We start from the raw sequence: 57,671 nt of genomic DNA on the forward strand, positions 1-57,671 counted from the left end.
ATGAAGGTTCCGACCGGATGAAGGAGATCGCCGGGTACGTCCGCGAAGGCGCGATGGCTTACCTTTACCGCCAGTACAAGGTGGTGGGCGTGGTGTTCTTCGTGCTGTTCGTGATCTTCGCGGTGCTGGCGATCTTCAAGGTGCAGAATCCCTTTGTGCCGGTCGCGTTCCTGACCGGCGGTTTCTTCTCCGGCCTCTGCGGCTATATCGGCATGAAAACCGCGACCCGCGCTTCCAACCGGACCGCGCAGGCGGCCAGCGAGGGGCTGAACCGCGGCCTGCAGGTCGCGTTCCGTTCCGGCGCGGTGATGGGCATGGTGGTGGTCGGCTTCGGCCTGCTCGATATCTGTTTGTGGTACCTGATTCTCGACAAACTGGTCTATACAGCCGGACACATGGCGAACGGGCTGCATTTCCTCGGCATGGAGCTGGTTCCCGCCGGCTGTTCCGAAGTTGAAAAGCTGGTTCATATCACCACGACCATGCTGACCTTCGGCATGGGCGCTTCGACGCAGGCGCTGTTCGCCCGTGTCGGCGGCGGCATCTACACCAAAGCGGCCGACGTCGGCGCCGACCTCGTCGGCAAGGTCGAAGCGGGCATCCCGGAAGACGATCCGCGCAACCCGGCCACCATCGCGGACAACGTCGGCGACAACGTCGGCGATGTCGCGGGCATGGGCGCGGACCTGTACGAATCCTATTGCGGTTCGATCCTCGCGACCGCGGCGCTCGGCGCGGCCTATGCCGCCCAGACCGCCGGAGCGACCACCGACATGGCGCTGAAGCTGGTGCTCTCCCCGATGATCGTGGCCGGTTTCGGCACGCTGCTGTCGCTGGTCGGCATCCGCATGGTCAGCTGCAAGGAAGGGGCAAGCCAGAAGCAGTTGCTCCGCAGTCTGCTGACCGGTACGCTCGGCAGTTCGGTGCTGATCCTGATCGCGCTGCTGTTCCTGATTTTCATGGGCTTCATTACGTGGGGCATCTTCGGTTCGGTGGTTTCCGGCCTGCTCGCGGGCGTGATCATCGGCCAGGCGACCGAATACTACACCAGCGCGGAGTACAGACCCACGCAGGGTATCGCGTTCCAGGCCAAGATGGGCCCGGCGACCACCATTATCGACGGTCTGGCGACCGGCATGTATTCCGCCGGAGTTCCGGTGATCACGATTGTGGTCGGCATTCTGTGCGCTTACGGTTTCGCGGGCGGCTTCGCCCCGACCCCGGGAGCGTTTTCGATGGGACTCTACGGCGTCGGCTTCGCGGCGGTCGGCATGCTTTCGACCCTCGGCATCACGCTGGCGACCGATGCGTACGGCCCGATCGCGGACAACGCGGGCGGCAATGCGGAAATGTCCGGCATGCCGCCGGAGGTCCGCCAGCGCACCGATGCGCTTGACTCGCTCGGCAACACCACCGCCGCGACCGGCAAGGGCTTTGCGATCGGTTCGGCGGCGCTGACCGCGATGGCGCTGCTGGCCAGCTATATCGAAGAGACCAAAATCTGGCTCGGCAAGTTCGATTCCGGCCTCGGTGCGGGCATCGACATGGCGGCGGCCAGCAAGATGACGATTCTGCAGTTCGTGGATAAAATGCAGTTGACCATCATGAACCCGCTGCTGCTCGGCGGACTGTTCATCGGCGGCATGGCGGCGTTTTTGTTCTGCGCGATGACGATGAAGGCAGTCGGCCGTGCGGCCGGTTCGATGGTGGAGGAAGTCCGCCGCCAGTTCAAAGAGAAGCCGGGCATCATGGAGGGCAAGGATCTGCCGGACTATGCCCGCTGCGTCGCGATTTCGACCGCGGGCGCCCAGCGTGAGATGCTGGTGCCGTCGCTGCTGGCGATCGTGATTCCGGTGGCGACCGGCCTGATCCTCGGCATTCCGGGGGTGATGGGGCTGCTGGCGGGCGGTCTGGCGACCGGCTTCGTGCTGGCGACCATGCTGAACAACGCCGGCGGCGCGTGGGACAATGCGAAAAAATACATCGAAAACGGCGCGCACGGCGGCAAGAAGCTGCCGGACGGCTCCAAGAATCCGACTCACGGCGCGGCGGTGATCGGCGACACGGTCGGCGATCCCTGCAAGGACACCAGCGGTCCGGCGCTGAATATCCTGATCAAGCTGATGAGCATGGTGTGCATCGTGTTTGCTCCGGTGTTCATCAAGTTCTCGCCGATGATCCAGGGCTGGTTCGGAATCAACGGGATTCTGCAGTAGGGGAAAATACTCCGCGCCGGCACGTTGCCGGTCTGGGGTTCGGGGGCGAAGCGCCCCGACCGTCGGAGACACTTGTGCGCGCAGCGCCCAGCCCCCGGAGCCTGATTGTAAATCAGGCCGCGTAGCGCACAAGGTCTGCCGCCCGAAGGGCAGGCAGACCTTGCCTGCCTTTAAAATGGCAGGCTTTCCCCCGACGATAAAGCTCAAAAAGTAAACAGAATCACAAAAAGCCTCACGAGAAACTCCGTGAGGCTTTCACTTTTCATGATTCTGCGAGATGGGAAGCCATGCCGCTTTCGCGGCAGGCAGGTCTTACGGCCTTACGGCCTCCAGACCTCATGCGCTACGCGCATGGGCAGCCTCCGGCGGCCAGCGCTTTCGCCGCTGGACCACGACCGGCAACGTGCCGGCGCGGAGTTACGCGACCTCGATTTCGCGTGCGCGGCCGAGAAAGCTGCCGGCGGTTACGTACTGGGTGACGTCCCCGTACAACGGTCCTTCCCAGTCATAGTGCAGATGCCCCGCCAACACCGCCTTCACCAGCGTCTGCCCCTTCAGGAAGTCGATGAATGCCAATGTATCCGCATCGGGGCATTGAGCGTCGTTCCGGGCCGGATGTTCCGCCGGGCAGCCCATCAGCGAAGCGGATTCCGCCTTGCGCACTTCGATCTGCTCCCGGTACAATTCCCGGGTGTAGAGCGGCACGTGAAGCAGCAGCAGAATCGGATACCCTTTCGCGATTTCCGCCCGGAACCGTTCCAGCTCCTGATGCCGAACTTGTCCATAGGTATTGTCGACGGCGACGAGGTTCACGCCGCCGGCCAGACGGGCCGCGAAGCGCAGGTCGTTCGGAAACGCGGGGGCGACCAGCGGCAGGCTGTCGAGCTTGTACGCTTCGTCCTCTTGCGCCTCCCCGACATACTTGCTGAATTCATGGTTTCCCGCCGCGAAGAAGCAGTCGACCGAGGAAAGCTTTTCGCGGGCGAGTTCGAGGTTGCGGTATGACACGAAGTCGATCAGGTCGCCGGTGTGCAGGACCGGTTCATTGCGGCGGCGGGCGTAGTCGAACGCCGCGTCGAGGCCGCGCCGGCAGCAGTCGAAACCATGTTTGTCATAGGCTTCGCGCCGCTGCCGGGCGAGTTCGCGCTTGCGTTCGCTGTCGCGCTCATCGGCGGAGATGAGGTGCGAATCGGTTACGTGGAGAAAGCGCAGCGGCTTTGCCACGCCGACGGTGATGCGGGTATGGATCGGAGTCATTTGGATTTCTTTTTTCTTATTTACAATATGTGGTCTGCGGCGTTTGCCGTTCGTCGAAAGCCGGGTAAACGGCGTGATCGCGTCCCTGATACATGGTCAGCCTGGCGGGCGCTTTCAGGCTGTTGTAGAGCACCCACACGCCGGAGGGGGGACAGACCCAGTCGCTCAGTCCGGCCCTGATGGTTACCGGAGCCTTGACCCGTCCGGCGAAATTCACCGTATCGAAATAGCCCAGTCCGGGCCGGAGGTTCGGCCGCCAGCCGCGAATACGGCCGATGTTGACGCCGCCGAGGTCGCAGAGCCACGGCACCTCAAGCGAACAACTGCTGATCCCATCTGACAGCGCTGCGACGGCCACCGTCTGGAAGGCACCCTGGCTGCCGCCGGAGAGATGGATGGTTTCGCCGTCCCATTCCGGCAGGGTGCGGCAGAATTCCAGTGCGCGCAGGTCGCGCAGAATCGTTCCGTTGAAGTAGCTGCTCTCCGGCCTGGCGTTCTCCCGGTCGCTGAAGCCGTAACTTCTCAATTCGCCGTTGGCAAGCGCGATGTAGTATGCCTGTTCCCGGCCGTTTTCAATCCCGTGCGGATTGACGGAGAAAGTGAGTTCATCCGGGTTTTCCTGCTCCGCTGCGCCGGCGATGCCGTATCCCTGATAGAAGATCCGCAGCGGCAGCGATTTCGGTTTCGCGGTCCGGGGGACAGCGAGATAGCCGGATACCGGCCGCCTGCCGGCACAGGCGATTTTCAGGTCGTAAATCAGGCAGTGCTTGCTCTCCCTGACGAATTTTTTCTCCAGCACTTTAAGTGGAACGGCGGCGAGCGCCCGCTTCTGTCTGACCCAATAAGCGTCGAAATCCTCCGGCTCCGGCTCTCCGGGTTTCAGGGTATCCGCGGCCACACCGCCGCCCAGACCGTATTGGATGGGACGGCCGCCGCTTTGGGCGGGAGTTCCGTAGGCGGTGAGCAGCGTGGCTTTGGCCATTGCAAAACCGGGCCGGGCGAGTTTCCGGGTCACGACGGCGGTTCCGGCCTTGTCGAGCTTCCGGCAGAGCGTTTCGCTTCTGCCGTCGTCACCCGCGCAGACGATCTGAAGGAAGCCGGAAGCCGGTTTGCCATCTCTGGTGAGCCGGAAGGTGAATTTCATCTCCTCACCGGCCCGGTATTCGGCGTTGGCCCGGTCGACGGAACCGGTGAGCCGGTAGCCGCGGCAGTCGGCCGGAATATCTTCGATGATCCGGACATTGCGGAACCGGGCTGTCCCGGAAACCTCCTCCAACGCGAGTTCGATCCGCGCGGAACTGATATCGGCGGGGACTGTCACAGCGACCGCGTGCGGCGTCCACGGCCGGGTTCCCGAAAAATTTCCGGCCTGCGGGTAGCCGGCTTTGCCGTCGGCATGGTTCAGGACCAGCATCAGCTTCACACCGTTCCAGTAATTGGGTTTGGCCGAAACGTCCTGTTGTTCGATTTCAGCGGCGAGCATCACTTTTTTCCCGGCGATCCGTTCCACCGGAACCGGAATGGACGCCGCGCTGCGGCGGCCCGGTTTCGGCAGCGACACGCTCCACTGTCCGGCCGGTCCGGGATCGGGGGCGAACAGTACCGTTTCGGCCGCCAGAGACGCGGCGGACAACAGGACAAGCAGCAGCGGCAACACTTTCATTTTCGTTCTCCGTTCTTCCTGAAGGCCTCCAGCAGGACGCGCTTGCGGTCGGTGTCCCGGGCGGGGACCGGGTGAGCGCCGTCGGGACCGGCATGTTCGACGCTCCAGTAGTGAGATTCGCGGAACGCATGGTAACTCCAATCCCAGCCGTATTCCTCGAAGATGGAAATCACATCTTTCAGGTATTGTGCGCCGCCGGGGGCGTAGCGGGCAACGGAAAATTCACCGCAGTAAATCCGCGCACCGTATTTTTTCTGGAATTCCACGACCGGTTTCAGGTACTTTTTCAACAGTTTTTTATCCGCATACACTCCGTCGATCATTCCGGGATAACGGGTTCCCATCCGGGCGTTTTTGAATATTCCCTGATGGGTGTAGGTTCCCGGATCATAGAAATGGGTCTGGTAGACGAGGTTTTTGAGCGGAAGCGGCGTGAGGCCGGCAAAACCGCCGGGACCGCCCCAGTTGTTCGGGCTGATCACGATCATGCGTTCGGGATCGATCTCGCGAATCGCCCGGGCCGCGTCATACTGGATCGAAAGATAATCGTGCGGCATTTCACAACTCTGCACCGGCTCGTTGAAGAGGTCGTATCCCATCACGATCGGGTACGGCTTGAAACGGCGGGCGATTTTCCGCCAGGTGTCCAGATAAGCCCGGTAGTATTTCTCCACGCCGAGCGCCCGGTTGGCGGCGGCATTGCCGTAGGCGGCGACCGCCTCCTCGCCGGCGGTGCCGAGCGGGCCGGCGTAATCGATGCGTCCACCCGGCAGCAGGTGCATGTCGATGATGATATGAATGCCGTTCCGCTCAAAGGCGGGCAGCAGTTCTTCCAGCCGGTTCAGCTGACGGTCGATCAGGTTGTTGTAGACTTCGAGGTCGACTGCCTGTTCGTTGCTTCCTTTCAACTGCCAGCGGATGTTGGTCGCGCCCCATGAACCGAGGTCATCGACATCCTTTTCCGTGACCTTCAACGGATCGGGACTCATCACACCGCGGGTTATGGGACGGGCGAGAAATTCCGGGGTATATTCGCAGCGGAAACCGGGCGGCAGCTCCACCGGCGGCTTCAGGAAACCACCCTGGCTGATCATGAAGTTGCGGAACCATACCTTGCCGGAGGTTTCCTGCAAACCGGCGACCAGCTCGCCCGATATCGCATCCTGCGGCACCTGAACCTCGAAACTCAGTTTCCTCCAATCAAACGTCCCGGCGAGTCCCGGCGCCTGCGGATAGCTTTTCCCGGTTTCCGTCCTGACGGCGAACATGTATTTCAAACCGAGGTAATATGCCGGAGCCCTGGCAATGTTTTCCCCCTTCACAAATACGGTGAACAGCAGTTTCTTGCCGCGGAACGGCTTCAGATCCAGTTGTTTCATCATGATCCAATGCGAGCCTTGCTTCCGGTTCTCCGGGACGGTCACCACAAGTGCGTCTCCGAAGTCGGTGGCTTCAATGCGGGCGAAGTCCTGTTCGGGCAGCTTGCCGAGCCGAACCCGCAGCAGGTCGACCATGGAGGCGCTGCAATATAAGCAGACCACGGCCAGCAGCAACAGTTGCAATATCAGTTTTTTCATCTTGATTCCTCAATTCGCATGTTATAAAGGGATTTCCCGGAAAGAGCGGGACGGCGGTTATTTCTCTCCCGGAATTACCGCACGTTCCGGTGTCCTGATCATTATGGAGATCGAGTTACCGATCTTTCCGAATGACTCCATCGCGCTCACCGTAATCCTGTATTCAGAATTTCCTTTGAAATGTCTGGCTTTTATTGTCAGAACCGGTTGTGAAGTGATCCGGTCGAGACCGCGGGCGAAGTCGGAAAAGTATAACAAACGGGAGGCTTCACCCCAGGAGCCGTCAGGCCGATATTCCTGCAAGTCGACGATATAGGTGTGAACGAAATCATCGTGTGTCGCCGCATCGAATTTCAGCCGGATACCTGTGAACGGAATCCGGTCGGGAACGGCTTCGATTTTTGCCCCTTCCGGGAATACCGGAGCCTTGCGGCTGTCAGCTCTTTTCTCCGTATAGAAGAACGTCTCTTTGGAGAGCGGCAGAGGGACGCTCCACAATTTTCCGGGCTTGATTTCCCGGCAGCCATGCAGAAGATTCAGGCGGTGCAGATCGAGCCGATCGTCGAAAACCTCCATATAAAGGAACTCCACACATTCACGCGCGTAAGGTGCTCGGGGACCATTTTCCCGGCCTTCCTCCAGATCACAATAGTTGAGGCTGGATGTACCGACCGCCGTGAAATCCCGCTGGTGAATCGACCGCTCGTCCTCCAGGGAAAAATGCGAATGCCCGGCGAAGTGCACCACACCCGGATAAGGGGTCAGGCAGGCCGCGAGGGAGGGATGGCCGCCGTATGACGAACCGTAAACCGTACCGGCGGCAGGTTCATGGGTAACCACGAAAACCGGCCTCTCCGGGGCACGCTTCAAGGCGGCGCTGATTTTTTCCTTCAGGAACTTCCGGACCGAAGCGCCGTAGAGTTTGTTCCAGCCGCTCTGGTAGCTGTTTTCCGCGCTCAAGCCGATGAAGTCATATCCTTTCACGACTTTATGGGTATGGATGGAATCCAGCTTCATCCCGGCTTTGAATGTGGCGATGGCTTCCGGCCCCGGAGTATTCATGTTGCCGTCTTTCCAGAAATCATGATTTCCCATGATAACCACAGTTTCCGGCTTTTCTTTTCCGAAAACTTCATCCATGATTTCGTGGTATTCACGATATACCGTCGCATGGCCGTTATTCGCGATGTCTCCCGCGTAGATCAGAACGTCGATCTCTTTGTTTTTCAGATACCGCAAGGCACCGCAGAGGTTTTTCTGCCCCCAATCCGTTTTGCGCCCCGGATAACTCTGGGTATCGCTGACGATGCCGCCCCGCAGATTCGGAGTCGTCGCGAAACAGGCGCACGCCATCAAGGCGATTCCGGTCACAAACAAGTATTGACAGGTTGAACGTTTCAATTGATCCTCCTCATCAGTGAATTTCCAGTACCAGCCCGTTCGAGCCGGGAAGCACGTAGTAAGCTCCCTGATAACTGCCGAGGTCGTCGTACAGTTCAAAAGTCTTATATATTTTGTCTTTGTATTCCTCTTTGGAATTGGCCGCGACATGGGAATCCGCGAACAGCAGGTTGCCCCGGCTGCTGTGGCACAGCCCGATCTGCTGAATCCAATTTCTACCGCAATCCGTACCGGAGTAATACTGAATGGTATCGCCGGCAACAATAAAATCACTTGCATTCCTGACCTTCTTGAAATCGATCGGAGCGGCGCCGCCGTTGAGCGGAGCGACATTGCGCAGGGCGATCGGCGCGGGCAGAGTCCGGGCCGTGCCTCCGGCATAGGTGACCACGCCATAGGGGAACGTCCACTCCCAGTTTGCAGTGGGAAGCGCCAGTGTCGGGCAATTCAGGAAGGAACTTCTGACTCCGGCCTTTTCCGGAGCATACCCCTGCGCTGCCAGCCCCGCCGCCCAGGTGGTTGAACCTCCTGATGCACCATGCAGATAGCTTCCGAAAATATCCTTGTTATTGTCCCGGTAAAGCGCAACCACCTGTCCGACCTGTTTGAGATTGCCGGTGCATTTGATCGCCCGCGCTTTTTCCCGCGCCTTGTTCAGCGCAGGCAACAGCATGGAGGCGAGAATCGCGATGATTGCAATTACAACTAGCAATTCGATCAATGTAAAGTAATCACACAGCCGCGAATCGCTTCGCGCCGGTTGGGATACATGCGAATTTCGATACTTCATATCGGTTTCTCCAGGGTTGATCGTGTACTGTTTCGGGCGATATATCCGGAGGGGACGAGCGCAACCTGGCCGGGGCCGCTCTCCCGGTAACGGATCAGAAGTTCGACCGCCTGCTCCATCAGCGCGGCGGTGTCGTAGTTGATGCAGGAGAGCGCCGGACGGCAGAGCGAAAGCACTTCAAGGTCGCCGACGCCGACGATTTCGAGGTCCCGCGGCACCCGAAGGCCGAATTGCTCCAGCCGGTTGATCAGCCGGACCGCCGTGACCGAACCGTTTACGATAAAGGCGGAAATATCCGAAGCACGGACGTAATCGGCGATCTCCTCCACGCACTCCGGCAGGCCGATTCCTTCAAACCGGCGTTCGATCAATTCGACTCCGGCCAGCCGGCAGGCGGTCTTCACGGATTCCTGCAGGTTGCGATAGCAAGTACTGACGGAGGAGATATGGCCGATACGGCGGTGCCGCCCTGCGAGATCCGCCACCGCCAGTCGAAAACCCTTGCTGTAATCGATTGCCGCCGTCGCGAAATCAGACTCGTCCGTACAGTAGGTGATCAGCGGAAAACGCTGGTCACGCAATGTTTCATAAAGTGCCGGATCGCGTTTCAGCGAACCGGGCACGTAAAAGACGCCGTCCACGTTGCGGTCGTAGAGCATCCGCAGCAGTTCAACCTCCTTCTGCGGGTCCCAGCCGGTCGCGCAGGTCAGCACCTGATAGCCGCGCGCCTGTGCCGCTGCGATCATGTGATAAGCCAGCATCGAATAATAGGGATCGCGCAGGTCGCCGACCACCATCCCGAATGCGCCGCTCCGCCCGGTTTTCAGCGTCCGCGCCGCGAACGACGGCTGGTAGTTCAGTTCCCGTGCCGCCGCGAAAACCCGTTCCCGGGTTTCGGCGGAAAGGCGTTCCGCCAGCGGTTTGCGGTTCAGCACCAGCGAAACCGTCGAGCTGTCCACTTTCGCCAGCCGCGCGATATCCGCCAGCGTCGCCCTGCCGTTGCGTCCCATATATCCTTACCTCATTCAGCTATTCAAAAAAAACAAATTAAAACGTTTGAACAATTATATTATACCAAAGAAGACCACTAAAGTCAAGACTCAAACCGATTTTTTTCGTTAAATTTCAGTGTGCGCCGGTTTGCTCCTGCGACGCGAAGCGTCTTTGGAGTGCGTCGCCTTTAGGCTTGCTCCTGCGACGCGAAGCGTCTTTGGAGTGCGTCGCCTTTGGGCTTGCTCCTGCGACGCGAAGCGTCTTTGAAGTGCGGAGATTCATCTCCGCTTTCAAATCGCACGCAAGTCTTATATTTGATTTTGCATCGAAACAAGAACAGGCATGGTTCCCGGAGGTACTGCTTTATTAAGTGCAAAAACAGGCATGGTGCCCGGAGGGTAGTGAGCACGGGCTTGGTGTTTTGCGGATGGCTCCGGGGGACGTCGCGCACGTCCCCCGGACCCCCTCGCCGGTGGCGGGGGCCGGGCCGGTTGCGGAGCACTTCCGCTCGCGGGCGCGGCTTCGCCGCTTACTTGTCCGCCTGCGGCGGCCAACCCCTTCAGCGTTCGCTGCGCTCACTACGCCAGGGGGGCTTCGCTCTCTACGTTCGGCTTCGTCACTATCGTTCCTCGTTATTTTGCGACCGCAAAATAATACCCTCACATTCGTTCGCGGCGCGAACCCGCGCTTATTGTGCGCCGCGTAAATGGAGACTTGGCCTTACTCTGCGCCGCGTAAATGGGAACTTGGCCTTACTCTGCGCCGCGTAAATGGGAACTTGGCCTTACTCCTCCGGTTTTGAAATTTTTTGCGTAGCAAAAATTTCAAAACCGTATCCGGCACCGGCACCTTGCCGGTCGGGGGGCCAGGGGGGCCGGGGGGCGAAGCGCCCCCGGTGGGGTTCCGGAACAACGCCCCGGGCCGCCGCAGGCGAAATCCCCGGGAAATTCTTATAGAATGGTTGCAAACTGTTTTTCGGCTGGTATATTTCAGAAGCCAAACCGGAAAGGAGAGCGATCATGAAAAGTTGGAAATTGTTGCTGTTTTGTCTGGCTGCCGTGCTGCTGCCGGGAGCCGTCGCCAAAGGAGAGACCATGAAATCCGCCGGAACCGAACCGTTGCCGTACCGTCAATTTGTGACCAACTCCGACCAGCGGGGAGGGTATGCACTGGTGCTTTTCCTGCATGGCGCGGGCGAGCGGGGCAATGACAACGAAGCGCAGCTTCGGCACGGTTATCGCGAACTGCTCGCTTATTGCGAGAAAAATAAAATCAAGGCAGTGCTGCTGTTTCCGCAATGCCCCGCCGGAAAGCAATGGGTCGACGAACCGTGGAATGCGCTGCGCCATACGATGCACGAAACTCCATCCGCCCCCCTGGCCGCCGCGATGAAGCTGCTCGACCTGAAGGAGGCCGAATTCAAGCCGGACCGGCTCTATGTGGCCGGGATTTCGATGGGGGGCTACGGTACGTGGGATCTGATTTCGCGTCAGCCGGATCGATTTGCCGCGGCGCTGCCGATCTGCGGCGGCGGTGATGTCGCGCAGGCTCCGAAGTTGGTGAAACTGCCGATTCTGGCAGTTCACGGCAACGCGGATGTGACAGTCCCGGTTTCACGTTCCCGCGATATGGTGCGGGCCATCTGGAACGCCGGCGGCAGTCAGATTATCTATCAGGAACTTCCCGAAGTCGGCCACGGTTCGTGGGGACCGGCCTTCGGGAACACAAACACCTGGAAGTGGCTTTTCTCACAGCCGAAACCACAAAAATAATCTTCCGCAATCAAGCAGTGCGGCAGAGGGGGGATTTCGCTCCGTTGGAACGAAATCCCCGGCCGATGGTTTTCAGTAGCGGTAGCTGTCGCTTTTGAAGGGGCCGTCCACCGGAACACCGATGTAGTCCGCCTGTTCCTGCGTCAGTTTCGTCAGCTTCGCACCCAGCTTTTCCAGATGCAGCCGCGCCACTTCCTCGTCGAGCTTCTTCTCGATCAGGTAGACGCCGACTTTGCGGTCCGAATGGCGGGCGATATCGATCTGCGCCAGCGTCTGGTTCGTAAAGCTGTTCGACATCACGAAAGACGGATGGCCCGTCGCGCAGCCGAGGTTTACCAGCCGGCCTTCCGCAAGCAGGTAGATGCTGTGGCCGTCCGGGAACGTGAAGCGGCTGACCGGGCAGAAGCTGCCCTTGATCTCGACCTTTTTGATCCCCGGATAGGCTTCCAGCTTCGCGACTTCAATTTCGTCGTCGAAGTGGCCGATATTGCAGACGATCGCCTGATCCTTCATTTTAGCCATGTGCTCGACCGTGATGATCCGGCAGTTGCCGGTCGTGGTCACGTACAAATCGGCGTAAGGCAGCGCATCCTCGACCGTGCAGACCTGGAATCCGGCCATGCACGCCTGCAACGCGCAGATCGGGTCGACTTCGCTGACCATCACCCGGGCGCGTTCGTTGTGCAGCGCCTCGGCGCATCCCTTGCCCACGTCGCCGTAGCCGCAGACCATCACGGTTTTGCCGGAGAGCATCACGTCGAGGGCGCGCTTGATGCCGTCGGTCAGGCTGTGGCGGCAGCCGTAGATATTGTCGAACTTGCTCTTGGTCACGGAGTCGTTCACGTTGATCGCCGGGAACAGCAGCTCGCCGCGCTCCTGCATCTGGATCAGGCGGTGCACTCCGGTGGTGGTCTCCTCCGACACGCCCTTCACCTTCGCGGCCACCTTGTGCCAGTGCTGCGCATCCTCCCTGAGGACTTTCTTCAGCAGGTTGTTGATGATCTGAAGCTCAAGCACATCGGTCGGCTCGTCGAGAATCGCCGGATTGTCCTCGGCCTTCACGCCGCGATGGATCAGCAGCGTCGCGTCGCCGCCGTCGTCAACGATCTGATCCGGGCCGGAACCGTCCGGCCAGGTCAGCGCCCTGTAGGTGCACTCCCAATACTCTTCAAGGGTTTCGCCCTTCCACGCGAAAACCGGAACGCCGTCGGCGGCGATCGCAGCGGCGGCATGATCCTGCGTCGAAAAGATATTGCAGCTCGCCCAGCGCACATCCGCGCCCAGCGCCTTCAAAGTCTCGATCAGCACCGCGGTCTGGATGGTCATGTGCAGACTGCCCATGATCTTCACGCCCTTCAGCGGCTGCTGCGGGCCGTATTTGGCGCGGGTCGCCATCAGGCCGGGCATCTCCTGCTCGGCAATTTCAATCTCCTTGCGGCCGAAGTCGGCCAGAGTGATATCCTTGACCTGATATTCCATCATCGTTTCCTTTCCAGTTTCATCCGATTTGCGATTTCATTCCAAACGTTGTCCGCGAGCTCCGAACCGAACACCTTCACCACCTCATGGGAGATCAGCGAACCGTACCAGGCCGCCTCCGCCAGCGGTTTGTTTTTCAACACGCCGTACAGGAATCCGGCGGCCCACAGGTCGCCGGCGGCCGTCGTGTCGACCGGACGTTCCACAACCAGAGCCGGAACCTTCACGATTTCGTTGCCGCAGCGGACCATGCAGCCGCGCCGCCCCAGCTTGATCGCCGCGACCTCGCACCACGAGGCCAGCCGCATCAGCCGGTCCTCCGTCGAAAGCTCCGGGAACAGCTCGGCGGCCTCTTCCTCATTGGCCATCACCACATCCACGTAATTTTTCAGGATATCCGGCAAGTCCTCGCGGAAAGTCCGGACCACCTCGAAACTCGCCATATCCAGCCCGATCCGGCAACCAGCCGCCTTCGCATTGCGCATCACCGTCGGCAGGACTGCCGAAAAGAGCATATACCCCTCGATATACACAAAATCGTATTTCGAGAAATCAATTGTCTCCGCCTCTTCCGGGCGCAACAGCAAGGAAGCGGCCAGACAGGAACGCATCGTGCGTTCCGCATCGGGCGTCACCATCGAAAGACAGGTTCCCGTCGGCTGCTCGTCGGTCACGAAAAACGCTTCATCGCTGCCGCCAAGCTCCTTCAACCGGTTCCGGTAGAAGCGGCCATTGTCGTCGTTGCCGAGCTTGCCGAACATCGCGCAATCCAATCCGAGCCGGGCCAGCGCGAACACGGTATTGCCGGCGGAACCGCCCGGCACCAGCCGGGGCTTGCCGGGAAGCTGCGCCAGAATCGCCTGCTGCGCCGCGGCATCCACCATCTCCATGCCGCCCTTGTCGCCGGAAACCCGTTCCGCCAGAAACACGTCATCCACTTCGACCAGAATATCCAGCAGAGGAGAGCCGACGCCCAACAATTTAAAACTCCCCCCGCGGGAGGAGTTGCAGTTCGAATCCGTCATCATGCTTACTTTTGCAGATCGGCGGCGGCAGCCTTGAGTTCGGCGACCTTGTCGGTCTTTTCCCACGGGAACTGGGAACGGCCGAAGTGACCGTAGGCGGCGGTATCCTGATAGCACCAGCCCGCGCCCGGATGCTTGAGGCCGAGGTGTTTGACGATCTCCGCCGGCTTCAGGCAGAACACCTTGCGGATCACCTGCTCCAGATCGCGGTCGTCGGCCAGCTTGCCGGTGCCGTAGGTGTCGACGTTGATCGACAGCGGGTCAGCCACGCCGATCGCATACGCGACCTGGACTTCGCACTTGTCGGCCAGTCCGGCCGCGACGATGTTCTTCGCGATATAGCGGCACATATAGGCTGCGGAACGGTCCACCTTGGAGGGGTCCTTGCCCGAGAACGCGCCGCCGCCGTGGCTGCCGACGCCGCCGTAGGTGTCGACGATGATCTTGCGGCCGGTCAAGCCGGTATCCCCGTGCGGGCCGCCCACTTCGAAGCGGCCGGTCGGATTCACATAGTAGACGATGTTTTCGGAGAGCATCTCCGCCGGAACCACCTTTTTCACCACATCCTTCACCAGCGCCTCCAGCCACTCGATCGGCATATCGGGAGTGTGCTGGTGGGAGACCACCACCGTTTCGACCGCGACCGGCTTGCCGTGACGGTAGCGGATCGACACCTGGCTCTTGGAATCCGGGCGCAGATAGCGGTAGGTCACCGGATCGCTCTTGCGCAGCCGCGCCAGTTCTTCGACGATCTTGTGCGCATAGTAGATGGTCGCGGGCATCATGTCGGGCGTCTCATTCGACGCATAGCCGAACATCATGCCCTGGTCGCCCGCGCCCTGTTCGGCGAACCGCCCCTGTCCCTCGGTCACGCCCTGCGAAATATCGGGGGACTGCCGGTGCACGCAGATCATCACCTTGGCCTCATCGGCGCAGAAGCCGACGGTCGGATCGTTATAGCCGATTTTGCGGATCGCGTTCAGAGCCACATCCTGCCAGTTGACCTTCGCCTTGGTGGTGATCTCGCCGGAGACGACTACGAGGTTGGTGGTGGTCAGCGTTTCGCAGGCGACCCGGCTTTCGGGGTCCTGCGCCAGGCAGGCGTCGAGAATCGCATCGGAAATCTGGTCGCAAACCTTGTCGGGATGTCCTTCCGAAACCGATTCGGAGGTGAACACGTGCTCGGCATGAATCTTACTCATTTGAAAATAAAGCTCCTTATTAGAGTTTAAAAAATATCGGTTTTATTCGGCACATAACACAAACCGCCCGACCTCCGGAAACCAAGCCGGAATGTCGAGCGGAACGTATCTAAAAATTCATTTTGGAATCACAGAGGGTTCAGCGGCGCGGCATCCGCATCGGGACCGGAACGCCGCGGCGGTTCTGCCGCCATGCTTCTTCGTTGTTGCCTTCCACCGCCGGCTTGTCCTCGCCGTAGCTGATGGTCTTCATGCGGGTATCCGCCAACCCCTTCCCGGCCAGATAGGCGCGGATCGCATTGGCGCGGCGCTCGCCGAGCGCGCGGTTGTACTCCTCGGTGCCGCGCTGGTCGCAATGGCCTTCCACCAGAAGCCCAAGCTCCGGTTTGTCGGACATGTACGCAGCGATACGGTCGAGGTTCGCGGTTTCGGAGGGCACCAGCACATCCGAATCGTAGGCGAAGTAGATGATCGGCATATTCAGGCGGTTGCCGGTCGGGTCCGCCGGCACCCAGCCGTCGGCGTCCGCGCCGATTGCGCTGCCCTGCTCCGCGCCTTCCACCCATTCACCGACACCGGGACCGCCGATTGCGCCGCTGCCGCCATAAGGATTGCCGGAATTGAAATCATTACCGTTGAGCGAAGCGTTGCCGCCGTTCGGATCGTCGATCGCTTCGGGCACCGGCTGCAGGTCCTCCGTCGGGACATCCGTATCGAAAATTCCGCAACCGGAAGAGAAAAGACCGAGCATCACCGCGAGCGCGGCACAACCGACAAAACGTTTCAACATGACCATAACCTCCTGAAAAATAAATACGAGTATTTCAGTCTCATCCAACTTGTACATTAAGATAAGCTGAATTTCCGAAAAATCCAATCGGAAAACGATAAAACCGCATTTTTTTTATGAAATCCCCGCAGCGGCCGACAAACCCGGAAAAATTCCTTGATATTGCACTTGTTTTGCGCTATATTCTTAAATGTATGTTTTTAAACCAACTTCACATAAGGTATCCGCATCATGAACATCGATTGGGAGAATCTCGGCTTCAAATTCATGCCGACCCGGAGCAACATCCGGTTCCACTACGAAAACGGCCAGTGGGATGAAGGCAAACTCTACGACACCTACGACATCACCCTCTCCGTCGCCGCCAACGCATTCCATTACGGCCAGGCGCTTTTCGAAGGCGGCAAGGCATTCCGCTGCAAGGACGGCAAGGTCCGCATCTTCCGGCCGGAAGAGAACGGCAAACGCCTGAACAGTTCCGCCCGCCACCTGATGATGCCGGAATTTCCGGTCGACAAATTCGTGGAAGCGGTGAAAACCGTGGTCCGCGACAACGAAGACTACATTCCGCCCTACGGCACCGGCGGCGCGCTCTACATCCGTCCGGTGATGTTCGGCACCACGCCCCAGATCGGCGTCGGCGCCAGCCTCACTTATGAACTCGTGATCCTAGTGGTCCCGGTGGGCGCCTACTACAAGGGCGGCATCAAGCCGGTGGACGCGATGATTTCACGCGACTACGACCGCGCCGCGCCGCACGGCACCGGCCACATCAAGGCTGCCGGCAACTACGCCGCCAGCCTGATCTCCGGCAAGCAGGCCAAGGACCACCACTGCGCGGTGGCGCTCTTCCTCGACCCGGCGACCCATACCTACGTCGACGAGTTCGGCACCAGCAATTTCCTGGCGATCACCAGGGACGGCAAATACGTGACCACGCTGTCGGATTCGATCCTGCCGTCGATCACCAATAATTCCCTGATGACCATCGCCGCCGACCTCGGCATGCCGACCGAACGCCGCCGCGTGAAAGCGACCGAGTTGCCCGACTTTGCGGAAGTCGCCGCCTGCGGCACCGCGGTGGTGCTGACCCCGGTGGGACGCATCCTCGACGGCGGCAACATCATCGACTATCACCTCGATACGATCGGCCCGGTGCTCAAAAAGCTGTATGACGAAATGACCGGAATCCAGCACGGCGAACGGCCCGACAAGCACAACTGGCTCGTGGAGATTTAAGTTAAAATGCGTATTTTCAAACTGGCGGCGGAACTGCAGAATTATGCGCTCGAACAAAAGCGCGCAGGCAGAACCATCGGCCTCGTGCCGACCATGGGTTTTCTCCACGCCGGACACGCGTCGCTGATCGACATCGCCCGGAAAAAGGCCGACATCGTGATCGTTTCGATCTTCGTGAACCCGACCCAGTTCGGGCCGAACGAGGATCTCGACAAATATCCGCGCGACTTCGAACATGACAAGGCGCTCTGCATCGAACACGGCGCCGACGCGGTCTTCGCGCCGGAACCGGGCGCGATGTACGCTCCGGACGCCTCCACCTGGGTTGAGGAGACCGTGCTGTCGAAGCCGCTCTGCGGCGCGCGGCGGCCGATCCACTTCCGCGGCGTGACCACCGTGGTCGCGAAGCTCTTCAATCTGGCGCAGCCGGACTGCGCGGTATTCGGCCGCAAGGATGCGCAGCAGCTGTTCGTGATCAAACGGATGGTGCGCGACCTGAATTTCCCGATCGAAATCATCGCGGCTCCGCTGGTGCGCGGCGAGGACGGGCTCGCCCTCTCCTCGCGCAACCGCTATCTGACTGAAGACGAACACCGGCGCGCGCTGGTGCTCTCGCGCGCCCTCCGCGCCGCGGTTCCGGCATTGAAGCGGGCCGGCTATACCGCCGCCGCCGACATTGTCGCCGCCATGAAGCAGGAGATCGCCGCCGCAGGGGGGCAGGTCGATTACGTCGAAGCGCTCGATGCCGACACCCTCGCCGCTCCGACCGAAGCGACAAGCGCCATTCTGCTGGCGGTCGCAGTCTACTTCGGCACGACGCGGCTGATCGACAACGAACTCGTACAGGTAAAATAAAATGAAAAAGCTCTATTTCGGTTCGGCCGACTTTGAAGCCGACCTCAAAAAACTCTATGACCGCCCGAGCTATCCGCCCGAAATCGAAGCGCAGGCCGCCGCGATCATCGCCGATGTGAAAGCCGAAGGCGATGCGGCGCTGGTCCGTTACGCCGCGAAATTCGACCATGCGGAGCTTACTCCGGCGCAGTTCCGGGTCACCGGCGACGAGATCGCCGCCGCCGAAAAGCAGCTTCCGGCACGCCTGAAAAGCGCGATCCGCACCGCCCTCAGACAGGTGCGCGACTTTGCGAAGCTGACCATACCGAAAGGCTGGACCGCTTCGCCGCGCCCGGGCGTGACCCTCGGCGAGAAGTTCGAACCGCTGGACCGGGTCGGCGTCTACATTCCCGGCGGCACCGCGCCGCTGGTTTCGACAGTCCTGCATACCGCCGGCATCGCCGGTGCCGCGAAAGTCAAGGAGATCGTCGCCGTGACTCCGCCGGGCCGCGACGGCAAGGTGCATCCCGCCGTCCTCTACGCGATGAAACTCGCCGGAGTCACCGAAATCTACCGGCTCGGCGGCGTGTACGGCGTCGCCGCCCTCGCCTGCGGCACGGAAACCATCGCCAAAGTGGAAAAAATCGTCGGCCCCGGCAACGCCTATGTGACCGCCGCCAAGAAGCTGCTCTACGGACAGGTCGCGATCGACATGGTCGCCGGCCCCTCCGAAATTCTGGTGATCGCCGACGAAACCGCCGATCCGTCCTTTATCGCCGCCGACCTGCTCAGCCAGGCCGAGCACGGCAGCGGACTTGAGCAGGCGGTTCTCGTGACCACCGACAAAGCGATGATCGACCGCGTCGAAGCCGAATTCCTGCGCCAGAAAGCGACGCTGCCCCGGCTCGCGACGGTTGACCGGGTACAGGAGCACGGCCTTTTCCTGATCCATACCCCGGATCTCGACACCGCCGCCGCTATCGCGTCCAGCTACGCGCCGGAGCATCTGGAAATCCAGACCGCCCGCCCCGAACAGGTTGCCAGAAAGATTACCGCCGCCGGAGCGATGTTCCTCGGCAAGTGGACCCCGGAACCGGTCGGCGATTTCTGCGCCGGTCCGTCGCACGTGCTGCCGACCGCCTCCAGCGCCCGCTACTTCAACGGCCTCGAAACCGTCAGTTTCTTCCGCCGTTCCAGCATTGTGAAGTACACCGAAGCCGCGATCAGGCGTGAAGTTTCGATGGTCGAAGCCTTTGCGGAGATGGAGGGCCTCGCCGCCCACGGCCGCAGCGGAACCATCCGCGTCAAACCGCTGTAACCGGCGGCTTGCCTCCGGCGGCCGGGGGGCGCTTCGCCCCCCGGGCCCCCCGACCGGCAAGGTGCCGGCGCCGGGTACGGTTTCGAGCTTTTTTGCTATGCAAAAATCTCAAAACCGGGGTTATTATCTATCAGTTTATTGGCTCTAGCGGCTGTACTTGCTGCCGGGTGCTACCCGGTCGGGGTCAAGGGACGAAGTGCCCTTGTCGTCGAAGACACTTGGGTGCGTAGCGCCCAGCTACCGGAGCCTGATTGAAAATCAGGCCGCGCAGCGCACAAGGTCTGTCGCACGACAGGGCGGCAGACCCGCCTGCCTTCAAAACGGCAGGCTTTCCCCCCGACTTGCCTCCGGCAACACAACAGATGCCTTACCGGGACAACAGACGGGCGAGCTTCTTCTGCCACTCCCGGAACGGCGGATAACGCACCGGCCAGTCGATCCGGCCGGACTGGACCATCACCGGCTTGTAATGAGTAAAGGTTTCAAAGCTGTATTTGCCGTGATAACGTCCCATCCCGGAGTTGCCGACGCCGCCGAACGGCATCGCCGGATTCACAAAGTGCATCACCACGTCATTGAACGACACGGCTCCGGAGGAGGTCTCCTCCGTCACTCTCCGGCGCATCTCCCGATCGCCGCCGAAGCAGTAGAGCGCCAGCGGCTTCGGCAGTTTCCGGACCAAGTCGAGCGCTTCTTCATTCTCCGAAAATTCCAACACCGGCAGAATGGGACCGAAAATTTCCCCGGCCATCAGCGGATCGTCCGGCGTCACTTCGTCCACGATGGCGGGAGCGATACAGAGCCGATCCGGATCACGCTCCGCCGGACGGTCGCCGAGCAGCTTGCAGAGCCGGTCGTAATGGGTACGGTTCACGATATGCGCATAATCGGGATTTTCGAGCGGTTTTTCACCGTAAAATTCCCGGACCCGTTTCCGCATTTCGTCCAGCAGACGGGATTTGACACTCCGATGAACCAGCAGATAGTCGGGAGCGACGCAGGTCTGTCCTGCATTGGTGAATTTTCCCCACACGATCCGTTTGGCCGCCACTGCGAGATCGGCATCGGCGCAGACGATGCAGGGACTTTTCCCCCCCAGCTCCAGCGTCACCGGCGTCAGGTGCGGCGCGGCGGCGGCCAGTACCTTGCGGCCGCCGTATTCGCTGCCGGTGTAGAAAATGTAGTCGAACCTCTCCTTTAAAATCTCCTCAAAGGAGAACTCATCGCCGACCGTGACCACCTGACCGAATGCCGAAACCCGCTCCAGCAGTTCCGCAATCAGGTTCATGGTCGCCTTCGACTTGTCGGAGAGCTTCAGCACCACCGAATTTCCGGCGGCGACCGCGCCGATCACCGGCTCCAATGCGAGCAGCAGCGGATAGTTCCAGGTCGCGCAGACCAACACCACCCCGTACGGTTCCGGCACCAGCCGCCCCCGCGCGGGAAAATTCATCGGCGAAACCGCCGCCCGCCGCGTTTTCGCCAGACGCGGCAGCTTGCGGATCATAAAGCGGAGCGCCTCCAGCAGCGGGATGAATTCAGTCACCGAGGCCTCAAATTCGGATTTGTGCAAATCGATATAAAGCGCCGCCATGATTTTTTCGCGGTTCGCCTGAAGTTCCGCCAGCAGCCGGCGCAGCAACGCCCGGCGCTGCTCGATTGAATAGCGGCCGCCCACGGCATGATAGTTCCGGTTCTCCCGGAGCCGTTCCCGAATATTGTCGATCTGGTCCATCCTGCCTCCGCTGTTATATTTGTAGAAAAAAGCCATGCCGCATTCGCGGCAGGCCATTTGTACGCTTCGCCCGGTTGCCGAAGCCGATGTTCAGCCCCGCCTGATAATATGCCGGCACGATAAAATGCCGACAGTACAAATAAACCTATAGATACTATCCCCGGTTTTGTAATTTTTACACAGTAAAAATTCAAAACCGTACCCTGCTCCGGCACCTTGCCGATCGGGAGGCCCGGGGGACGAAGTGCTCCCGGTGGCGTCCCGGGGCAACGCCCCGGACCGCCGAAGGCAATGCGTCAGCCGGCGACAGGCCGGTTGACATAGCGGCGGCGCACCCGCGTGCCGAAGGAACAGAGCAGGTCGTAGACATGGGTTCCCTTCAGCTGCGCCCAGTCCTCCAGCGAGACGAACCGGCCGTCCTGCCCGCCGATGCAGACCACCTCGTCGCCAGGCTGCGCCTCCGGTGCATTTTCCAGCGAGATCGTGGTGTAATCCATCGAAATCCGCCCGAGCACCGGACAGAGCACTCCGTTCACCAGCACATAGCCCCGATTGGAGAGCGCCAGCGGCAGGCCGTCCGCGTATCCGGCGGCAATGGTCCCGACGCGGGTATCCTTCTGCAGCCGATGCATCCGGCCGTAGCCGATGCAGGACCCGGCCGCCAGCATCCGCACCGCCGCCAGCCGGGTCTTCAGCTCGACCACCGGAGCCAGCCGCATCGACTGATGCACTTCGTTGTCGTAATAGCCGTACATATTGATGCCGCAGCGGGCAAGCGTGAACGGGGGCCGCGTACTGTCCGGGAAATTATTCAGCGCGTCGCTGGCCGCCATGTGCACATTCGGGAACTCCAGACCGGCCCCCTTCAGCTCGGCCAGCAGCGTTTTGAAGCTCGCCAGCTGACCGAGGCTGTAGTCGTCATAGCGCATGAAAGCCGAGGAGAAGTGCGAATAAATGCCGTCCAGCTTCAGGTTCGGCAAGCCGCGCATCGCCAGAATCTGTTCCGCGGCCTCCGCGGCGGGCATGCCGAGCCGCCCCATGCCGGAATCCACAGTCACCGCACCGGTCGCGGTTTTCCCCTGCCGGACCGCTTCGGCGCTGATCTTCTTCGCCATTTCAAGGTCGTTCAGCGGGCAGATGACGCCGTACTCCACCGCCGGGGCGATCTCGTCCGGCAGCAGGTTGCCGAGAATCTGCACCGGCAGCCCGAGCGGAACCAGCTCGACCGCCTCATTGATCTCCGCCACGCCGAACGCGGCGGCTCCCGCCTGCTTCACCACCTCCGCCACCGGCTGCACGCCGAGGCCGTAGGCGTTCGCCTTCAGCACCGCCATCAGCCGGCAGGGGGAAACCCGCCGCCGGATTTCATGGAAATTATCCGCCAGTTTTTTCAAGTCGACTTCAAGGTTGACCCGACTTTCCAGATTCATCTTTCGCACCAGATTCCGTTAAAGAGCCATTATGAATACGGCGGGAAACCGGAGCCGCCGCCCCGCGCTTCCCGCCGCAGTTATTCCAGTCCGCAAATTACTTCGCGTATTCCACCGAACGGGTTTCGCGAATCACCGTACACTTGATCTGGCCGGGATAGGTCATCTCCTTTTCGATGCGCGCACAGATATCCTTGGCCAGCATCTGCGCTTCACCCTCACCGATCTTTTCCGGCAGCACCACCACGCGGATCTCGCGGCCCGCCTGCAGCGCGAAACAGGATTCCACGCCCGAAAACTCGTGCGCGATCGTCTCAAGCTGCTCCAGCCGCTTCAAATACAGCTCGGTGGTTTCGCTGCGGGCGCCGGGACGCGACGCGCTCAGAGTGTCGCAGGCGCTGATCAGGATATCGTACAAACTCTCCGGCTCCACCTCGCCGTGGTGCGCGGCCACCGCGTGGACCACATCTTTCGCCTCGTTGTGCTTACGCAGCAGATCGGCGCCGATCTGGGCGTGCGGCCCCTCGACCTCGTGGTCGATCGCCTTGCCGAGGTCGTGGAAAAGGCCGATCCGCTTGGCTTTCTGCTCGTCCAGTCCCAGCTCCGCCGCGATGATCCCCATGAAATAGGAGGTTTCCAGCGAGTGCTGCAACACATTCTGCGAGAAGCTGTACCGGTACTTCAGGCGGCCGAGCAGCTTCATGATCTGCGGCGAAACGCCCTGGATGCCGGTTTCGAGCACCGCGGCCTCGCCGACCTGATAGAGTTCTTCCTCAAGATCCTTGCTGATCTTCTTGGCCAGCTCCTCGACGCGGGTCGGATGAATCCGGCCGTCGGCGATCAGCCGCTCCATCAACTGGCGCGCGACCTCCTTGCGGACCGGGTCGAAGCAGCTGATCACCACCGCTTCCGGCGTATCGTCGATCAGGATGCTGACGCCGGTCGCGGCTTCAATCGCGCGGATGTTGCGCCCCTCGCGGCCGATGATCCGCCCCTTCATCTCGTCGGTCGGCAGCGGAATCGTCGCAGTGGTGCGCTCGTAGGTGCAGTCGCTGGCGTAACGCTGGATCGCGTAGGTCAGAATGCGGCGCGCCTCGCGCTCGCTCCGGGCCTTCGCCTCCTCAAGCTGGTTGCGCACCATCAGGCCGGACTCGTTCTTGATCTCGTTCTTCAGCTTTTCCAGCAGGATTTCACGGGCCTCGTCGCGGTTCATCCCCGCGATGCGTTCCAGCTCATCGATCTGGCGGGAGATGCTCTTCGCCAGCTCCTGCTCCCGGCCGGTCAGCCGTTCGCGCAGCGTTTCGATCTCTTTTTCCTGCTTCTCGATATTCTTGGACTTCGCATCCATCGAATCGGCGCGACGGTCGAGCAGCTCCTCGCGCTGGGCCAGACGTTTCTCGTTGGTGGTCTGCTCCCGGCGGCGCTCCTTCAGCTCCAATTCACACTCTTCGCGCATTTTCAAGGTTTCGGCCTTGGCGGAAACCCGTGCATCGCGCAGCAGATGCTCCGCCTCGCGTTCGGCGTCTTTTTTGATTTTATCGGCGCTTTTGATCGCCGAATCCTTCTGGATCTTCTGGATCCAACTGTTCAGCATGATCCCCGCCGCAATGCCGATCGCGGTAAAGATGCACGCCACGGCGATCATCGCCCAAAGCTCTGCGTGTCCCATTCTCTATTTTCATCCCCTTTTTTATGGCAAACTCCGAATTCATCCGGCAGAACGACACCCCCGTGCCGCCGTGCCGCCCGAATTCCGGAATCAACACCAACTGTTGTTCTTGTTACTCAATTCATCGAGGAAACCGCCGTTGTTTCAACGACTTCCTCTTCCGTCACCACCACCTCCACCGGACGGTCATGCGCTTCCACGGGAAGCGCCTCCGCCAGTTGGCAGCAGTAAATCACTCCTATCACCGGACGAACCGCCCCGGCCAGCATCCGGTCGTAAAAACCGCCGCCGCGTCCGAGCCGGACACCCGCTTTCGTACAGGCCACCGCCGGCGTCAGGAACAGCAGCTCACGCGCCGCGAACTCCGGCGCAGCCGCCGCCAGTTCCGGGCGCGGCTCCAGCAGCCCGTACTTTCCCGCAACCAGCTCCCGCTCCCGGTCCGCGACCTCCACAAGCTCGTACCGCTTCAGGTCCGCCCGGTAACGGGGCAGGAAAAAACGTTTTTCGCCCCACAGGCCGAACAGATCCGGCTCCTCGCCGTCGGTCGCGTAGATTGCGACGCACTCCGACCGCCGGTAACACTCCAGAGCCCGGATGTTCCGGCAGATCGCGGCATCCTTTTCCCGGCGTTCCGCCGGGGCGATCGCCCGCCGCAGCGCCAGAAAACGCTCCCGCAGCTCCCGTTTAACGGTCGGCTCCGTCATCTTTTCCATACTCCCGGAGCGAACGCCAATATTCGACCCGCTCTTTGATCTTGCTCTCGTAGCCGCTGTTTTTCGGCTCGTAATAGCGCTTTTCCACACTCAGGTAATCCTGCACCACAAATCCGCCCTCATGATCGTGCGGATACTGATAGCCGACGCCGTTGCCCATCTCTCTGGCTCCCGCGTAGTGCGAATCACGCAGATGCAGCGGCACCGGCTGCACCCGGTCCTTCTCCACATCCGCCTGCGCCGCGATGATTGCGGTCGTCGCCGAATTGCTCTTGGGAGCGGTCGCACAGTAAAGCGTCGCCTGCGACAGAATCAGATTCGCCTCGGGCAGCCCGATCATCTCCACCGCCTGCATCGCCGACGTCGCCAGCTGCAGCGCCCGCGGATCGGCATTGCCGACATCCTCGGCGGCGAAGATCACCAGCCGCCGGGCGATGAACCGGATATCCTCGCCTGCGTGCAGCATCTTCGCCAGATAGTAAATTGCCGCATCGGCGTCCGAACCGCGCATGCTTTTGATAAAGGCCGAAGCCGTATCGTAATGCCCGTCGTCGCCGTAGACGATCATCTTCTTCTGGACCGAGGACTCCGCGACCTCCCGGGTGACCCGGGTCACTCCGTCCGCGCCGGGATCGCTGGTCAATACCGCGATTTCCAGCGCGTTCAGCGAGCGCCGCCCGTCTCCTTCGCAGGTGCGGGCGATGAACTCCGCCGCGTCCGGCTCAAGTTCGACCCGCCGCCCCGGAAAGGAACGCGGATCGGCGACCGCCCGGCGCAGCAGCGTCAGGATATCATCCTCCGTCAACGGCTGCAGCAGAAAAACCAGCGACCGTGACAGCAGCGCCCCGACCACATAAAACTGCGGATTGTGGGTCGTCGCCCCGATCAGGCGGACATTGCCGTTCTCGACGTCCGGCAGCAGCGAATCCTGCTGCGAACGGCTGAAACGGTGGATCTCATCGACAAAGAGAATCGTCCGGCGCCCGTTGATCCGGCGGCGGGTGACCGCCTGCGCGATCTCTTTGCGCACATCCGCGACGCTGGAGGTCACGCCAGAAAGCCGCACGAATTCCGAATTGGAAACCCGCGCGATCACCTCGGCCAGACTGGTCTTGCCGGTTCCCGGCGGTCCCGACAGGATAACCGAACTGAACCGGTCCGCGTCGATCGCCCGCCGCAACAGCTTGCCGGGGGCGAGCAGATGATTCTGCCCGATGTATTCGTCGAGAGAACGGGGACGCAGACGGGCCGGCAGCGGCATCCCGGAATCGGAATCCGTCGCCGGAATTTCGGAATGCCCCGGCTCTTCCGCGCCGAAGCTGAATAAATTCTCTTCCATTGGCCCGTCCGTGAATTTCAATCAGCCGAGGAAGAACGGCCGCACCTGAAATCCACAGGACGGAAACACAAAGGCAGACCGGCCTCCGCCGGCGGATTTTCTCCGCACCGGCCGGGCTGACGGACAATCCCGGATTGTCGATCTATCTTAAAGTACAAGTACTGTAAGCTGCTCATCTGAATTTCCGGCTCCCCGAAGCTTTCCGCCCCGCGCCGTTTCCTCACTTATTCCAACTGTTATATCAAAGCGTCAATCGCTGTCTATAATTATAGCACAAAAAGCGCAATATGAAAATACTTTTTGAGCATTTTTACTCAAAAAAGTAACGGCTATCAAAAAATGTTCATCGTTTCCGCCCGCCGGGAAGGAAAACGGAACGTTTTGCCGCGGCCGGGCCGCATCCCGCCGGCATGAAAGAAATATGACCGATTCTTAAACTTTCCGATTGCAATCTCCGCCGGAATGAAGTATGTTAACCGCGTGGAATCCCGCCGTCCGGTCCATTCGCCGGCGGGACGGTTTTCAATCATGGACCAGCCGCAGTTCGTCTCCGGGAGCAACAGCCGCCATCACGGCGGGAAACGCTTTCCCGGGGGATTCGCCGGTCCGGCCGGAGCGGACACGGTTCGGTAAAAATTTTACAGTTTGGATATGCGGATTATATCACCGGCCGAAGCCATTCCCATCTGGTTGCCGTTCTGGTTCCTTTATCACCGGAACTGGTCGACGCCCGACTTTACGGAAGGACTGGAGTACCTCCGGCGCAATCCGGCCCTTTTCGACCGCCGCCATCTGCTCTCGGACCATAACGGCAAGCAGGTCTGGCACATCCAGCTGCCTCCCGAATACGGCGGGAGGAACGTGGTCTACAAATCCTGCAGCACCCCGAAATCGGGGCGCTACTGGTTCCAGCTTTCCCAGGCGGCGCGCGAACACCGCAATTACCAGCTGCTGTACCGGCTCGGAATCCCCGCGGCCCGCATCCTCGCCATCGGGGAAAGCCGCCGCCTTTTCAACCTGAAAAGCTTCTTCATCGTCACGGAATTCATCCCCGGCGCCCGCGATGGCCGGGATTTCATGTGCGGCGGGAACCTCCGGGAGGACACCGCCCGGAGACGGCAGTTCTGGGAACGGAACATGCCTTATCTCGCGCAGATCCACCGGCGCGGTTTTCTGCACAAGGCCTTCCACCCGCGGAACATCCTGTGGCGGGAGAACGCCGCCGGGGAAATGGAGATTTTCTGGATCGACATGGCGCGCGGCCGGTTCCGCCTCCCCAGCCAGATGAAGCCCGGAATCGCCTTCGACCTCTACACGCTGCTGAAAGACCTGCAGCTTCTCCCCGAGGAGGGCGAAGAACTGCTGAACTGCTATTTGAAACACAATCCGGAATGCGGTTTCACCCTCCCGGAGCTGTTCGGAGCAATGCGCAACTTCCGCCGCCGCAGCAGCGACCCGACGCTGCGCAACGCATTCGGCAACGGGCAATAAACTCCGGTCACTCCGCTTCAACCGCCCTGGCCAGATTAGCGCAGAACCGCCGGGAGAGGCGGATCAGCTGCTGTTGCTCTTCCTCGTTCATTTCCGCGATGCAGTCCAATTCGATCCGGCCGACCGTCTCCAGCACTTCGCCGCAGAACTTCCGCCCGGCCGGAGTCAGCCTGATCCGCTTGCGGCGGCGGTCGGTCAGGTTGGGCTCCCGGTACAGGCAGCCGCGCTCCTCCAGGTCGTTCAGCACTACGGTCACCGTCTGCCGCAGCGTATGGGTCAATTCCGCGATCACCGCCGGTTCCACCCCTTCCGGGTGGCGGTACAGCAGATCGATCACCCACAGCGCATTCAGCGAAAGGTTCCACCGCTTCAGCAGTTTGCTGTAGGCGGCATCGGTCACGTGCCACAATTCGAGATATTCAGCCAGATATTGCTTCGCTTTTCCGTCAGGCATTCGCCAGCTCCCTTTGTTTGCCTTTCCAATTGAACCGGTGCCAGTAGCAGGCCAGCACCGCAAAGAGCAGCACCCGCGACACCGGCATGGCCGCCCACACTCCGTCGATTCCCAGCCATAACGGTAATATAAACAGACAAAGCGGCAATGCAAGGCAGGTATCTCCATAAATCAGCACGGAAGCCGCGGCAAGCCTGCCGCTGGACTGAAAGTAGTAGCTTCCTACCCGGACCACCCCCAGCAGCAGGAAGGTCGGCGCACTGATCAGCAGCCCCCGGCCGGCCAGCGACGCCACGTTTCCGTCCAACCCGAACCAGGCCGGAAAAATACGGTATCCGGCAATCGAAACGATCATCATCACCACGCCCAGCCCGAAGCCGGTCCACAACCCGTAATAACCGAGCCGGAGCTTGCGCCGGTGCTTGCGCGCCCCGTGAAAATAACTGACCAGCGGCTGCACACCCGCCGCCAGGCCGGTCATCAGCATCGAACCCATCGATTCGATCGCGGCGATCAGCGAATAAGCCGCCAGCCCGGCCACCGCCGCATAGCGCAGTGACTGGTAGTTGTGCATCAGCAGCATGCCGATGATCGACAGTTGTGCCCCGAGCGTCGGGATGCCGTTCCGGAAGCAGATTCCCAGAATCCTCCAGTCGGGGCGCAGTCCGGCAAGCGTCAGCCGCAGCGCCGTCCTGCCGCTCCGGAAGTAGCAGGCTCCGAACACCACCGTCAGGGACTGGGCGATCGCCGTGGCCGCCGCCGCTCCCGCCAGTCCCCAGCCGAAGGGGAAGATAAACAAATAGTCCAGTATGATGTTTGAAACCAGCCCGACCACCACCAGCCACATCGCCAGCACCGGCTGCCCGTCGTTGCGCATCACCGCGATGCAGCCCATCGCCAGCATCGGAAGCATGGAGGTGCTGACCAGGATCAGGGAGTACCGGTACGCCCCGCCGAACAGCTCAGGCGTCGCTCCCAACCCCCGCAGCACCGCCGGCAGCACCGGAATCAGCAGCGCCGCGAACAGCGCTCCGACCACGATTTCAGCCAGAATCATGCAGCAGAACGCCCGGTTCGCCGTCGCATGGTTCCCGGCGCCCCGCTCCTGCGACAGCAGAATCGCCGCACCGGTGCCGATCATATCCCCCAGCGCCCCCGACAGCATCACCACCGGCCAGGTGAGCGCCGCCGCCGCCAGCCCGACGGCTCCGACCGCCTTGCCGATGAAAAAGGTGTCGACGATGCTGTACAGCCCCGCAATCAGCATGCCCGCCATGGACGGAGTGATGTAGCGGATAAACAGTTTCAAATCGCGGCTCATGGAAAATACTCCTTTATTGGATAATAAATTTCATTTACTATACATCATTTTTACTATTTTTCAAGTTTCCCTTTTCCCTGCTTCCCGCCGTGAAACCGCGCGGAGCTTCCGACTATCGATCGATAACTTTTTATCGATTGAGCGTAAGGAAGTTACGACAAAAATAAAAAAGCGGTAAAAAGTGTTTTCACGGCTGAATTTCCGCTTGAAATCGGGTACTTTGGCGCTATTCAGTATAAAAAGAACGAAGTCGGGCGTCCTGCTCCGAATCGATTTTTTCAATTTTCACGAAGGAGGGAAGATATGTGCTGCAACTGCCGGAACGCATCCGGGACCGTGGCCCGGCCGCCGGAAGAACAACAGAAGTTCGACGAGCTTGAACGGTACATCGGGACCTTGCAGGTCGGGGACAACCCGGACCGGCGGCGGGGATCGCTGATCCAGATTCTGCACCGCGCCCAGCACCTGTTCGGCTACCTCTCCGAAGAGGTGCAGAGCTTCGTCGCCGCCAGACTGAATATCTCCCGCGCCGAAGTCTACGGCGTGATCAGCTTCTATAGTTACTTCATCGACCAGCCGATCGGCCGCTACAAGATCAACGTCTGCACCGGGACCGCCTGCTTCGTGAAGGGCGCGCCGAAGGTGCTCGACGAATTCAAGCGCCGGCTGGAGATCAGGGAGGGCGAAAGCACTCCCGACGGCAAGTTCTTTCTCGGCGCGCTGCGCTGCGTCGGAGCCTGCAGCCTCGCCCCGGTGGTGATGGTCAACGAGAAGGTCTACGGCAACGTGACCGCGGAAAAGGTCGCCGACATCCTGCAGGATTGCGCCGACTGAACCGGCAGGCCGGAAAAACAACCATGGAATCGACTGGAGTTCTGTCAATGAAAATCACTTCACCCGAAGAACTGGCGCAAAACGCCGCCGCTTTGAAATCCCGGCCCCGGAAGCCGATCAAATTGCTCGTATCGATGGGAACCTGCGGCATCGCCGCCGGAACCGCCGCCGTGCTCAAGGCGATCCACCAGGAGATCGCCGAACGCAATCTTGAAAACGCGATCGAAGTCAGTGAAGTCGGCTGCATGGGCCTCTGCCACGCCGAACCGGTGATCATGCTGGCCGACGAGGCCACCGGTGAAAAGCTGATCTACGGCGACGTGACGCCGGAGCAGGTTCCGGCGATCCTCGCCGCCGGAACCTCCTCGATCGCCCCCGGCACGCGCACGCTCGAACGCAACTGGTATTACCCGGAATTCGAAACCGCGAAGCCCGGCGAACCGCAGGCGCGCATCGTGCTGCGCAACACCGGCCGGCTGAATCCGGAGAATATCGAGGAGTATCTCGCCGACGACGGCTATGCCGCGCTGGCGAAGGCGGTCACGCAGATGACGCCGCAGCAGGTGATCGACCTGATCACCGCCTCCGGCCTGCGCGGACGCGGCGGCGGCGGTTTTCCGACCGGCCGCAAGTGGCAGTTCGCCGCCGACCAGAAGTCCGAAGAGAAGTTCATCATCTGCAATGCCGACGAGGGCGATCCCGGCGCTTTCATGGACCGGGCGGTGCTTGAAGGCGATCCTCATACCGTCCTCGAAGCGATGGCGATCGGCGGCTACGCGATCGGCGCGCACACCGGCGTGATCTATATCCGCGCCGAATATCCGCTGGCGGTCAGGCGGCTCGAAATCGCGATCCGGCAGGCGGAGGAACTCGGACTGCTCGGCCGGAACATCTTCGACAGCGGCTTCGATTTCAGGATCGAAATCAAGTACGGCGCGGGCGCGTTCGTCTGCGGCGAGGAGACCGCGCTGATCCACTCCATCGAGGGCAAACGCGGCGAGCCGACCGTGAAGCCCCCCTTCCCCGCCGTCGAAGGGCTGTGGAAGAAGCCGACCGTGGTCAACAACGTCGAAACCTACGCCTGCGTCGGCGCGATCGTCCGCAAAGGAGCGGAGTGGTTCCGCTCGCTCGGCACCGCCGGCTCGCCCGGCACGAAGGTGTTCGCGCTGGCGGGCAAGGTGGCCAAGGTCGGGCTGGTCGAAGTCCCGATGGGAACGACGCTGCGCGACATCGTGTTCGGCATCGGCGGCGGCATCAAGAACGGCCGCGCCTTCAAGGCGGTCCAGACCGGAGGTCCCTCCGGCGGCTGCATCACCCCGGCCAACCTCGATTTGCCGATCGACTACGAGGCGCTCAAAAGCATCGGCTCGATGATGGGCTCCGGCGGCATGATCGTGATGGACGAGGACGACTGCATGGTCAACATCGCGAAGTTCTTCCTCGAATTCACCCTCGACGAATCCTGCGGCAAATGCACTCCCTGCCGCATCGGCAACCGCCGCATGTACGAGATGCTCAACGAGATCACCGAAGGGCGCGCCTCGCTTGACGTGATCGACCGGCTGAAAACCCTGTCGGCGACGATCAAGGACACCGCGCTCTGCGGGCTCGGCCAGACCTCGCCGAATCCGGTGCTGTCGACGCTGGCGAACTTCGAGGACGAATACCTCGCCCATGTGAAGGACTCCCGCTGTCCGGCGGGAGTCTGCGCGAAGCTGATCCGGTACGAAATCTCCGACCGCTGCGTCGGCTGCGGACTCTGTCTCCACCGCTGTCCGGTCAACTGCATCAGCGGCGAACGCAAGATGCGGCACCGGATCGACCAGTCCCGCTGCATCAAGTGCGGCGTCTGCTTCCAGACCTGCAAATTCCACGCGGTGGAAAAACATTGAATTACAGGAGTTTTGCCGATATGAACATCAATCTGAAAATCAACGGACAGCCGGTCAGCGTCGCTCCCGGTTCCACCATACTTGAAGCGGCGGAGAAGCTCGAAATCAAAATCCCAACCCTCTGCCACTTCAAAATGGACTGCTTTCACGTCGATCACCGCAGCGCCTCCTGCCGCATCTGCGTGGTCGAAGTCAAGGGACGGCCCAACCTCGCCCCGGCCTGCAGCACTCCGGCCGCGGAAGGGATGGAGGTGCACACCAACACGCTGCGCGCGATCAACGCCCGGCGCACCATCCTCGACCTGCTGCTTTCGGACCACCCGAAGGACTGCCTGATCTGCCCGAAAAACCTGAACTGCCAACTCCAGGCGCTCGCGCAGGAGATGGGCCTGCACCATTTGTTGTACAAGGGCGAGCAGTCCACCTACAACAAGGACCTCTCCAGCCAGGCGATCGCCCGCGACCTGGACAAGTGCATCATGTGCCGCCGCTGCGAAACCGCCTGCAACGCGATCCAGACCGTCGGCGTGCTCTCCGGCGTCGGGCGCGGCTTCAACGCGGTGGTCGCCCCGGCCGGGCTGAAACCGCTTGCCGAAACCGAATGCGTGTTCTGCGGCCAGTGCGTGCAGGCGTGCCCGGTGGGGGCGCTCAGCGAAATCGACTATAAGTATCCGGTCTGGCGCGCGTTGAACGACCCGGCCAAGACCGTGGTGGTCCAGACCGCCCCGGCGGTCCGCGTCGCGATCGGCGAAGCCTTCGGCCTGCCTCCCGGTTCGGTCAGCACCGGCAAGATGGTCACCGCGCTGCGGATGCTCGGCTTCGACCGGGTGTTCGACACTGACTTCGCCGCCGACCTGACCATCATGGAGGAGACCACCGAGCTGATCGAGCGGATCAAAAGCGGCAGAAACCTGCCGATCCTGACCAGCTGCTGCCCGGGTTGGGTCAAGTTCCTCGAACACCAGTTCCCGGAGCTGATCTACATGCCCTCCACCGCGAAGTCGCCGCAGCAGATGTTCGGCGCGATCACCAAGACCTACTTCGCGCAGAAGGCCGGCATCGCCCCGGAAAACCTGACGGTCGTTTCGGTGATGCCATGCCTCTCCAAGAAATACGAAGCCGCCCGCGAGGAGTTCAGCCGCGACGGCATCCGCGACGTGGACATCGTGATCTCAACGCGCGAACTCGCCGACATGATCCGCGAAGCGGGCATCCAGTTCGACCAGCTTGAAGAGGGCGAATACGACTCCCCGCTCGGCGAATCCACCGGAGCCGCCGTGATCTTCGGCGCGACCGGCGGCGTCCTCGAAGCAGCCCTGCGCACCGCCGCCGACTGGATCGCGGGAGAGGACCTGCAGGAGATCGACTTCACCGGCGTACGCGGCCTCGACGGGATCAAGGAAGCCGCCGTGAACATCAACGGCCTCGAACTGCACGTCGCCGTCTGCTCCGGCCTCGGCAACGCCCGCAAACTGCTCGAGAAAATTCAGAAAGGGGAAGCCGACTATCAGGCCATCGAAATCATGGCCTGTCCCGGCGGCTGCCTGAACGGCGGCGGCCAGCCCTACCACCACGGTGACACCACCATCCTGCAAAAGCGCCTCGAAGCCCTCTACCGGGACGACAAATCCCAGCCGGTCCGCAAATCGCACCGGAATCCCTCCATTCAGCGTCTCTACGCCGAATTTCTCGGGGAGCCCGGCAGCCACTTCGCCCACCAGCTGCTGCACACCGCCTATGTCGACCGCCGCAAATAGCTCCGGCCGGCGCATCAGCCCCGGACCGGCACAGCCGTCGGTCCGGGAGAGTTTATTAACTGATGAAGCAAGCTCACAACGGATTCGGGATTTCGCCTTCGGCGACCAAGGCGCTTCGCCCTTGGAACCCGACCGGCAAGGTGCCGGCGCCGAATACTTGAGATCCGGGAAAACCGGAACGGTTTTCCCTCCGGGTGGGGGAGACTCTACTGTGGACAGGCAGGCAAGTACCTGAGCGGCACACCGCTCCGGTCGGCGACCGCGTCGGCTTTTTTGCCGACGCCGGGCACTCCCTGCGCCTGCTGCCGCCGGAGGTCACGCGCGGAACCTCCAGATGTTAACCGGATGATGTGAAATTACACTCATGGAGGCTGAACCCTCCCTACCTTTTCATACAGGCAAGGTTCAGTAAGGCTCGTACTCAAAGATATGCTTGCCTGTGATGTGCCAGTTGTATTGTTGCCTGACCTCGCCTTGCCTATATGGGAGATTAGCTCTTAACAGCCTCCATCAGGGTATTTTTCAATTACCCGGTCAGCATCTGGAGGTTCCGCGCGTGACCTCCGGCGGCAGCGGCGTCGGCAAAAAAGCCGACGCGGTCGCCGACCGGAGCGGTGTGCCGCTCCTGTATAACCTTGCCTGTCTCTACCGGAGCCTCCCCCACCCGGAGGGAAAACCGTTCCGGTTTTCCCGGATCTAAAGTACCCGGCGCCGGCACCTTGCCGGTCGGGTTCCAAGGGCGAAGCGCCTTGGTCGCCGAAGGCGAAATCCCTACTCGAAAAACTTGCACACGGCGTTGATTAATCAACTCTAAAGGCCGAGGGTTTCGCGGAGGCGGCCGACCGTGGCGCTGAAGTAGTCCAGCGCGGCGGCCACCGGCGCGGGGGTCGACAGGTCAACTCCCGCGTCTTTCATGATGTCCAGCACATCCTTGGAGTCCCCCGCCTTCAGGAAGCCGAAATAGGCCTCCCGTTTGGCCGGGTCGCCGGAACGGAGGTTTTCGGCCAGCTTGATCGCGGCGGACATGCCGGTCGCGTATTTGTACACGTAGAAGTTGTAGTAGAAGTGTGGAATGCGCGCCCATTCGACCGCGATCAGCGGGTCGGCCTCCACCTCGGGGCCGTAGTAGAGCTTGTTCAGTTCAAAATACTTCTCGTTCAGCAGGTCGGCCGAGAGCGGCACGCCGGACTCGGCCAGCTCATGAACCATCAGCTCGAATTCCGCGAACATGGTCTGGCGGTAGATGGTGCCGCGGATTTCATCGGCGAGGTGACCGTACAGGAATGCCCGGAACTCCTGGTCGTCCGACTTCTCCAGCAGATGCTCGAAGAGCAGGATTTCGTTGGTGGTGCTGGCGACCTCGGCGACGAAGATGCTGTAGCCCGCGTAGTGATAGGGCTGGGTGCGGTTCGAATAGAAGCTGTGCATCGAGTGGCCCAGCTCGTGCGCCAGAGTGAACACGTCGTTCAGCGTGCGGTTGTAGTTCAGCAGCAAATAGGGGTAGCTGTCGTAGCAGCCGCTCGAATAAGCTCCCGAGCGCTTCCCCTTGCGCTCCGGCACGTCAACCCAGCGCTGGGTGAACGCCAGCTCCAGATTCTTCGCGTAATCCTCCCCGAGCGGCTTCAGCGCCTCCCGGACCAGTCCGACCGCCTCGGGGAAACTGTATTCGCGGCGGCAGCCCGGCAGCAGCGGGTTGTACATGTCGAACATATCGAGCTTGTCGAGCTTCATCACCTCCCGGCGCAGCTTCATGTAATCGTAAAAGCCGCCGAGGTGGTCATGGACGGTGGAAATCAGGTTGCGGTACACCGCCTCCGGCACGTTGTCCGAAGCCAGCGACTTGGCAAGCGAGGAGGGATAGTGACGGATTTTCGCGGAAACGGCGTGTCGCTTCACCGCTCCGTCCAGCGTGGTCGCAAAGGTGTTGCGGAACTTGCGGTAGGTGCCGAACATCTTCCTGAACGCCCGTTTGCGCACCTCGCGGTCGGCGCTTTCAAGGAACTTGCGGTAGCTGCCGTGGGTCAGAAGCTCCGGCTTGCCGGATTCGCCCTTCACCTTGCCGAAATCGAGGTCGGCGTCGTTCAGGATTTCAAAGGTCTTGTCGGGATAGCCGAGCACATCGCCGAGGGTGCCGAGCAGCCGCTCCTCAGGTTCGGAAAGGGTGTGCGGCTTTTCGCGCAGCAATTCGACGAGACTGCGCCGGTAGAGGGCAAGCTCGGGAGCGTCGAGGAACGCATTCATCCGCTCTTCCGGGATCGCCATCACTTCCGGATCGAACCACGCGCTGGTTTCGGCCAGCGACGCAAACAATGCCTCGACCCGGTCCACCCGGCTGCGGTTGGCGTTGTCGGCGGTGTTCTCGTCGGAGCGCAAGTGGGCGAATACATAGACCTTTTCGCCGAGGCGCTCAAAGGCGTCCAGCGCCTCGATCGCCTCTTTCAGCACCAGCGCCGATTCGGCGAGGCGGCCGCGATAGGCCAGAAACGCCTCGGCCAGCGGTTTGATCCGGTTGAAATCAGCCTCCCAGGCTTCGAGGCTGGAATAAAGCGGGGAAAGATCCCAGGTCTGTTTTTCAGAAATCATCATTACCATCTCCTTCTTCACGTCGGTCTGATTTCCGTCAATGTACTTTAAGTCCGGCCAAAAGTCAAGCTGTGGCCGGAATATCCGAAAAATTGTCCGGCCGGTCTCCGGAAAAAAATTCCGGCTTCCTACTATATGGAAATCAGAGAGAAAGGGCCGCAGCATACCTCAGGAGAGTCCCTATATCGCGGAACATAAAAACGCATAATGACTTGGATTGCAAAGATTTATCTCCACATTCAAGCCCAAACCCCGCCTCATTTCCATAACCGCCCATCACGTTCGGCCGAAGCAGGGATCATACCGTGCGATCCGGCCCAGCTGCTCGGCCAGAGCGGCGGTTTCGGAGCGCCAGAAGGCGTCCGTCCCCCAGTTGGGATAGCGTTCCTGAAAATTGTAGTCATGCCGCTGCCGCGCGCACCAGTCCAGAAAATAGATCATGCGCATCGCGCGCAGAAGCTCAATCTGACGCAGACCGGACCGGTCGAACTCCCGGATCAGCTGATAACCGGCCAGCAGTCGCTCCAATTCCCCTCCGCACTCCTCGACCGGCCCCGGCAGCAGCAGCCACAGGTCCTGCACCGGAGGCCCCGAAACCATATCGTCGAAATCGATGACCATCAGTCCCTCGCCGGGGCGCTCCAGAATATTGCCCTTGTGACAGTCGCCGTGCAGCCGGATCACTTCACCCGCATGAAATTCAGCGAACAGCAGCCGCAGCAGCTCCTTCAGCACCGCAGTCAATTGCGGAAGCACCGCCTGAGAAGCGACGCCGCAGGTCAACAGGCGCGCGACTTCGGAAACGGTGGTTTCCCGCGGGTCCAGCCGCAGCCGGTGACGCGCCGGACGCTTCGCCCCCACCGTGTGCACCCGTCCCAGCAGCGAACCGAGCCGGAACCACACATCGGAATCGTCATCCGCCTCCAACGCCCGCCCCCAGCGCTTCGGAAACACCGCGTAAAACGTCCCGTCCGCCGCCGTCCCCAGCGTGGAACCGGAAGCGAGCCGCAACGGTGCGATCACCGGGATTTCCGCTGCCAGGCACTCCAGCGTAAACAGATGCTCCTCCAGCAGCGCGGCACGGCTCCACCGCCCCGGCCGGTAGAATTTGAAAATATACCGCTGCCGGTCGCGGCTTTCCATCTCATAGACCCGGTTGATATAACTCGGCAGCGGCATCAGCACGCCGGAAAACCGGCAGTTCAGCGCCTCCTCGGCCGCATCGAAAATCACCTCCGGCGTCAGGGCATCAAAATTTCCCAGCTCACTCATACCAATCCCTTTCCGTACTTTGCCTCCGGCGGCCCGGGGCGCTTCGCCCCCGGGACCCCAGACCGGCAAGGTGCCGGCGCCGGGTACGGTTTCGAGCTTTTTACTGCGCAAAAATCTCAAAACCGGGGTTATTATCCATCAGTTTATTAGCTCTGTCGGCGGTACTTGCCTCCGGCGGCCCGGGCGGGTTCAAAAGGCCACGCGGCCCTCTTACCGTTCCCTTAGAAAACAAAAAGCGGAATGAAGCATTGCTTCACTCCGCGCTTTGTCAACGAAACCGTTCGCTCAGATTTCGGTCGGCTTCGTCTTCGGCAGGCCCAGAACCTTGTCCTCTTTGATCCGGCCGTCGGCCAGAAGGACGTCGATGCGCTCGTAGCGCTTCATCACATTGCGGATCTTGCGGATCTTGCCGCCGACGCGGAGACTCGGATGCTGAGACATGTTACAACCTCTTATCGTTAAATATTGAATCAATTCACTATCTGCCGTCCACAACGGACACGTTTATATAATATGCCTCAAAAAAGCGGATCGTCAAGTTTTCCCGATCAAAAAAATCGAAGATTTCCCGCGTTTTCGGTTGAAAGCCGGGGAAAAAGGACGTACATTCCGCCCATGATGAAACTTCTGTTGCTGCCGTTGCTGCTCCTTGCGGCCCTGATCCCGGCCCGGAGCGCCGAGCTTGAACTTTACTGCACCACCGATCTGCACGGACACGCCGACCGGCTTGCCGCGCTCGGCGGCGCACTCCGGCAGGGCGGCGACGCGGTCCTCCGGGTCGATGTCGGCGACACCGCGCAGGGAACGCTGCTTTCGCAATTCTCCGGCGGCAGGATCATGATCGAATCGCTGAACGCACTGAACTTCGACTGCTGGATTCCCGGCAACCACGATTTCGAGCTGGGCTTCGACCGGTTCCGCACGCTGGCGGAGAGCTTCCGGGGCGCCACGCTCGGCGGCGAATGGCGCTGGAACGGACTCTCCGGCATCCCGTGGAAGCTGTTCCGCAAAAACGGCGTTTCCACAGCGGTGATCGGCCTTTCCGATCCCAAGATGCCCCGCCGGATGCTGCCGGCCGACGGCAGCCGGTTCGACGCTCCGTACACCGCTCTGGAGCGGATCATGCCGGAAATCCGCGCCGCCGCGCCCGATGTGGTGATCCTGTTCTGGCACAACGGGCTTTACTCCTCGGTCGGCAGCATGGGAAGTTTCCTGCGCCGCTTCCCGGAAATCGATCTGGTCGTCGGCGGGCACAGCCATCAGGAGCATCCCGGCGAACGGGCCGGACACGTCCATTTCGTGCAGACGGGGCGGTTCGCCGAAGCGGCGGGACGAATCCGGATCACGCTCGACGACCGCACCCGGCGCATCCTGCGGATCGATTCGGAGCTGCTGCGCCCCGGCCCCCTCCCCGATCCGGAGGTTGCCGCCGCCCAGCGCCCATTCCGCTCCGGCTTCGACCGCTACGCCTCCGAGCAGGTCATCACGTTCCCGGAACCGGTCGAATTTCCGGCGGAAACCATCTGGGATCACCCGTTTTCCCGCCTTGCCGCTGACGCGTACCGCGCGGCGACCGGAGCCGACGCCGCGTTTTTCGCAATGTACCGGCCGCAGTCCGAACCATTCCGGCGGCTTGACCGCGCCGGACTTTTCCAGCTGCTGCCCTATGAAAGCCGCCTGTGCACCATACGGCTCGGCCATGAACAACTGCGGCAGTTTCTGGAAGAACAGGCCGGACTGGCCAGAAAATGGAACCAGCTCCCGGCGTTTTCCGGAATTTCCCTGACATTCACCGCCAAACGGGAGCCGCGCCTTGCCGCCGCGCCGGGACAACTGACGCTGGCCGTCACCGACTACACGCTGGTTTCAAGCGCCACGCTGCGTGCGCTGCTCGACCGGCCGGAAACCGGATGGCGCATCTTCCCGGTGATCGAGCGCGATGCGGTGGAACAATATCTCAAAGCGCGTCGAGCTGGCGCACCAGAATGATATTGCCCTCGGGATCGCAGCCGCGCCAGTACAGGCCGGAATCGCGGCAATCCGGTTCCGGCTCCAGTTCGCACCCGGCGGCAGCCAGCCGCCTGCGGAGCGATTCAAAGTCGGCGCTGTCGAATTTCCAACCCTGCGCGCAGGAGGAGTGCTCCAGATAGGGGGCATTGCTTTTTTCCAGAGAGAAGGTCAGATTCGGCGCCAGCTCGAACACCACGGTGAAGGTGCTGTCCATCACCGGAAGCAGCGGCGCGAAAAGTTCACGGTAAAAGATGCGGCACGCATCGAGATCGTTGACCTTCACGACAATGCCGAAACGTTGGATTTCCATACAGATATTTTCCCACTTGCCTTGCCAAACGGCGTTTCATGCTTTACATTAATAATTAAGCTGTGCTTTTGAATTATTCAACCGTAATTCGGCGTCGAAGCCGAAGAAAACTTCAGATTTGGGAGAGTTTCCGTGAATACCGACAACACCGTCTACCAGAATCCGCTGACCGGCCGCTACGCCGGAAAGGAGATGAGCTACATCTGGTCGCCCCAGTACAAACACTCCACCTGGCGCCGGCTGTGGCTGACGCTGGCCCGGTGCGAACAGAAGCTCGGGCTGGACATCACCGACACCCAGATCGAACAGATGAGCGCCCATCTCGAAGACATCGACTTCGACAAAGTCGCCGCCAAAGAAAAAGAGCTGCGCCACGACGTGATGAGCCACATCCACGTGTTCGGCGAACTTTGCCCGGAAGCGATGCCGATCATCCACCTCGGCGCCACCAGCTGCTTCGTGACCGACAACACCGAATTGATCCAGATGCGCGAAGGGTTGAAGGTGATCCGCGGCAAACTGCTCAAGCTGATGGCGCAGCTGGCCGCGTTCTGCGACGAGCACCGCGCGATGCCGACCCTCGGCTTCACCCACTTCCAGCCCGCCCAGCTGACCACGGTCGGCAAGCGGTTCAGCCTCTATCTGCAGGACCTGATGCTCGACTTCGAGCGGGTCGAGGAGGAGATCGAACGCATTCCGTTCCGCAGCGTGAAAGGCACCACCGGCACGCAGGCGAGCTTCCTCGAACTTTTCGACGGCGACCATGCGAAATGCCGCCAACTGGAGCGCGACGTCGCCGCCGGAATGGGCTTTGCCAACGTGGTCGCGGTCTCCGGCCAGACCTACACCCGCAAGATCGACTACTTCGTGATGGCGATCCTCTCCGGCATCGCGCAGACCGCCAGCAAGATGGCGACCGACATCCGGCTGATGGCCAATATGAAGGAGGTCGAAGAACCGTTTGAAAAGAAGCAGATCGGTTCGAGCGCGATGGCCTACAAGCGCAATCCGATGCGCAGCGAACGGGTCTGCTCGCTGGCCCGCTACGTGATGAACCTGCCCGGCAACGCCGCGATGACCGAGGCGACCCAGTGGTTCGAGCGGACCCTCGACGACTCCGCCAACCGCCGCCTGGTGCTGCCCGAAGGCTTCCTCGCGACCGACATCATCCTGTCGCTGCTGATCAACATCACCAACGGCATCCAGCTGTGGCCCAATGTGATCCGGCGCCACATCCAATCGGAACTGCCTTTCATGGCGACCGAGAACCTGCTGATGGCGGCGGTCAAGAAAGGCGGCAACCGGCAGGAACTGCACGAGGTGATCCGCACGCATTCGATGGCCGCCGCGAAGCGGGTCAAAGAGGAGGGCGCCGACAACGACCTGCTCGACCGGCTCCGCAACGATCCGGCCTTCGCGTGCATCCGGGATGAATTCGATTCGCTGCTGGACCCGTCCACTTTCATCGGACGCGCGCCGGAACAGGTCACGGACTTCCTGAACGAGTGCATCCGCCCGATTCTCGGCAGATACAAAGCCGAACTGGACGCCGCCTCCGCCGACGCCGTCAACGTATAACCCGAACGAGAGGAGATCGATATCATGGCTTTTCTGGACGACAACTACCTGATCACCAACGAAACCGGCAAACGCATCTTCAACGCGGTCAAGGACCTGCCGGTGATCGACCCGCACAACCACGCCGACGTGAAGGAGATCGCCGACAACAACTGTTACAGCAACGCGTGGCAGCTCTTCGCCGCGACCGACCACTACGTATGGGAGCTTCTGCGCAAACGCGGCGTGCCGGAAGAGCTGATCACCGGCAAGGCCGATCCCAGATCCAAGTTCCTCGCGATGGCGAAGGTGTTCCCGGAGACGGCGGGCAATCCGCTCTACGAGTGGATCCACCTCGACCTCAGGCGCTACTTCGGCATCGACCTGCTGCTCAACGAAGAGAACGGCCCGAAAATCTGGGAAGAGGTCAACGCGAAGCTCGCGACCGACGCGTTCCGCCCGCAGGCGCTGCTGACCGGGCCGCTGAACGTCGAAGCGATGAGCTCCACCGACGACCTGATCGACACCCTCGAAAACCACGACCGCGCCAACAAGGCGTTCGGGCGCACCCTGATCCGTCCGACGTGGCGTCCGGACAAGGCGATGAAAATTTTCGCTCCGGGCTGGCGCGACTATATCGGACAGGTCGAAAAGCGGTTCGACATGAAGATCGAAACCCTCTCCGACCTGCTCGACGCGACGAAGAAATCCCACGACTTCTTCGCCGAACACGGCTGCCGTGCCAGCGACCACGGCATCGAATATCCGGTGCGCGCCGACTACCGCTTTGAAGACGCCGACGCCGCGTTCCGCAAAGCGCTCTCCGGCAAGGAGCTGACGCAGGAGGAAACCGACTGCTACATGGGCACCTTCCTCGCGGAGGCGGCCGCCCTGAACGCCGAAACCGGCTGGGTCACCCAGCTCCATATCGGCGCGGTGCGCGATGTGCGCAAGACCCTCTTCGACGCGCTCGGGCCCGACGTGGGCGGCGACGTCAGCAGCCACTTCATCGACTACACCCGCCCGCTGGCGACGCTGCTGAACCGCTTCGACGGCAAGCTCAAGGTGGTGCTGTACTGCATGGATGCGATCCACCAGATGTCGCTGGCGACGCTGGCGCGCGCGTTCGGCGAAACGGTGTCGCTCGGTTCGGCGTGGTGGCTCAACGACAACCCGATCGGCATGCGCCGACAGCTCGAATACATCGGTTCGATCGACGCGCTGGCGAATTTCGCGGGCATGGTTTCCGACTCGCGCAAACTGCTGAGCTACGGTTCCCGGTTCGAGATGTTCCGCCGGGTGCTCAGCGACGTGATCGGCGACATGGTCGAGCGCGGTCAGATCCCGGAAGAGGTAGCGACCGACCTCGCGGTGCGGATGTGCTATTCCGGTCCCAAGGCGTTCTGGAACTTGTAATTTTTTATACGGCAGTGTATATTCCTTTCAAAATATATACGGCATAAGCCGCAGTCAATGGACCCATCTCTTCAGAGGAATGAAATGAGCGTAGAAGTAAAGAGCGATTTGTACAAGGCCGCCGGAGTGGATATCGATTTGGCAACCGAGCTGCTCACCCAGGTCAAGCGGAAGTTCGCGCAGACCCGGCGTCCCGAAATGCTGGCTCCGGTCGGCGGTTTCGGCGGGCTTTTCCAGATCGACCTCTCCAGATACAAGGAGCCGGTGATGGTCTCCAGCATCGACGGAGTCGGCACCAAGCTGATGATCGCGATGATGATGGAAAAGTACGACACCGTCGGCCACGACATCGTGAACCACTGCATTGACGATATCGCCGTGCAGGGCGCCGAACCAGTCTACTTCATGGACTACATCGGCATCGGCAAGCTGCGCAGCCCCCTCTATGAGGAAGTGCTGACCGGCATCGCCGACGCCTGCAAAGCCGCCAACGTCGCGGTGCTCGGCGGCGAAACCGCTGAAATGCCCGGCATGTACGGCAATGACTTCGACCTGGTCGGCGTGATCACCGGCATCGTGGAGAAATCCAAGATGATCACCGGCGAGAAGATCCGCCCCGGCCACGTCGCAATCGGTTTCGGCTCGAACGGACTGCACACCAACGGCTTCAGCCTGGCGCGCAAGATCCTGTTCTCGCAGTGCAGCTACAACGTGCGCACCTATCTGGACGAGCTCGGCGAAACGGTCGGCGAAGCGCTGCTCAAGCCGCACACCAGCTATTATCCGGCCATCCGCGAAGCGCAGGAGCGCGGCCTCGCGCTGGACGGCATCGCCCATATCACCGGCGGCGGGCTGTACGACAACGTGCCGCGCATCCTGCCGGAGGACGTGACGGCGGTCTTCAAGACCGACGTGCTGCCGATCCCGCCGATCTTCAAGGTGCTGGTCGAAAAGGGCCATGTCGATCCGATCGAAGCGTACCGGGTCTTCAACATGGGCGTCGGCATGGTCTGGTTCGTGCCGGCCAACGCGGCGGATGAAGCGGTCGAAATCGGCCGCAGCAAGGGGTTCACCACCGGCATCATCGGGGAGATCATCCCCGGACACCGGGACGTGCGGATCCGCTGAACGGCACCATCGCGCAACGGACTGGAGGAAAGTTGAAAGAATGATGAATTTTTCCAAACTGTCCGGTTCAGTCCGGCTGCGCGGCCGTCTGGAGCACTCTCTGCGCAACACCATATCCGGGCTCGGATCACTGTTCCGCTTCGCCGGCGAGAACAGCGAGGAGGCCGCCGCCCGGCGTACTCTGCTGGCGCTGGTCAAAAGCATCCTGCAAAGCCGGGGGCCGCTCTCCGAAGGCGACCTCGACACCCTGCGGCGGATTCTGTCGGCCGATCACTCCCCGTTTGAAGTGGAGCACTTCGTCACGGAGCTGCGCAGCCTGCATCCGATTCCGGTGGAAGAGGCCGCGCCGGTCTTCCTGCCGCTGCCCAGACTCGAACGCGAGAAAATCCTCCGCATGCTGCTGGCGCTCGCCGCCGACAGTACCGGGCTTGATGTGAACCACGCGCTGATTTACGGGCTCGGGCAGCGCCTCGAATTCACGCCGGAAGAATTGGACGCCCTGACTGAAGATGTCGTGGCGCAACGGGTCCGGCGGCAGAAAATCATCCGTTCCGGGGCCGGAATCCTGGTCGCGGTGATCGTGGTCGCGGTCTTCATCCTGACCGCGACGCTGCTGCGGTCGGTAATCTTCGGGCTGATCGCCGCTTATCTGCTGCTGCCGGTGGAAAAATTCTTCGAACGGCGGCTGCGGGCGCGCAAGGGGCTCGGCTATCTGTTCTTCCGCCTGACCGGCTGGCTCGCCCGGCCGCTGCACAGCATCTCCCGCCGGATCAGCCGCAAAGCGCACGACGCCCCGGAAGAGGACGCCGAATCCGTTCAGCTCAAAGCGGAGCGCAAACTGATCACACAGGCGGTTTCGATGACCACCGGCGTGCTGGTGCTGGCACTGTTGGCACTGCTGCTGGTCTTCTCCTCGGTGACCCATCACTATGTATTGAATCTTACCAATTCCGTCAAAGGATGGACGGAGCGCACCTTCACCGATCCTCCCCCGGAACCGGCCGTTCCGCCGGTTGCCGCCCCCGCCTCCGCTCCGGTTGCGTCTCCGCCGGCCGACAGCGGCCGGCAGCTCGGCTTCACCCCCTCCCCCCGTGAAACCCAGCTGGCCGAAACCGGCGCGCAGCGGCTGCTTTCGCAGGGGCAGCTTTATCTGGAACAGTTGCGCGTCCGGTTCGAGAACCTGCCGCTGGTCCGGTTCGGGCTGGACCAGATCAGCAAGCTGCTGAACGATGAATCCGCCCAGCGCGAGCTGGCCGGCATGCTGCTCAAACGCACCGGCGGCATCTTCTCTTTCACCGCCGGCGTACTCGGCATGATCGGCGCGATTCTGGCGGACCTGTTGCTGACTGTTTTCTTTTTCCTGCTCTTCCTGACCAAGTTGGCCGAATTCTGCGAGAAAGGCAGCAGCGCCGACAAGCAGAGCGAATATCTGGTAAGGACCGTCTTCAACGGCAACTGGCTGCCCGACGCCGACGAGGACACCATCGCCGAAGCGCAGCGGATCATCGGCGGCATGCTGCTCAAGCTGCGGGTCTGGGTGCGCGGCTACCTGACGCTGATGCTGGTGGACGCGACGGTCTACACCACGGCCTTTTTCTTCCTCGGTGTCCCCTACTTTCCGATCCTCGGCATGCTGGCCGGCTGCGGCATTCTGCTGCCCTACATCGGCCCGATCCTGTCGGCGATGCTGACCGTGCTGGTCACATTGGCCGTCGGCGGTTCGAGCGCCACCGGCGCCCAGCTCGCGGCGATCATCGCCGTATACCTTATCTATAACGGAGTGATCGAGCAATTCATTCTCTACCCGGCCGTGATCGGGGAGTCGCTCGGGTTGACCACCCTCGAAACCATCATCGTGGTGCTGCTGGGAGCGATTTTCGCCGGAATCCCCGGCATGATCCTCGCCATTCCGGCCTCCTCGATCATCAAATACCTGGTGCCGCAAATTTACAACTGCTTCGGTGAACTGAGGCGGGCCCCTTCATCGGGAAAGGATCGTATTCATGGCTAATATTCTATTCAGGCTGCTCGTCCTTGCCGCGCTGCCGCTGCTGCTGTTGCCGGCGGGCGGCTGCATGAGCGAAATCACCGTCAGCCGGGTTTCGCCCCGCGAACGGGTCAACTACGGCATCAACACGACCGGCGAAGGCATCACTCAGGACACCAGCAACCTGCTGGCCAACTTCCTGCTGACCGATCTCTACGAGGACGATCCGCCGGCGCTGATCTCCCGGCTCCAGCAGCTGTTCAAAAACGAGCCGCGGCCGGAATACCTGTGCGCGCTGGCCGATTCCGCCTTGAACCTCGGACTGCGGTACGCTTCCAAACCGGATCTCGCGATCCAGTATTACCTCGCCGCGGCGCTCTACAGTTACGGCTATCTGGTCGCGCTGGACGATCCCGGTTCCCGCCCCTACAGCGAAGAGCGCGTGACCATGATCCGCATCTACAATGTCGCCATCACCGAAATTTTCGCTTATCTGCACAAACGCGACCTCTACCGGAACAACTCTTTCGAGCTTACCTCCATCGGCGGGCAAAAGGTCACCTTCACAGCGCCGCTCTACCGGCTGCCGCTGCCGGAGAGCAGCTACTCGGACTTCCTGCTCTGCGCCGACTACCGCCCCGAAAACCTGACCCATGTCAGCCGCCGGTTCGGGATCGGCGCGCCGCTGATCTGCCAGATCAAACCGCATTCCGAGGCGGATGCCGCCCGGTTCGCCGACCAGCAGGCGCTGCCCGCGACGCTGGCCATCCGCTTCGATCAGAACAACAACAGGTGGGACGACGTGACCGCCCGGCTGGAATTTCTGGACTCGCGTAATATCGATTCCACCCGGGTCGGACGGAATGAAATTCCGCTGGAACTGGATTTTTCGACTCCGCTGGCCTACATGGTCCGCAATCCTCCTCCATTCGGCTACCTCGAATACATGCTCAACCCGGATAAAACCCGCCGGATGCAGGGGCTCTATATGATGGAGCCGTACAGCGACGACCGGATTCCGGTGGTGTTCGTGCATGGGCTGATGTCCAACACCCGGACCTGGATGCAGATGATCAACACGCTGCAGAACGATCCGGTGCTGCGCAAATATTATCAGTTCTGGGGATTTTCCTACTCCAGCGGCAATCCGGTGCTCTACTCCGCGCAGATGCTCCGGGATGACCTCAACACCGAAGCCGAGCGGCTTAAAGCCACCGGCCTCTCCGACAAGATGTTCAACCGGATGGTCGTGGTCGGCCATTCCATGGGCGGGCTCCTCAGCAAAACCCTGATCATGAATGCCGACAACCGCCTGATCGAGCCCCTGTTGGGCAGCTCCTACAAGGGAACCCTCGACAACCTGTCCCCCGACCAACGGGACTTCGTAAGCCGGATGCTGGACTTCAGCGCCCTGCCTTTCGTGAAGCGGGTGATCTTCATCGCGGTGCCGCACCGGGGTTCCACTCTGGCCCGCAGCACTCTCGGCCAATTCGGCGCTTCCCTGATCCACCTGCCGAGCTCCCTGGTCAAGGACGGCGAAGGGCTCATCGGCAACCTGATGCAGCACGGCTACCTGATGCCCAACGATTCCAGGCATCACACCGGCATCGACAACCTTGACCCGGATGACAAGACCATGTCGCTGCTGAACAAGATCCCCTTCGTCTCCGGCATTCCGTATCACTCCATCATCGGCAACCGGAAATTCGCCGGAGCGCCGGGCGGTTCCGACGGAATCGTCCCGTACAGCAGCAGCCACCTCGACGGCGCGGCCAGCGAACTGGTGGTCAAATCCGACCACAGCGTCCAGCAGAACCCGCTGGCGATCCAGGAGATGCGCCGCATCCTGCTGGAGCATCTCAAGCAGTATCCCGACCTCAAAATCGATTCGCCCGAACTTCCCAAGAACCTGAATCCGGAACCATGAACTTCAAAACCCTGTCGACCGTCTGCCGCCGCCGTATCCTGAAACCGCTTTCCGCCGTCCTGCTCGGACTGGCCGCCCTCTGGTGTACCGGCGCGGTCCACTATACGATCTGGGCCGGCATCGGTCCGGTGATCTTCCTGCTGCTGGCGGCGGCGCTGCTGACGCTGGGCTTCCGCAACCGCAACTACTGGTACGGGCTGACCGGTCTGGAGCTGGCCGTCATCGTCTGGTTCGCCGCCCTGACGCCGGAGCGCCAGTTCCGCGACACGAAGTGGCAGCGGCCGTGGGGCCGGATGCCGCAGACGGCGTTCAACGGCACCCTCGCCGCGGTCCGGGACATCCGCGACTTCAAGTACCGGACGCCCGAGGATTACGACATCCACTATATCGACGGCACCTACGACATCGATCAGGTCCGGACCGTCGACGTCGCGGTCTCCCATTGGGACGGCATGGAAAAGATCGCCCATACCATGCTCAGTTTCGGCTTTGCCGACGGCCGTTATCTGGCGTTGTCGATGGAAACCCGCCTGCCGGAAGGCAAGGAGCAGGGGTTCCTGCCCGGCTTCTACAAGCAGTACGAAATCATCATGGTGCTGGCCACCGAGGAGGACCTTTTCAAGCTGCGCACCGACTACCGGGGCGAAGAGCTTTATCTCTACCGCACCAACGCGACGCCCGAACAGGCCCGGCAGATGTTCCGGCTGCTGCTGGAAGGCGCCGACCGGCTGTACCGGGAGCCGGCCTACTACAACAGCATCACGCAGAACTGCACCACCAGTCTCGCACCGCTGCTGCGGCTGATCAACCCGAGTTTCGAAGGAGACATCCGGCTGCTGCTCAACGGCGAATCCGACCAGCTCCTCTATGAACTGGGCTATCTGAAACACCGGGACGGCGAGAGTTTTCCCGAGCTGAAGAAGCGGCGTTACGTAAACCAGTATCTGGGTGCGCCGGTTTCCGACTATTCCGCCGCAATTCGGCAGAATCTCTGATTTTACCTCAATCAGTAAGGCCGCGCGGCCCCCTTGGAGCTTCCGTGCTTTCCGTGCCAGTCCGTGGACACAATGCCCGGAAAGGCCGGACGGCAACCTTGGAGTGCGGAGCCCGAAGGGCTTGCTCCCGCTTCGCGGGAGTAAGATTCATCTCCGCTTTCCAGTCACGCGTGAGTTTTATGGTTGGCTTGTCATTGCATCAAGAACAGGCAAGGTGCCCGGAGGGTAACAACTTTTGAGCGCAAGAACAGGCAAGGTGCCCGGAGGGTAGCGAGCACCGCACCTCCGGCCTGCGGATGGCTCCGGGGGACGTCGCGCACGTCCCCCGGACCCCCTCGCCGGTGGCGGAGGCCGGTCCGGTTGCAGGGCACTTCCGCTCGCGGGCGCGGCTTCGCCGCTTACTTGCCGGGCTGCGCCCGTCAACTCCTCAGCGTTCGCTGCGCTCACTACGCCGGAGGGGCTTCGCTCACTACGTTCGGCTTCGTCACTATCGTTCCTCGTTACTTGCTGCCGCAAGTAATTCCCTCACATTCGTTCGCGGCGCTGACCGCGCTTGTTGTGCGCCGCGTAAATGGTGTTACGGCCTTATTTGTGCGCCGCGTAAATGGTGTTGCTGACCGACCGATGCTTCGCCTGTACTAGTTGCCCGCACGCCCCCCGGAGGGGCATTGGCGGGCGCACCCGGCAGCGGCACCTTGCCGCCACCTTGCCGCCACCTTGCCGCATAAAAAATCGGGATTTTTAAAAAATAAGGCGAAAATTTTCTAAAAAAAGATGATTTCAGCACTTGCATATCGGGTCTTTTTTAATCATAATAATAGTTAGATGGTACTGCTCACATTCCAAACACACTTGGAATATTTCAACAGGCAGCAGCCCAAAAATGATTATAAGGAGATTGGAAAATGAAGAAAACTCGTGGGTTCACCCTTATTGAGCTGCTCGTCGTTATCGCGATTATCGCGATTCTGGCGGGCATGCTGCTTCCGGCGTTGAATCAGGCCCGTGAAAAAGCCCGCCGCATTTCCTGCGTCAGCAACTTGAAGCAGATCGGCACCTCATTGCAGACTTACGCGATCGACTTTGAAAGCCGTTTCCCCTCTCTGGCCGGAGCCGAAGGCTTTGAAGTTCTGCGCGCCAATGATTACCTGACCGATTACGCTATTTATGTCTGCCCGTCCTCCACCACCACGAAAGGCTCCGGAACCGACGAACTGGAAGCCGAGAACGCCGACTATGCCTTTGCTGGAAATATGATGGCGGGTGACTCCGCCATGTACGGCAGAGCCGATTCCGGTATTGCAATCGACAAAAGCGGTTACAGCGGCCAAGCCTCTAATGGCGGTCAAGCCAACCATTCCAAATATGGTTCAATCCTGTTTCAGGGCGGTCATGTAACCGGTTTTACCGGGACTGCTGCTGAGTCCGTCTCCAAAGGAGGCATTACCGTCAGTAATGCCGGAGCTTGGAACAGCGTCCAAAATGCCGGTTATACCATGACTTTCTCCGGCGGTACGGACGAAGGCGGTGAAGCGGCAGAAGGTGACTAAGTTTTCAGAAAAAGTAATATCGGACCGGAGGTCTCCTCCGGTTTCCGGTAGAAGTAAAACTCAATAAACCGGAGAAAGACCTGAACGACATATAAACTCCTTGATAACCTAAATCGGTGTTGAACCGCGTTTCATGCGAATATTTTTTCCCAAAAACCTCAAAAAACGGGGTTTTTATGAAAAAAAGGCAAAAAAAGTCGAAAAATAAATGGTTTCGGTCTTGCATATTTCGGATTTTTTTGCTAAAATATAAGCAACGAGCGCGGAGCTGTTCCTATTTGTTCAAATATTGAAACGAATCAGTGGACGACGCCGAAACAGAAATTATCAAAGGAGATAAAAAATGAAAAAAAGTCGTGGGTTCACCCTTATTGAGCTGCTCGTCGTGATCGCGATTATCGCGATTCTGGCGGGTATGCTGCTGCCGGCTCTGAACCAGGCCCGTGAGAAGGCCCGTCGTATTTCCTGCACCAGCAACCTGAAGCAGATCGGTACCTCTCTGAAGACCTACTCGATCGACTTCGAAAGCCGTCTGCCCTCTGATGCGGGTGTCGATGGTTTTGAAGTTCTGCGTGTCAATGACTACCTGACCGACTACAGCATTTACATCTGTCCGTCGTCCACCACCACCAAAGGCAGTGGCACCCAGGCTTTGACTGAGAATGGTACTGCAGGCACGAAAGGCAGCCTCAGTGACTACTACTATGCCGGTGGTATGATGGAGGGCGATTCGGCGACTTATGGCCGTGCGGATTCCGGTATCGCTGCCGACAGGATCAAGACTGCAAGTAAGTCGAATGGTGGCCAGGCCAATCACTCCAAGTATGGCAACGTCCTCTTCCAGGGCGGTCATGTGACTGGTTTTACCGGTCAGAAGGAAATGGCGACTGATGACGCGTTCATCACTGATGGCGCTTACTGGCACAGCAAGACCAATGTTGGTGCAACTCAGACCTTTGGTTACGCCAAGGACAAGCGTGTGGGCTCTGGTAGCTAATAAACTCAATTTGTGACTTCTGATCACAAATAATGAAATGGAGGGCTATTTGAATGCCCTCCATTTTTCATTCTCATTCCAAGTCCATGAACAATAACTTCTTTACCTTTCCAACTGCTTCTCTTTTTCTATTGTGTTTTACTGCTTATCCGTTGGGATTTGGAAAAGTATTGTTCGGTTCCGTCCCCTATTTTGGGGATGTGCCTCTTGTTGACCTGAATGTCCTGCCTTTTTTCGCCGCCGCGCTGATCTTTCTCCGTCCCGGCTTTCTGTCCGGCCTTTGGCTGAAAGATGGCTTATCACGCTGGCTGCTGCTGACGACCGGAGCGGGAATCCTGCTGGCTACCGTGCAGCAATTCCGGCTATCCGGCCCCTCCGACCGTTTCTGTGTCGCCCTTTTCTACCTATTGCTCCCGCTGGCGGGCTGCGCCTGGGCCGACAGCTGGAGACGGCAGCTCCCGTTTTTCTTTACCGGCCTTGCCGTTATTACTCTGATCATCAACTTCAACGAGTTTTTTCATAAACTGGAACCGATCGGTTTATCCGGGAACTGGAACTGGAATCAGACCCTTCTTGCCGTTTCCCTGCCGTTCCCGTTCCTGCTGCTGTGCCGGAAACACGCCCGGCTTGTGATCCTGACCGCCGCCTCTTCCGCCGTTTTTCTGCTGTGGCTGCTTTTTCCGGCCAACACCAGCCGCGCCGCCATCATCGCGATTCCAGGCGCCGCGCTGGTGCTGCTCTGCTCACAGCTGGGAGCGACCAGCCGGATCAGGGTGCTTCCCGCGATTCTCGTCGCGGCCGGAGGAGTCGCCCTGTTCCTGACCGTCATGCTTGCGCCCCCGGCTCCGATCGCGGCGGAACTCAATGCGGATTCCCGCATCCAGCTCTGGCGCGGCGCTTTCGACCTGGTCAACAACAATATTCTTTTCGGAGTGGGACCGGGGCGGTTCGAGGACGTGATTCCCCATTATCTGCCGGAGGATTATTTCCGAACCCCGTTCGTCGCCGACCGTCACCCCCATCCGCACAACGAGATTCTGCTTTATCTCTCCAACTTCGGCGTCATCGGCCTGATCTGGGCGGTACTGCTGATCACGGTATTGGTCCGCGGCATTATCCGGCTCAGGAGCTTCGACCGGATCGGGCTCGGACTTGCCTTTGCCGCGCTGGTGCTGCTGCTCCACGGCCAGCTCGACGTATTGCTCTCCACTCCGCTGGCGGGAGGGATCTTTCTGCTGCTGGCAGGCATGTTCTGGAAGTCCGGCGCTCCCCGCCCGGAACCGGTCCAAACGGCAATCCCCGTTCGCGCCCGCCGGATCGCCGCTTTGTTCTGCATACTGGCCGGGGTATATATCGCATGGGGAAATTTCGCCTCCGGGCTTGCGTTGCGTTCCGCCCGGCTGGCCCGGGACCGGGGGGATATTCCGAAAGCGTCGGCTGACCTGCAAAAGAGCCTGAACGTCAAGCCGACGCCGCAGGCTTATCTGTTTCAAGGCTCCATCGAACTCTTCGACCGCAAAGATCCGGTCGCCGCGGCAGATGCGTTCGGGGAACTGGAAAAGCGGCTCGGACTTTCCAATTATTCCCACGCCAACGGGCTGATGGCGCGCGCGCTGGCCTCCTCCGGCCGGGAGAAGGAAGCGCTGGTCTACTTCGAGCGGGAACAGCGCAATTTCCCGTTGAGCGGGCTCAACGCGGGCTTCGCACTGATGGTGCTCCGCCGCAACGCTTCGCCGGAGATCGTCAGCGCCGCGGAGGAGCGTTTCCACACCGTGATGGCGGCCAAAGGGCTGACGCCGGCTGATTTTCCGTTGCTGCTCCGCAATCCCCTCTGGGATGATTCGCCGCTGCTGCTCCGGGAAGGCCTGGAGAAACAGCGATGAACCTTGAACTGCATCTCGCCCAGCTCCAGCAACCGCCGGCGATCGCGCTGATTGCTTCGGTGCTTATGCTGGCGGCGGGGTACGGAATCGGCGTACTGGCGACGCTTCCATTTCCCGCCATCCGCCGTTCCGTTCTGCGCGTTCTGCTTCTGACGGTGCTGGGGCTCGACCTGATCGCCCTTTGCAGCCTGTTTGCGGCCCCTCTGGTCGCGATGGCTCCCCGGCCTGTACTCTGGGCCGTTTCGGGAGCTGCGGCTCTCTACGGGGCTTTCCGGCTCCGCCGCGACCTCTCCGGCATCTTCAAGCAGCCGGTGCTGCTGCTGTTCACCGCCGGCTTCGGCGTGTTCACCCTCGGTTCGGCCCTCTGCCTGCCTTATGCGTGGGATGAACAGGTCTATCAGGCCGCCCTTCCCTTCCGCTATCTGGCGCAGGGCTCGGCGGCGGTCCTGCCGGACAACCCTTATTCGGCGCTGGCGTCGATGAACCACTTCCTGCTGCTGATCCCCTGCAAGCTCGGCGGAGTGCTGATGCCCCGGCTGCTGGTATGGAGCAGCTATCTGCTGATTTTCCCGTGGTTCTATCTGTTGCTGGAGCGGCGCGGCAAGGTTGCGGCGGCCATATTGACGCTGGCAGTCGTGCTGGCTCCGGTCACGCCGGTGATGAACCGCAACGCCTATGCGGAAGGTTATATCCTGTTGAATCTCCTCGCCGGGCTGACCGCCCTGCGGCTCTGCCGGAAGCAGCCGCTGCCGATGGCGCTGTACCTCGGATTTTTTTCCGGCATGGCGGCGGCGGTCAAACTGACCGGCGGCGGGGTGTCGCTGGCGCTTTTCTTCCTGTGGCTCGGCACGCTGGACCGCGACCGTCTCCGGCGTTTCGGCTGTTATGCGGCGGGAGCCGTGCTCGGAATGGCTCCCTTCTATTTGCGCACTTTCCTCTGCACCGGCAATCCGTTCTATCCCTACGGCTCGTTCCTGTTCGCCCCCGGAACTCCCGCCGCCGAGGTGGAACTTTACCACACTCAACTCGGCAGCCACCTTTACGGCCTCTCCGGCATTTCCGGCATTCTGTCAGGCTGGATTCTGGCGGCGTTCGACCGAAAGACGTTCGACGGCGTGACTTTCGGCTGGCAGTTCCTGCTGATGGCGGCGGCCGCCGCGACGGCGGCATGGCTGACCGGCAGGCGTTCGCCCGGACGGTTCCGAATACTGCGTTACCCGGTTTTCGCGGTATCGGCGCTCTATTTGTTCTGGGCGTTCAGTTCGCAGCAGACCCGCTTTCTGTACCCGCTGCTCTTTCTCGCCGCCCTCGGCGCCGGTTTCCTGATGCCGCTTCTTACCATGAAACAGCGGCGGCTCTGTCTGATCGCGATCGGTGCGGCCGCAGCTTTCAGCATCTTCCCGCCCGGCTTCAACCACTACCGGCAGGCGTGGAAACTGCACACGCTTTCAACACGCGAACCGGTAAAATTCCTGTCGTTCGCCGCGCGCGATCCGGAATATTTCACCATGCTTGAATACATCGGCAAACATATCCCCGCCGACAGCCGGTTGCTGCTGGTCTTCGAGCGGCGCGGGCTCTACGTTCCCCGTGAATACCGGATCGGCACGCCCTGTTTCCAGCAGGCGCACTTCACCCCGGTTCCGGCGGATGCCGCCGGAACACTCTCCGCGATCCGGCACTCCGGGGCGGACTACCTGCTGATCGGCGCAAGCAGTCAGGACCCGGATTATCTCGAAGCCTACAACGAAGAAAACGCCAGGCTCGCCGGGCACCTCCGCACCCTGCTGCGGGACGGCGCGCTGACTCTCGTGGAAGTTCCGGGCACGGGGGCTTATACGCTGTTGAAAGTCAACTGACCGCGGTGTATATTACTTGGATTACTGCAATTCAACAAAACGGAAGTTTTATGGAACATAACAATCTCGCCATCCGCCGGGAAGTCGTCAAACAGGCCCGGCAGGTCATCGTCAAGGCCGGCACCCGCCTGCTCACCAGCCAGGAAGCGATCGCGGAGCTGGTCGAAGGCATCGACGCATTGCGCCGCCACGGCAGCCGGGTGTTGCTGGTCTCCTCCGGCGCGGTCGGCATGGGAATGCGCATCCTCGGGCTCAAAAAACGCCCGAAGGAGCTCGCGCAGGTACAGGCGCTCGCGGCGATCGGGCAGTCCCGGCTGATGTCGATCTACGACGAGGAGTGCGGCAAGCGGAACTTCAAGACCGCCCAGCTGCTGCTCACCGCCGACGACCTGCGCAGCCGCAAACGGTATCTGAACGTGATGAACTGCATCAACGCGCTGTGGGAAAACGGCGTGCTGCCGATCGTGAATGAGAACGACCCGGTTTCGGTCGACGAGCTGAAATTCGGCGACAACGACACGCTCGCCGGAATGCTCGCGTCGCTGACCGATTCGCAACTGACCATCATCCTGACCACCGAGCAGGGGTTGCGCGAACGCGTCGACGGCGTGCTCGGCGACCGGATCAGCGTGGTGGAGTCGCTCGACGAAACGGTCAAGGCCATGGCGGGCGACACCGACAATTCGGAATTTTCGATCGGCGGCATGAGCTCGAAATTGCGCGCCGCCGAGATCGTGACCGCCGCCGGGGAATATCTGTGGATCGCCGACGGACGGGTCAAAGGCATCCTCAATTCGATCATGAACGGCGAGGACGTCGGGACGGTCTTCCTGCCGCGCCGCCACCGCCTGACCGGGCGCAAACGGTGGATCACTTTTTTCAGCAGGATTTCCGGCGTGCTGCTGGTCGATGCGGGGGCGGCAAGGGCGGTCAAAGAGCAGGGCAAAAGCCTGCTGCCCTCCGGCGTGAAGTTCGTATCGGGCGTTTTCAAGCGGGGCGACGCGGTCGAAATCTCCGGACCGGACGGCGTCCCCTTCGCGCGCGGGCTGGTCAACTTCGAGGCCTCCGACTGCCTGAAGATCTGCGGCCGCCACTCCGACGAGATCCACGCCATTCTCGGCCCGAATGTGGACGATGAACTGATCCACCGCGACAACCTGACACTGCTGTAAATCCATGAAAATCTTTATCAAAACCTACGGCTGCCAGATGAACGAACGCGACTCCGAAGCGTTCGCCGGGATGCTGGTGGAAGCGGGGCACACGATGGTCGACTCCGAAGAACAGGCCGACGTATTGCTCTTCAACACATGCAGCGTCCGTGAGCAGGCCGAGCGCAAGGCGATCGGCAAGATCGGCTTTATGAAAAAGCTCAAGGCAAAGCATCCCGAACTGATCATCGGCGCGATGGGCTGCATGGCGCAGCGGCTCGGCAACGACCTCCTGAAAGAGCTGCCCCACCTCGACTTCGTGCTCGGCACCGGGCAGCTGCATACGCTGGTCCCGCTGATCGAATCGATCCGGGCCGACCGGCGGCAGGTCGCAAGCCTCAATGAATCCGAAGCGGTGCTGACCGGTATGGGCAGTCATTACCGCCCTGCCGGAGATGTGCGGAACTGGCACGCGCAGATCGCGATCACCCGCGGCTGCAACCGCTTCTGCAGCTACTGCATCGTGCCGTATGTGCGCGGCCGTGAAATCAGCCGCGATCCCGGCGATGTGGTCCGGGAGGCCCGCGAGCTGGTGGCCGCCGGAGCCCGCGAGCTCATGCTGCTCGGCCAGAATGTCGCCGCCTACGGACTCGGCGGCAACACCAATCCGCCGGAAGACGGCAGTTCCCCCTTTGCGGAACTGCTCGAAGAACTGGACCGGATTCCGGAGCTGCTGCGCATCCGTTTCACCTCGCCCTATCCGACCTACTTCAACGGGCGGCTGATCGACGCGATCGCCAAAAGCCGGACGGTCTGCCACAACATCCACCTGCCGTTGCAATCGGGTTCGGACCG

Annotated in this window: 45 protein-coding genes (2 of these 45 cut by a window edge); 23 read left to right on the forward strand and 22 right to left on the reverse strand. The window is 60.9% G+C overall.

Annotated elements, in window-relative coordinates; genetic code table 11:
* Window positions 1-2,216: the 3' portion of a sodium-translocating pyrophosphatase gene (locus C8D82_RS08145; RefSeq protein ID WP_390621912.1), read on the forward strand. Its footprint begins 100 nt before the window's first position; only the last 2,216 of its 2,316 coding nucleotides appear in the window; its start codon lies off the left edge, out of view; the stop codon is at window positions 2,214-2,216.
* Window positions 2,217-2,633: 417 nt separating this feature from the next.
* Here the strand turns inward: C8D82_RS08145 and C8D82_RS08150 are convergent, their stop codons facing one another.
* The 6 genes from C8D82_RS08150 to C8D82_RS08175 are packed head-to-tail and all read right to left on the reverse strand — an operon-like array spanning window position 2,634 to window position 9,914.
* Entirely contained in the window at window positions 2,634-3,473 is an 840-nt protein-coding gene (locus tag C8D82_RS08150; RefSeq protein ID WP_116883776.1) for a metallophosphoesterase family protein, read from the reverse strand.
* A gap of 16 nt (window positions 3,474-3,489) precedes the next feature.
* A complete protein-coding gene (locus C8D82_RS08155; RefSeq protein ID WP_116883777.1) occupies window positions 3,490-5,136 on the reverse strand; it encodes an acetylxylan esterase in 1,647 nt (548 codons plus the stop codon).
* Window positions 5,133-6,713: a glycoside hydrolase family 5 protein gene (locus tag C8D82_RS08160; RefSeq protein ID WP_116883778.1), complete on the reverse strand. Its 1,581-nt coding sequence runs from the start codon at window positions 6,711-6,713 to the stop codon at window positions 5,133-5,135. The genes C8D82_RS08155 and C8D82_RS08160 overlap by 4 nt, the downstream gene beginning before the upstream one ends.
* A 57-nt stretch (window positions 6,714-6,770) precedes the next feature.
* A complete protein-coding gene (locus C8D82_RS08165; protein WP_165832927.1) occupies window positions 6,771-8,114 on the reverse strand; it encodes a metallophosphoesterase family protein in 1,344 nt (447 codons plus the stop codon).
* 13 nt (window positions 8,115-8,127) lie between these two features.
* Window positions 8,128-8,904, reverse strand: coding sequence for a type II secretion system protein (locus tag C8D82_RS08170; RefSeq protein WP_116883780.1), 777 nt, complete (start codon window positions 8,902-8,904; stop codon window positions 8,128-8,130).
* A complete protein-coding gene (locus C8D82_RS08175; RefSeq protein ID WP_116883781.1) occupies window positions 8,901-9,914 on the reverse strand; it encodes a LacI family DNA-binding transcriptional regulator in 1,014 nt (337 codons plus the stop codon). Before C8D82_RS08175 ends, C8D82_RS08170 begins: the two co-directional genes overlap by 4 nt.
* 1,002 nt (window positions 9,915-10,916) lie before the next feature.
* Here C8D82_RS08175 and C8D82_RS08180 point away from each other — a divergent pair.
* Window positions 10,917-11,669, forward strand: coding sequence for a carboxylesterase family protein (locus C8D82_RS08180; protein ID WP_116883782.1), 753 nt, complete (start codon window positions 10,917-10,919; stop codon window positions 11,667-11,669).
* A gap of 72 nt (window positions 11,670-11,741) precedes the next feature.
* Here C8D82_RS08180 and ahcY read toward each other — a convergent pair whose 3' ends face one another.
* The 4 genes from ahcY to C8D82_RS08200 form a co-directional block, all read right to left on the reverse strand.
* Window positions 11,742-13,151: an adenosylhomocysteinase gene (gene ahcY, locus C8D82_RS08185; protein WP_116883783.1), complete on the reverse strand. Its 1,410-nt coding sequence runs from the start codon at window positions 13,149-13,151 to the stop codon at window positions 11,742-11,744.
* The gene (locus C8D82_RS08190; protein ID WP_165832928.1) at window positions 13,148-14,128 is read right to left on the reverse strand and encodes an adenosine kinase; all 981 of its coding nucleotides are present in this window, start codon (window positions 14,126-14,128) and stop codon (window positions 13,148-13,150) included. Before C8D82_RS08190 ends, ahcY begins: the two co-directional genes overlap by 4 nt.
* Window positions 14,129-14,178: 50 nt before the next feature.
* A complete protein-coding gene (gene metK / locus C8D82_RS08195) occupies window positions 14,179-15,375 on the reverse strand; it encodes a methionine adenosyltransferase (protein ID WP_116883785.1) in 1,197 nt (398 codons plus the stop codon).
* A 139-nt stretch (window positions 15,376-15,514) separates the two neighbouring features.
* Complete coding sequence (locus tag C8D82_RS08200; RefSeq protein WP_165832929.1) at window positions 15,515-16,165, reverse strand: OmpA family protein; 651 nt, start codon at window positions 16,163-16,165, stop codon at window positions 15,515-15,517.
* Between the two features lie 231 nt (window positions 16,166-16,396).
* Here C8D82_RS08200 and C8D82_RS08205 point away from each other — a divergent pair, with 231 nt between their 5' ends.
* The 3 genes from C8D82_RS08205 to hisD are packed head-to-tail and all read left to right on the forward strand — an operon-like array spanning window position 16,397 to window position 19,556.
* Window positions 16,397-17,404: a branched-chain amino acid aminotransferase gene (locus C8D82_RS08205; RefSeq protein WP_116883787.1), complete on the forward strand. Its 1,008-nt coding sequence runs from the start codon at window positions 16,397-16,399 to the stop codon at window positions 17,402-17,404.
* Window positions 17,405-17,410: 6 nt separating this feature from the next.
* Window positions 17,411-18,259, forward strand: coding sequence for a pantoate--beta-alanine ligase (panC, locus tag C8D82_RS08210; protein WP_116883788.1), 849 nt, complete (start codon window positions 17,411-17,413; stop codon window positions 18,257-18,259).
* 1 nt (window position 18,260) lies between these two features.
* On the forward strand, window positions 18,261-19,556 hold the full coding sequence (hisD, locus tag C8D82_RS08215; protein ID WP_116883789.1) for a histidinol dehydrogenase: 1,296 nt from the start codon (window positions 18,261-18,263) through the stop codon (window positions 19,554-19,556).
* 367 nt (window positions 19,557-19,923) lie between these two features.
* On the opposite strand, the gene C8D82_RS08220 is transcribed toward hisD, so the two are convergent.
* The 5 genes from C8D82_RS08220 to C8D82_RS08240 all read right to left on the reverse strand — a co-directional run bounded on the left by C8D82_RS08220 (window position 19,924) and on the right by C8D82_RS08240 (window position 26,442).
* A complete protein-coding gene (locus tag C8D82_RS08220; protein WP_165832930.1) occupies window positions 19,924-21,291 on the reverse strand; it encodes an aldehyde dehydrogenase family protein in 1,368 nt (455 codons plus the stop codon).
* Window positions 21,292-21,587: 296 nt separating this feature from the next.
* Window positions 21,588-22,721, reverse strand: a complete 1,134-nt coding sequence (gene alr, locus C8D82_RS08225; protein ID WP_116883791.1) for an alanine racemase — start codon at window positions 22,719-22,721, stop codon at window positions 21,588-21,590.
* 97 nt (window positions 22,722-22,818) lie between these two features.
* Complete coding sequence (gene rny / locus C8D82_RS08230; protein WP_207776093.1) at window positions 22,819-24,390, reverse strand: ribonuclease Y; 1,572 nt, start codon at window positions 24,388-24,390, stop codon at window positions 22,819-22,821.
* A 116-nt stretch (window positions 24,391-24,506) separates the two neighbouring features.
* Window positions 24,507-25,103, reverse strand: a complete 597-nt coding sequence (locus tag C8D82_RS08235; RefSeq protein WP_116883793.1) for a 5-formyltetrahydrofolate cyclo-ligase — start codon at window positions 25,101-25,103, stop codon at window positions 24,507-24,509.
* Window positions 25,075-26,442, reverse strand: a complete 1,368-nt coding sequence (locus C8D82_RS08240) for a replication-associated recombination protein A (RefSeq protein WP_116883794.1) — start codon at window positions 26,440-26,442, stop codon at window positions 25,075-25,077. Before C8D82_RS08240 ends, C8D82_RS08235 begins: the two co-directional genes overlap by 29 nt.
* Window positions 26,443-27,093: 651 nt before the next feature.
* On the opposite strand from C8D82_RS08240, the gene C8D82_RS08250 reads away from it, so the two are divergent.
* Window positions 27,094-27,933: a lipopolysaccharide kinase InaA family protein gene (locus tag C8D82_RS08250; RefSeq protein ID WP_133245113.1), complete on the forward strand. Its 840-nt coding sequence runs from the start codon at window positions 27,094-27,096 to the stop codon at window positions 27,931-27,933.
* Window positions 27,934-27,940: 7 nt separating this feature from the next.
* Here C8D82_RS08250 and C8D82_RS08255 read toward each other — a convergent pair whose 3' ends face one another.
* Together C8D82_RS08255 and C8D82_RS08260 are read right to left on the reverse strand one after the other, a co-directional pair.
* Complete coding sequence (locus C8D82_RS08255; protein ID WP_165832931.1) at window positions 27,941-28,387, reverse strand: MarR family winged helix-turn-helix transcriptional regulator; 447 nt, start codon at window positions 28,385-28,387, stop codon at window positions 27,941-27,943.
* Window positions 28,380-29,708, reverse strand: a complete 1,329-nt coding sequence (locus tag C8D82_RS08260) for an MATE family efflux transporter (protein WP_116883798.1) — start codon at window positions 29,706-29,708, stop codon at window positions 28,380-28,382. Before C8D82_RS08260 ends, C8D82_RS08255 begins: the two co-directional genes overlap by 8 nt.
* A gap of 303 nt (window positions 29,709-30,011) precedes the next feature.
* On the opposite strand from C8D82_RS08260, the gene C8D82_RS08265 reads away from it, so the two are divergent.
* The 4 genes from C8D82_RS08265 to C8D82_RS21150 all read left to right on the forward strand — a co-directional run bounded on the left by C8D82_RS08265 (window position 30,012) and on the right by C8D82_RS21150 (window position 34,891).
* On the forward strand, window positions 30,012-30,542 hold the full coding sequence (locus tag C8D82_RS08265) for an NADH-quinone oxidoreductase subunit NuoE family protein (RefSeq protein ID WP_116883799.1): 531 nt from the start codon (window positions 30,012-30,014) through the stop codon (window positions 30,540-30,542).
* A gap of 47 nt (window positions 30,543-30,589) precedes the next feature.
* On the forward strand, window positions 30,590-32,434 hold the full coding sequence (locus tag C8D82_RS08270; RefSeq protein ID WP_116883800.1) for an NADH-ubiquinone oxidoreductase-F iron-sulfur binding region domain-containing protein: 1,845 nt from the start codon (window positions 30,590-30,592) through the stop codon (window positions 32,432-32,434).
* Between the two features lie 20 nt (window positions 32,435-32,454).
* Window positions 32,455-34,191, forward strand: coding sequence for an NADH-dependent [FeFe] hydrogenase, group A6 (locus C8D82_RS08275; RefSeq protein WP_116883801.1), 1,737 nt, complete (start codon window positions 32,455-32,457; stop codon window positions 34,189-34,191).
* A gap of 556 nt (window positions 34,192-34,747) precedes the next feature.
* Complete coding sequence (locus C8D82_RS21150; RefSeq protein ID WP_165832932.1) at window positions 34,748-34,891, forward strand: hypothetical protein; 144 nt, start codon at window positions 34,748-34,750, stop codon at window positions 34,889-34,891.
* Between the two features lie 110 nt (window positions 34,892-35,001).
* On the opposite strand, the gene pepF is transcribed toward C8D82_RS21150, so the two are convergent.
* The 3 genes from pepF to C8D82_RS08290 form a co-directional block, all read right to left on the reverse strand.
* On the reverse strand, window positions 35,002-36,777 hold the full coding sequence (gene pepF, locus C8D82_RS08280; RefSeq protein WP_165832933.1) for an oligoendopeptidase F: 1,776 nt from the start codon (window positions 36,775-36,777) through the stop codon (window positions 35,002-35,004).
* Between the two features lie 273 nt (window positions 36,778-37,050).
* The gene (locus C8D82_RS08285) at window positions 37,051-38,046 is read right to left on the reverse strand and encodes a serine/threonine protein kinase (RefSeq protein WP_116883803.1); all 996 of its coding nucleotides are present in this window, start codon (window positions 38,044-38,046) and stop codon (window positions 37,051-37,053) included.
* A gap of 285 nt (window positions 38,047-38,331) precedes the next feature.
* Entirely contained in the window at window positions 38,332-38,487 is a 156-nt protein-coding gene (locus C8D82_RS08290) for a small basic protein (protein WP_116883804.1), read from the reverse strand.
* Window positions 38,488-38,661: 174 nt separating this feature from the next.
* Between C8D82_RS08290 and C8D82_RS08295 the strand changes: the two genes are divergently transcribed.
* Entirely contained in the window at window positions 38,662-40,035 is a 1,374-nt protein-coding gene (locus C8D82_RS08295; RefSeq protein ID WP_165832934.1) for a bifunctional metallophosphatase/5'-nucleotidase, read from the forward strand.
* Here the strand turns inward: C8D82_RS08295 and C8D82_RS08300 are convergent.
* Complete coding sequence (locus C8D82_RS08300; RefSeq protein WP_116883806.1) at window positions 40,004-40,366, reverse strand: VOC family protein; 363 nt, start codon at window positions 40,364-40,366, stop codon at window positions 40,004-40,006. The genes C8D82_RS08295 and C8D82_RS08300 overlap by 32 nt on opposite strands.
* 132 nt (window positions 40,367-40,498) lie before the next feature.
* Between C8D82_RS08300 and purB the strand changes: the two genes are divergently transcribed.
* The 6 genes from purB to C8D82_RS08330 all read left to right on the forward strand — a co-directional run bounded on the left by purB (window position 40,499) and on the right by C8D82_RS08330 (window position 49,376).
* Window positions 40,499-41,944 (forward strand): adenylosuccinate lyase, encoded by a 1,446-nt coding sequence (gene purB, locus C8D82_RS08305; RefSeq protein ID WP_116883807.1) that lies wholly within the window; start codon window positions 40,499-40,501, stop codon window positions 41,942-41,944.
* A 24-nt stretch (window positions 41,945-41,968) separates the two neighbouring features.
* Window positions 41,969-43,339 (forward strand): glucuronate isomerase, encoded by a 1,371-nt coding sequence (gene uxaC / locus C8D82_RS08310; protein WP_116883808.1) that lies wholly within the window; start codon window positions 41,969-41,971, stop codon window positions 43,337-43,339.
* 84 nt (window positions 43,340-43,423) lie between these two features.
* Window positions 43,424-44,467 carry a phosphoribosylformylglycinamidine cyclo-ligase gene (purM, locus tag C8D82_RS08315; RefSeq protein WP_165832935.1) on the forward strand — a complete coding sequence of 348 codons (1,044 nt, stop codon included), beginning with the start codon at window positions 43,424-43,426 and terminating at the stop codon, window positions 44,465-44,467.
* A 40-nt stretch (window positions 44,468-44,507) separates the two neighbouring features.
* Window positions 44,508-46,478 (forward strand): AI-2E family transporter, encoded by a 1,971-nt coding sequence (locus tag C8D82_RS08320; protein WP_165832936.1) that lies wholly within the window; start codon window positions 44,508-44,510, stop codon window positions 46,476-46,478.
* Window positions 46,471-48,381 (forward strand): esterase/lipase family protein, encoded by a 1,911-nt coding sequence (locus tag C8D82_RS08325; RefSeq protein WP_116883811.1) that lies wholly within the window; start codon window positions 46,471-46,473, stop codon window positions 48,379-48,381. The genes C8D82_RS08320 and C8D82_RS08325 overlap by 8 nt, the downstream gene beginning before the upstream one ends.
* Window positions 48,378-49,376, forward strand: a complete 999-nt coding sequence (locus C8D82_RS08330) for an Lnb N-terminal periplasmic domain-containing protein (protein WP_116883812.1) — start codon at window positions 48,378-48,380, stop codon at window positions 49,374-49,376. Before C8D82_RS08325 ends, C8D82_RS08330 begins: the two co-directional genes overlap by 4 nt.
* A 577-nt stretch (window positions 49,377-49,953) precedes the next feature.
* On the opposite strand, the gene C8D82_RS20630 is transcribed toward C8D82_RS08330, so the two are convergent.
* Window positions 49,954-50,169: a hypothetical protein gene (locus tag C8D82_RS20630; protein ID WP_133245114.1), complete on the reverse strand. Its 216-nt coding sequence runs from the start codon at window positions 50,167-50,169 to the stop codon at window positions 49,954-49,956.
* A gap of 112 nt (window positions 50,170-50,281) precedes the next feature.
* On the opposite strand from C8D82_RS20630, the gene C8D82_RS08335 reads away from it, so the two are divergent.
* The 6 genes from C8D82_RS08335 to miaB all read left to right on the forward strand — a co-directional run.
* Window positions 50,282-50,926, forward strand: a complete 645-nt coding sequence (locus C8D82_RS08335) for a type II secretion system protein (protein WP_116883813.1) — start codon at window positions 50,282-50,284, stop codon at window positions 50,924-50,926.
* Between the two features lie 343 nt (window positions 50,927-51,269).
* Entirely contained in the window at window positions 51,270-51,923 is a 654-nt protein-coding gene (locus C8D82_RS08340; RefSeq protein ID WP_116883814.1) for a type II secretion system protein, read from the forward strand.
* 200 nt (window positions 51,924-52,123) lie between these two features.
* Window positions 52,124-53,806 carry an O-antigen ligase family protein gene (locus tag C8D82_RS08345; RefSeq protein ID WP_165832937.1) on the forward strand — a complete coding sequence of 561 codons (1,683 nt, stop codon included), beginning with the start codon at window positions 52,124-52,126 and terminating at the stop codon, window positions 53,804-53,806.
* Window positions 53,803-55,665 carry a DUF8201 family protein gene (locus C8D82_RS08350; protein ID WP_116883816.1) on the forward strand — a complete coding sequence of 621 codons (1,863 nt, stop codon included), beginning with the start codon at window positions 53,803-53,805 and terminating at the stop codon, window positions 55,663-55,665. Before C8D82_RS08345 ends, C8D82_RS08350 begins: the two co-directional genes overlap by 4 nt.
* Window positions 55,666-55,715: 50 nt before the next feature.
* On the forward strand, window positions 55,716-56,837 hold the full coding sequence (gene proB, locus C8D82_RS08355) for a glutamate 5-kinase (RefSeq protein WP_116883817.1): 1,122 nt from the start codon (window positions 55,716-55,718) through the stop codon (window positions 56,835-56,837).
* Window positions 56,838-56,841: 4 nt separating this feature from the next.
* Window positions 56,842-57,671, forward strand: partial view of a tRNA (N6-isopentenyl adenosine(37)-C2)-methylthiotransferase MiaB gene (gene miaB / locus C8D82_RS08360; protein ID WP_116883818.1) — the 5' portion only. Its footprint extends 511 nt past the window's final position; the window shows 830 of its 1,341 coding nt (coding positions 1-830); the start codon lies at window positions 56,842-56,844; the stop codon falls past the right edge of the window.

The sequence above is a fragment of the Victivallis vadensis genome, assembly GCF_003096415.1.
GTDB classification, from domain to species: domain Bacteria; phylum Verrucomicrobiota; class Lentisphaeria; order Victivallales; family Victivallaceae; genus Victivallis; species Victivallis vadensis.

Excerpts from the sequence above, each read along its gene's own strand:
- C8D82_RS08150 (WP_116883776.1), bottom strand. The coding sequence starts at position 3,473 with ATGACTCCGATCCATACCCGCATCACCGTCGGCGTGGCAAAGCCGCTG.
- panC (WP_116883788.1), top strand. The coding sequence starts at position 17,411 with ATGCGTATTTTCAAACTGGCGGCGGAACTGCAGAATTATGCGCTCGAA.
- C8D82_RS08270 (WP_116883800.1), top strand. The coding sequence starts at position 30,590 with ATGAAAATCACTTCACCCGAAGAACTGGCGCAAAACGCCGCCGCTTTG.
- C8D82_RS08330 (WP_116883812.1), top strand. The coding sequence starts at position 48,378 with ATGAACTTCAAAACCCTGTCGACCGTCTGCCGCCGCCGTATCCTGAAA.
- metK (WP_116883785.1), bottom strand. The coding sequence starts at position 15,375 with ATGAGTAAGATTCATGCCGAGCACGTGTTCACCTCCGAATCGGTTTCG.
- proB (WP_116883817.1), top strand. The coding sequence starts at position 55,716 with ATGGAACATAACAATCTCGCCATCCGCCGGGAAGTCGTCAAACAGGCC.
- hisD (WP_116883789.1), top strand. The coding sequence starts at position 18,261 with ATGAAAAAGCTCTATTTCGGTTCGGCCGACTTTGAAGCCGACCTCAAA.
- rny (WP_207776093.1), bottom strand. The coding sequence starts at position 24,390 with ATGGGACACGCAGAGCTTTGGGCGATGATCGCCGTGGCGTGCATCTTT.
- C8D82_RS08265 (WP_116883799.1), top strand. The coding sequence starts at position 30,012 with ATGTGCTGCAACTGCCGGAACGCATCCGGGACCGTGGCCCGGCCGCCG.
- C8D82_RS08200 (WP_165832929.1), bottom strand. The coding sequence starts at position 16,165 with ATGTTGAAACGTTTTGTCGGTTGTGCCGCGCTCGCGGTGATGCTCGGT.
- C8D82_RS08180 (WP_116883782.1), top strand. The coding sequence starts at position 10,917 with ATGAAAAGTTGGAAATTGTTGCTGTTTTGTCTGGCTGCCGTGCTGCTG.
- C8D82_RS08155 (WP_116883777.1), bottom strand. The coding sequence starts at position 5,136 with ATGAAAGTGTTGCCGCTGCTGCTTGTCCTGTTGTCCGCCGCGTCTCTG.
- C8D82_RS08175 (WP_116883781.1), bottom strand. The coding sequence starts at position 9,914 with ATGGGACGCAACGGCAGGGCGACGCTGGCGGATATCGCGCGGCTGGCG.
- C8D82_RS08220 (WP_165832930.1), bottom strand. The coding sequence starts at position 21,291 with ATGGACCAGATCGACAATATTCGGGAACGGCTCCGGGAGAACCGGAAC.
- C8D82_RS08350 (WP_116883816.1), top strand. The coding sequence starts at position 53,803 with ATGAACCTTGAACTGCATCTCGCCCAGCTCCAGCAACCGCCGGCGATC.
- C8D82_RS08260 (WP_116883798.1), bottom strand. The coding sequence starts at position 29,708 with ATGAGCCGCGATTTGAAACTGTTTATCCGCTACATCACTCCGTCCATG.
- C8D82_RS08275 (WP_116883801.1), top strand. The coding sequence starts at position 32,455 with ATGAACATCAATCTGAAAATCAACGGACAGCCGGTCAGCGTCGCTCCC.
- pepF (WP_165832933.1), bottom strand. The coding sequence starts at position 36,777 with ATGATGATTTCTGAAAAACAGACCTGGGATCTTTCCCCGCTTTATTCC.
- C8D82_RS08170 (WP_116883780.1), bottom strand. The coding sequence starts at position 8,904 with ATGAAGTATCGAAATTCGCATGTATCCCAACCGGCGCGAAGCGATTCG.
- C8D82_RS08295 (WP_165832934.1), top strand. The coding sequence starts at position 38,662 with ATGATGAAACTTCTGTTGCTGCCGTTGCTGCTCCTTGCGGCCCTGATC.
- C8D82_RS08325 (WP_116883811.1), top strand. The coding sequence starts at position 46,471 with ATGGCTAATATTCTATTCAGGCTGCTCGTCCTTGCCGCGCTGCCGCTG.
- C8D82_RS08235 (WP_116883793.1), bottom strand. The coding sequence starts at position 25,103 with ATGGAAAAGATGACGGAGCCGACCGTTAAACGGGAGCTGCGGGAGCGT.
- C8D82_RS08160 (WP_116883778.1), bottom strand. The coding sequence starts at position 6,713 with ATGAAAAAACTGATATTGCAACTGTTGCTGCTGGCCGTGGTCTGCTTA.
- C8D82_RS08320 (WP_165832936.1), top strand. The coding sequence starts at position 44,508 with ATGATGAATTTTTCCAAACTGTCCGGTTCAGTCCGGCTGCGCGGCCGT.
- C8D82_RS20630 (WP_133245114.1), bottom strand. The coding sequence starts at position 50,169 with ATGCAAGTGCTGAAATCATCTTTTTTTAGAAAATTTTCGCCTTATTTT.
- C8D82_RS08335 (WP_116883813.1), top strand. The coding sequence starts at position 50,282 with ATGAAGAAAACTCGTGGGTTCACCCTTATTGAGCTGCTCGTCGTTATC.
- C8D82_RS08340 (WP_116883814.1), top strand. The coding sequence starts at position 51,270 with ATGAAAAAAAGTCGTGGGTTCACCCTTATTGAGCTGCTCGTCGTGATC.
- uxaC (WP_116883808.1), top strand. The coding sequence starts at position 41,969 with ATGGCTTTTCTGGACGACAACTACCTGATCACCAACGAAACCGGCAAA.
- C8D82_RS08250 (WP_133245113.1), top strand. The coding sequence starts at position 27,094 with ATGCGGATTATATCACCGGCCGAAGCCATTCCCATCTGGTTGCCGTTC.
- C8D82_RS08240 (WP_116883794.1), bottom strand. The coding sequence starts at position 26,442 with ATGGAAGAGAATTTATTCAGCTTCGGCGCGGAAGAGCCGGGGCATTCC.
- C8D82_RS08285 (WP_116883803.1), bottom strand. The coding sequence starts at position 38,046 with ATGAGTGAGCTGGGAAATTTTGATGCCCTGACGCCGGAGGTGATTTTC.
- alr (WP_116883791.1), bottom strand. The coding sequence starts at position 22,721 with ATGAATCTGGAAAGTCGGGTCAACCTTGAAGTCGACTTGAAAAAACTG.
- purM (WP_165832935.1), top strand. The coding sequence starts at position 43,424 with ATGAGCGTAGAAGTAAAGAGCGATTTGTACAAGGCCGCCGGAGTGGAT.
- C8D82_RS08290 (WP_116883804.1), bottom strand. The coding sequence starts at position 38,487 with ATGTCTCAGCATCCGAGTCTCCGCGTCGGCGGCAAGATCCGCAAGATC.
- C8D82_RS08255 (WP_165832931.1), bottom strand. The coding sequence starts at position 28,387 with ATGCCTGACGGAAAAGCGAAGCAATATCTGGCTGAATATCTCGAATTG.
- C8D82_RS08300 (WP_116883806.1), bottom strand. The coding sequence starts at position 40,366 with ATGGAAATCCAACGTTTCGGCATTGTCGTGAAGGTCAACGATCTCGAT.
- C8D82_RS08205 (WP_116883787.1), top strand. The coding sequence starts at position 16,397 with ATGAACATCGATTGGGAGAATCTCGGCTTCAAATTCATGCCGACCCGG.
- ahcY (WP_116883783.1), bottom strand. The coding sequence starts at position 13,151 with ATGATGGAATATCAGGTCAAGGATATCACTCTGGCCGACTTCGGCCGC.